This is a genomic window from Methylobacterium sp. E-041, assembly GCF_022829665.1.
GTDB lineage: Bacteria > Pseudomonadota > Alphaproteobacteria > Rhizobiales > Beijerinckiaceae > Methylobacterium.
Genome location: NZ_JAKSYQ010000121.1, coordinates 54,895 through 109,508 on the forward strand (window position 1 = coordinate 54,895; position 54,614 = coordinate 109,508).

Annotated in this window: 56 protein-coding genes and 1 pseudogene (2 of these 57 only partly in view); 31 read left to right on the forward strand and 26 right to left on the reverse strand. The window is 69.9% G+C overall.

Features of this window, described 5'->3' with window-relative positions; all coding sequences use genetic code 11:
- Positions 1 to 547: the 3' portion of a hypothetical protein gene (locus MKK70_RS11110; protein ID WP_243947664.1), read on the forward strand. The gene continues 488 nt to the left of window position 1, outside the view; the window shows 547 of its 1,035 coding nt (coding positions 489–1,035); its start codon lies off the left edge, out of view; the stop codon is at positions 545 to 547.
- A gap of 46 nt (positions 548 to 593) precedes the next feature.
- Here the strand turns inward: MKK70_RS11110 and MKK70_RS11115 are convergent, their stop codons facing one another.
- Complete coding sequence (locus tag MKK70_RS11115) at positions 594 to 1,748, reverse strand: hypothetical protein (protein ID WP_243947666.1); 1,155 nt, start codon at positions 1,746 to 1,748, stop codon at positions 594 to 596.
- Between the two features lie 116 nt (positions 1,749 to 1,864).
- Here MKK70_RS11115 and MKK70_RS11120 point away from each other — a divergent pair, with 116 nt between their 5' ends.
- A complete protein-coding gene (locus tag MKK70_RS11120; RefSeq protein ID WP_243947668.1) occupies positions 1,865 to 2,197 on the forward strand; it encodes a helix-turn-helix transcriptional regulator in 333 nt (110 codons plus the stop codon).
- Positions 2,198 to 2,205: 8 nt separating this feature from the next.
- Here the strand turns inward: MKK70_RS11120 and MKK70_RS11125 are convergent, their stop codons facing one another.
- From MKK70_RS11125 to MKK70_RS11135, 3 genes are all read right to left on the reverse strand, one after another.
- Positions 2,206 to 2,544: a hypothetical protein gene (locus MKK70_RS11125; RefSeq protein WP_243947670.1), complete on the reverse strand. Its 339-nt coding sequence runs from the start codon at positions 2,542 to 2,544 to the stop codon at positions 2,206 to 2,208.
- Between the two features lie 215 nt (positions 2,545 to 2,759).
- On the reverse strand, positions 2,760 to 5,183 hold the full coding sequence (locus MKK70_RS11130) for a DEAD/DEAH box helicase (protein WP_243947671.1): 2,424 nt from the start codon (positions 5,181 to 5,183) through the stop codon (positions 2,760 to 2,762).
- Between the two features lie 521 nt (positions 5,184 to 5,704).
- Complete coding sequence (locus tag MKK70_RS11135) at positions 5,705 to 6,739, reverse strand: site-specific integrase (protein ID WP_243947673.1); 1,035 nt, start codon at positions 6,737 to 6,739, stop codon at positions 5,705 to 5,707.
- 287 nt (positions 6,740 to 7,026) lie between these two features.
- On the opposite strand from MKK70_RS11135, the gene MKK70_RS11140 reads away from it, so the two are divergent.
- From MKK70_RS11140 to MKK70_RS11155, 4 genes are read left to right on the forward strand one after another with little or no spacing between them, the layout of a single operon-like run.
- Complete coding sequence (locus MKK70_RS11140; protein ID WP_243947675.1) at positions 7,027 to 8,178, forward strand: acyl-CoA dehydrogenase family protein; 1,152 nt, start codon at positions 7,027 to 7,029, stop codon at positions 8,176 to 8,178.
- A 56-nt stretch (positions 8,179 to 8,234) separates the two neighbouring features.
- Positions 8,235 to 8,969, forward strand: coding sequence for a PIG-L deacetylase family protein (locus tag MKK70_RS11145; RefSeq protein ID WP_243947677.1), 735 nt, complete (start codon positions 8,235 to 8,237; stop codon positions 8,967 to 8,969).
- On the forward strand, positions 8,966 to 9,577 hold the full coding sequence (locus MKK70_RS11150) for an SAM-dependent methyltransferase (protein WP_147844414.1): 612 nt from the start codon (positions 8,966 to 8,968) through the stop codon (positions 9,575 to 9,577). Before MKK70_RS11145 ends, MKK70_RS11150 begins: the two co-directional genes overlap by 4 nt.
- Positions 9,574 to 10,422, forward strand: coding sequence for a glycosyltransferase family 2 protein (locus tag MKK70_RS11155; protein WP_243947679.1), 849 nt, complete (start codon positions 9,574 to 9,576; stop codon positions 10,420 to 10,422). Before MKK70_RS11150 ends, MKK70_RS11155 begins: the two co-directional genes overlap by 4 nt.
- 8 nt (positions 10,423 to 10,430) lie before the next feature.
- On the opposite strand, the gene MKK70_RS11160 is transcribed toward MKK70_RS11155, so the two are convergent.
- From MKK70_RS11160 to MKK70_RS11170, 3 genes are read right to left on the reverse strand one after another with little or no spacing between them, the layout of a single operon-like run.
- A complete protein-coding gene (locus MKK70_RS11160) occupies positions 10,431 to 11,501 on the reverse strand; it encodes a glycosyltransferase (RefSeq protein ID WP_243947681.1) in 1,071 nt (356 codons plus the stop codon).
- Positions 11,498 to 12,583 carry a glycosyltransferase gene (locus tag MKK70_RS11165; protein ID WP_243937492.1) on the reverse strand — a complete coding sequence of 362 codons (1,086 nt, stop codon included), beginning with the start codon at positions 12,581 to 12,583 and terminating at the stop codon, positions 11,498 to 11,500. The genes MKK70_RS11160 and MKK70_RS11165 overlap by 4 nt, the downstream gene beginning before the upstream one ends.
- A 2-nt stretch (positions 12,584 to 12,585) precedes the next feature.
- Positions 12,586 to 13,689, reverse strand: coding sequence for a glycosyltransferase family 4 protein (locus MKK70_RS11170; protein ID WP_243947683.1), 1,104 nt, complete (start codon positions 13,687 to 13,689; stop codon positions 12,586 to 12,588).
- A 287-nt stretch (positions 13,690 to 13,976) separates the two neighbouring features.
- Here MKK70_RS11170 and MKK70_RS11175 point away from each other — a divergent pair, with 287 nt between their 5' ends.
- Together MKK70_RS11175 and MKK70_RS11180 are read left to right on the forward strand one after the other, a co-directional pair.
- A complete protein-coding gene (locus MKK70_RS11175; RefSeq protein WP_243947685.1) occupies positions 13,977 to 14,690 on the forward strand; it encodes a cytochrome b/b6 domain-containing protein in 714 nt (237 codons plus the stop codon).
- Positions 14,687 to 15,433 carry a molybdopterin-dependent oxidoreductase gene (locus MKK70_RS11180; protein ID WP_243947688.1) on the forward strand — a complete coding sequence of 249 codons (747 nt, stop codon included), beginning with the start codon at positions 14,687 to 14,689 and terminating at the stop codon, positions 15,431 to 15,433. The genes MKK70_RS11175 and MKK70_RS11180 overlap by 4 nt, the downstream gene beginning before the upstream one ends.
- Before the next feature lie 10 nt (positions 15,434 to 15,443).
- On the opposite strand, the gene MKK70_RS11185 is transcribed toward MKK70_RS11180, so the two are convergent.
- Complete coding sequence (locus MKK70_RS11185; protein ID WP_243947689.1) at positions 15,444 to 16,790, reverse strand: PQQ-dependent sugar dehydrogenase; 1,347 nt, start codon at positions 16,788 to 16,790, stop codon at positions 15,444 to 15,446.
- A 230-nt stretch (positions 16,791 to 17,020) separates the two neighbouring features.
- Here MKK70_RS11185 and MKK70_RS11190 point away from each other — a divergent pair, with 230 nt between their 5' ends.
- The 3 genes from MKK70_RS11190 to MKK70_RS11200 all read left to right on the forward strand — a co-directional run bounded on the left by MKK70_RS11190 (position 17,021) and on the right by MKK70_RS11200 (position 19,545).
- Positions 17,021 to 17,995, forward strand: coding sequence for a threo-3-hydroxy-L-aspartate ammonia-lyase (locus MKK70_RS11190; RefSeq protein ID WP_243947690.1), 975 nt, complete (start codon positions 17,021 to 17,023; stop codon positions 17,993 to 17,995).
- A 5-nt stretch (positions 17,996 to 18,000) separates the two neighbouring features.
- Complete coding sequence (locus tag MKK70_RS11195) at positions 18,001 to 18,744, forward strand: trypsin-like serine peptidase (protein WP_243947691.1); 744 nt, start codon at positions 18,001 to 18,003, stop codon at positions 18,742 to 18,744.
- 105 nt (positions 18,745 to 18,849) lie between these two features.
- Positions 18,850 to 19,545, forward strand: coding sequence for a cell wall hydrolase (locus MKK70_RS11200; RefSeq protein WP_243934863.1), 696 nt, complete (start codon positions 18,850 to 18,852; stop codon positions 19,543 to 19,545).
- Between the two features lie 19 nt (positions 19,546 to 19,564).
- Here the strand turns inward: MKK70_RS11200 and MKK70_RS11205 are convergent, their stop codons facing one another.
- Together MKK70_RS11205 and MKK70_RS11210 are read right to left on the reverse strand one after the other, a co-directional pair.
- Positions 19,565 to 19,804 (reverse strand): hypothetical protein, encoded by a 240-nt coding sequence (locus MKK70_RS11205; protein WP_147858770.1) that lies wholly within the window; start codon positions 19,802 to 19,804, stop codon positions 19,565 to 19,567.
- Between the two features lie 117 nt (positions 19,805 to 19,921).
- Positions 19,922 to 20,431 carry a PRC-barrel domain-containing protein gene (locus tag MKK70_RS11210; RefSeq protein WP_147728943.1) on the reverse strand — a complete coding sequence of 170 codons (510 nt, stop codon included), beginning with the start codon at positions 20,429 to 20,431 and terminating at the stop codon, positions 19,922 to 19,924.
- Between the two features lie 246 nt (positions 20,432 to 20,677).
- Between MKK70_RS11210 and lipA the strand changes: the two genes are divergently transcribed.
- Entirely contained in the window at positions 20,678 to 21,673 is a 996-nt protein-coding gene (gene lipA / locus MKK70_RS11215; protein WP_147728942.1) for a lipoyl synthase, read from the forward strand.
- Between the two features lie 6 nt (positions 21,674 to 21,679).
- Positions 21,680 to 22,138, forward strand: coding sequence for a type II toxin-antitoxin system RatA family toxin (locus tag MKK70_RS11220; protein ID WP_147843149.1), 459 nt, complete (start codon positions 21,680 to 21,682; stop codon positions 22,136 to 22,138).
- Positions 22,139 to 22,253: 115 nt separating this feature from the next.
- Here the strand turns inward: MKK70_RS11220 and MKK70_RS11225 are convergent, their stop codons facing one another.
- The 3 genes from MKK70_RS11225 to MKK70_RS11235 form a co-directional block, all read right to left on the reverse strand.
- Entirely contained in the window at positions 22,254 to 23,459 is a 1,206-nt protein-coding gene (locus tag MKK70_RS11225) for an FAD-dependent oxidoreductase (protein WP_243947693.1), read from the reverse strand.
- A gap of 69 nt (positions 23,460 to 23,528) precedes the next feature.
- Complete coding sequence (locus tag MKK70_RS11230; RefSeq protein ID WP_243947695.1) at positions 23,529 to 24,020, reverse strand: CinA family protein; 492 nt, start codon at positions 24,018 to 24,020, stop codon at positions 23,529 to 23,531.
- A 68-nt stretch (positions 24,021 to 24,088) separates the two neighbouring features.
- A complete protein-coding gene (locus MKK70_RS11235) occupies positions 24,089 to 25,396 on the reverse strand; it encodes a bifunctional 2-C-methyl-D-erythritol 4-phosphate cytidylyltransferase/2-C-methyl-D-erythritol 2,4-cyclodiphosphate synthase (RefSeq protein WP_243947697.1) in 1,308 nt (435 codons plus the stop codon).
- 177 nt (positions 25,397 to 25,573) lie between these two features.
- Here MKK70_RS11235 and dusB point away from each other — a divergent pair, with 177 nt between their 5' ends.
- Genes dusB through ntrC form a run of 3 tightly spaced genes read left to right on the forward strand, consistent with a single transcriptional unit; the run spans position 25,574 to position 29,231 of the window.
- Positions 25,574 to 26,578, forward strand: a complete 1,005-nt coding sequence (gene dusB / locus MKK70_RS11240; RefSeq protein ID WP_243947699.1) for a tRNA dihydrouridine synthase DusB — start codon at positions 25,574 to 25,576, stop codon at positions 26,576 to 26,578.
- Positions 26,579 to 26,604: 26 nt separating this feature from the next.
- Positions 26,605 to 27,762, forward strand: a complete 1,158-nt coding sequence (locus MKK70_RS11245) for a two-component system sensor histidine kinase NtrB (RefSeq protein WP_243947781.1) — start codon at positions 26,605 to 26,607, stop codon at positions 27,760 to 27,762.
- 5 nt (positions 27,763 to 27,767) lie between these two features.
- The gene (gene ntrC / locus MKK70_RS11250) at positions 27,768 to 29,231 is read left to right on the forward strand and encodes a nitrogen regulation protein NR(I) (protein ID WP_147728390.1); all 1,464 of its coding nucleotides are present in this window, start codon (positions 27,768 to 27,770) and stop codon (positions 29,229 to 29,231) included.
- Positions 29,232 to 29,258: 27 nt separating this feature from the next.
- Here the strand turns inward: ntrC and MKK70_RS11255 are convergent, their stop codons facing one another.
- Entirely contained in the window at positions 29,259 to 30,053 is a 795-nt protein-coding gene (locus tag MKK70_RS11255; protein WP_243947701.1) for a flagellar hook basal-body protein, read from the reverse strand.
- A 267-nt stretch (positions 30,054 to 30,320) separates the two neighbouring features.
- Here MKK70_RS11255 and MKK70_RS11260 point away from each other — a divergent pair.
- The 5 genes and pseudogenes from MKK70_RS11260 to MKK70_RS11280 all read left to right on the forward strand — a co-directional run.
- Positions 30,321 to 30,782: pseudogene (locus MKK70_RS11260) on the forward strand (alpha-hydroxy-acid oxidizing protein); the annotation flags it as partial.
- A gap of 210 nt (positions 30,783 to 30,992) precedes the next feature.
- Positions 30,993 to 32,750 (forward strand): ArnT family glycosyltransferase, encoded by a 1,758-nt coding sequence (locus MKK70_RS11265; RefSeq protein ID WP_409568265.1) that lies wholly within the window; start codon positions 30,993 to 30,995, stop codon positions 32,748 to 32,750.
- On the forward strand, positions 32,747 to 33,478 hold the full coding sequence (locus MKK70_RS11270; RefSeq protein ID WP_147858776.1) for a glycosyltransferase family 2 protein: 732 nt from the start codon (positions 32,747 to 32,749) through the stop codon (positions 33,476 to 33,478). The genes MKK70_RS11265 and MKK70_RS11270 overlap by 4 nt, the downstream gene beginning before the upstream one ends.
- Before the next feature lie 5 nt (positions 33,479 to 33,483).
- Positions 33,484 to 33,819 (forward strand): lipid-A-disaccharide synthase N-terminal domain-containing protein, encoded by a 336-nt coding sequence (locus MKK70_RS11275; RefSeq protein WP_147727719.1) that lies wholly within the window; start codon positions 33,484 to 33,486, stop codon positions 33,817 to 33,819.
- A gap of 442 nt (positions 33,820 to 34,261) precedes the next feature.
- Positions 34,262 to 34,876, forward strand: coding sequence for a pyridoxamine 5'-phosphate oxidase family protein (locus MKK70_RS11280; protein WP_147727720.1), 615 nt, complete (start codon positions 34,262 to 34,264; stop codon positions 34,874 to 34,876).
- 7 nt (positions 34,877 to 34,883) lie between these two features.
- Here the strand turns inward: MKK70_RS11280 and metC are convergent, their stop codons facing one another.
- Together metC and MKK70_RS11290 are read right to left on the reverse strand one after the other, a co-directional pair.
- The gene (gene metC / locus MKK70_RS11285; RefSeq protein WP_243947703.1) at positions 34,884 to 36,071 is read right to left on the reverse strand and encodes a cystathionine beta-lyase; all 1,188 of its coding nucleotides are present in this window, start codon (positions 36,069 to 36,071) and stop codon (positions 34,884 to 34,886) included.
- Positions 36,072 to 36,157: 86 nt separating this feature from the next.
- Positions 36,158 to 36,331 carry an Rmf/CrpP family protein gene (locus MKK70_RS11290; RefSeq protein ID WP_243947705.1) on the reverse strand — a complete coding sequence of 58 codons (174 nt, stop codon included), beginning with the start codon at positions 36,329 to 36,331 and terminating at the stop codon, positions 36,158 to 36,160.
- Between the two features lie 85 nt (positions 36,332 to 36,416).
- Between MKK70_RS11290 and MKK70_RS11295 the strand changes: the two genes are divergently transcribed.
- From MKK70_RS11295 to MKK70_RS11315, 5 genes are all read left to right on the forward strand, one after another.
- On the forward strand, positions 36,417 to 36,689 hold the full coding sequence (locus MKK70_RS11295; protein ID WP_243947713.1) for a hypothetical protein: 273 nt from the start codon (positions 36,417 to 36,419) through the stop codon (positions 36,687 to 36,689).
- Positions 36,690 to 36,810: 121 nt separating this feature from the next.
- Entirely contained in the window at positions 36,811 to 37,716 is a 906-nt protein-coding gene (rarD, locus tag MKK70_RS11300; RefSeq protein WP_147727726.1) for an EamA family transporter RarD, read from the forward strand.
- Positions 37,717 to 37,766: 50 nt separating this feature from the next.
- Positions 37,767 to 40,133, forward strand: a complete 2,367-nt coding sequence (locus MKK70_RS11305) for a response regulator (RefSeq protein WP_243947715.1) — start codon at positions 37,767 to 37,769, stop codon at positions 40,131 to 40,133.
- 93 nt (positions 40,134 to 40,226) lie between these two features.
- Positions 40,227 to 40,433 (forward strand): hypothetical protein, encoded by a 207-nt coding sequence (locus MKK70_RS11310; RefSeq protein ID WP_147727724.1) that lies wholly within the window; start codon positions 40,227 to 40,229, stop codon positions 40,431 to 40,433.
- 13 nt (positions 40,434 to 40,446) lie between these two features.
- Entirely contained in the window at positions 40,447 to 40,725 is a 279-nt protein-coding gene (locus tag MKK70_RS11315; protein WP_243934846.1) for a hypothetical protein, read from the forward strand.
- Positions 40,726 to 40,735: 10 nt separating this feature from the next.
- Here the strand turns inward: MKK70_RS11315 and MKK70_RS11320 are convergent, their stop codons facing one another.
- The gene (locus MKK70_RS11320) at positions 40,736 to 41,737 is read right to left on the reverse strand and encodes a P1 family peptidase (protein WP_243947783.1); all 1,002 of its coding nucleotides are present in this window, start codon (positions 41,735 to 41,737) and stop codon (positions 40,736 to 40,738) included.
- 75 nt (positions 41,738 to 41,812) lie between these two features.
- Between MKK70_RS11320 and MKK70_RS11325 the strand changes: the two genes are divergently transcribed.
- Entirely contained in the window at positions 41,813 to 42,274 is a 462-nt protein-coding gene (locus MKK70_RS11325; protein WP_243947717.1) for a GNAT family N-acetyltransferase, read from the forward strand.
- Positions 42,275 to 42,393: 119 nt separating this feature from the next.
- The gene (locus MKK70_RS11330) at positions 42,394 to 43,953 is read left to right on the forward strand and encodes an ATP-binding protein (RefSeq protein ID WP_243947719.1); all 1,560 of its coding nucleotides are present in this window, start codon (positions 42,394 to 42,396) and stop codon (positions 43,951 to 43,953) included.
- Positions 43,954 to 43,984: 31 nt separating this feature from the next.
- Here MKK70_RS11330 and cysC read toward each other — a convergent pair whose 3' ends face one another.
- From cysC to MKK70_RS11355, 6 genes are all read right to left on the reverse strand, one after another.
- Positions 43,985 to 44,593, reverse strand: coding sequence for an adenylyl-sulfate kinase (gene cysC / locus MKK70_RS11335; protein ID WP_243947729.1), 609 nt, complete (start codon positions 44,591 to 44,593; stop codon positions 43,985 to 43,987).
- Positions 44,594 to 44,691: 98 nt separating this feature from the next.
- Complete coding sequence (locus tag MKK70_RS11340) at positions 44,692 to 45,117, reverse strand: acyl-CoA thioesterase (RefSeq protein WP_243934840.1); 426 nt, start codon at positions 45,115 to 45,117, stop codon at positions 44,692 to 44,694.
- 85 nt (positions 45,118 to 45,202) lie between these two features.
- Positions 45,203 to 45,331 (reverse strand): hypothetical protein, encoded by a 129-nt coding sequence (locus MKK70_RS30600; protein WP_279603601.1) that lies wholly within the window; start codon positions 45,329 to 45,331, stop codon positions 45,203 to 45,205.
- Positions 45,332 to 45,492: 161 nt separating this feature from the next.
- Positions 45,493 to 45,774, reverse strand: coding sequence for a hypothetical protein (locus MKK70_RS11345; RefSeq protein WP_147729335.1), 282 nt, complete (start codon positions 45,772 to 45,774; stop codon positions 45,493 to 45,495).
- Positions 45,775 to 45,890: 116 nt separating this feature from the next.
- Positions 45,891 to 46,076, reverse strand: coding sequence for a YegP family protein (locus tag MKK70_RS11350; RefSeq protein WP_147844179.1), 186 nt, complete (start codon positions 46,074 to 46,076; stop codon positions 45,891 to 45,893).
- 155 nt (positions 46,077 to 46,231) lie between these two features.
- On the reverse strand, positions 46,232 to 47,764 hold the full coding sequence (locus tag MKK70_RS11355) for a DEAD/DEAH box helicase (protein WP_243934838.1): 1,533 nt from the start codon (positions 47,762 to 47,764) through the stop codon (positions 46,232 to 46,234).
- A 448-nt stretch (positions 47,765 to 48,212) separates the two neighbouring features.
- On the opposite strand from MKK70_RS11355, the gene MKK70_RS11360 reads away from it, so the two are divergent.
- The 3 genes from MKK70_RS11360 to MKK70_RS11370 all read left to right on the forward strand — a co-directional run bounded on the left by MKK70_RS11360 (position 48,213) and on the right by MKK70_RS11370 (position 52,135).
- Positions 48,213 to 49,646 (forward strand): lipopolysaccharide biosynthesis protein, encoded by a 1,434-nt coding sequence (locus MKK70_RS11360; protein ID WP_243947731.1) that lies wholly within the window; start codon positions 48,213 to 48,215, stop codon positions 49,644 to 49,646.
- A 20-nt stretch (positions 49,647 to 49,666) separates the two neighbouring features.
- Entirely contained in the window at positions 49,667 to 50,785 is a 1,119-nt protein-coding gene (locus MKK70_RS11365; protein WP_243947733.1) for a GNAT family N-acetyltransferase, read from the forward strand.
- A 165-nt stretch (positions 50,786 to 50,950) separates the two neighbouring features.
- Entirely contained in the window at positions 50,951 to 52,135 is a 1,185-nt protein-coding gene (locus MKK70_RS11370; protein WP_243947735.1) for an acyl-CoA dehydrogenase family protein, read from the forward strand.
- Positions 52,136 to 52,513: 378 nt separating this feature from the next.
- Here the strand turns inward: MKK70_RS11370 and MKK70_RS11375 are convergent, their stop codons facing one another.
- From MKK70_RS11375 to MKK70_RS11385, 3 genes are all read right to left on the reverse strand, one after another.
- Positions 52,514 to 53,146 carry a DUF2939 domain-containing protein gene (locus MKK70_RS11375; RefSeq protein ID WP_147728798.1) on the reverse strand — a complete coding sequence of 211 codons (633 nt, stop codon included), beginning with the start codon at positions 53,144 to 53,146 and terminating at the stop codon, positions 52,514 to 52,516.
- Between the two features lie 28 nt (positions 53,147 to 53,174).
- Positions 53,175 to 53,726, reverse strand: a complete 552-nt coding sequence (locus tag MKK70_RS11380) for an RNA pyrophosphohydrolase (RefSeq protein WP_243947737.1) — start codon at positions 53,724 to 53,726, stop codon at positions 53,175 to 53,177.
- Positions 53,727 to 53,812: 86 nt separating this feature from the next.
- Positions 53,813 to 54,614, reverse strand: the 3' portion of a protein-coding gene (locus MKK70_RS11385) for a divergent polysaccharide deacetylase family protein (protein WP_243947739.1). Its footprint extends 446 nt past the window's final position; only the last 802 of its 1,248 coding nucleotides appear in the window; its start codon lies beyond the right edge, outside the window; the stop codon is at positions 53,813 to 53,815.

The following is a 54,614-nucleotide window of genomic DNA, read 5'->3' on the forward strand; positions in this document are numbered from 1 at the left end:
AAACTTAATGACAAATCAGGGGCAGGCCGGATGCGACCAGTACGAGTTGATTGTACCCATTACATTCAGTGTAATCAAAACATCAGATATTCCGCTTAAAAATCTCGTTGCTTTCCGTAGGCGGGAAGCTGCAAAAGGCGGCCATGCTATCCGCGATTTGAGACATAGATATCTTGATTGTTTAAATAAGCAGATTGGATCTCTTAAAGACGTTGCCAAGCATAGCGACAGGATTGAAATAAATCGGCAGTTTGAGGTCGAGATGACTGACGATCTTAAGTTTCTTAGAGACGAACTGCGGTCTTCAAAGAAAGAGGTATTCTTTTCTAAAGAAATAGTGATGTCGGCAGTCGCAGCAACTGCCTCGTTCATTGCGGCCTCAAAGGGTGTGCCTCTCGATATTCCAGGCGTCTGGAACGCAGCTGGTTCAGCTATAACTATAGGTGGAATTCTATCCACCCAAAACAAATTCGCATCATCAAGGGCGGCTATTATGAAAAAACATCCTATGGCGTATTTATACGAGCTAGAGCGTAATCGTTACTAGATTAGCATCCCATAAGTATAGTGCGGCGCAAGCATTTTCGGAATTATTAGTACGCCGATGACGGTTTAGTATAAGAAAGTTCTAAGTATGTATTGCTACGTCGGCGGAGAACGCGTGGTCCGTTGATTAGCTTCGACCCAAACCAAATTGCCAACCCGAAGATGATCCATAGTGCGACGTTCGGTCGGTGACGCTGCTCCGGGTTTGACGGATCGGTGAGATGCATAGCCCCGAACAGCGCCAGCGGGACGAACACGATGGCTGTCAGTTTCAGAACCGCAATTGCGGAGCCCATAGCGAGGCCGTTGAAGCGGATTGTGCTGGTGACCGTAGAGACGAAGCCCCACAGGACCACCAAGGTGCCGATGGCCAGGATCGCCAAGAGCGTCCAGTGATTCATGAAGAAGGCTTTGTCCAGGATCGTGTGTGGTGCTCCCAACGTCACTCGCCAAATTTCAAAGGCGATGGCCAAGGCGGTTACGATAGGTCCGATGACGATGGATGATGTTCGGCCAAGATCCCCACTGTCGGCAAACACCACCCAGCGCGATCCGAGTCCGATCGAAAAAAGAACGAAGGTAGCGCAGCCGGCCAAGGCAAAGATGCCGGCTATGTTACCCATGAGAACCCAAAATGCCTGTTCTAATTGGATCTCGGCAAGGGTCTTCGGCTTGGTGGTCTCTGAGTAAATTGAAGGCGCGGTGACGGCCGGCGCGGACCCGACCACAGGGGCAACCTGGACGGGCTGCGACGGCTGTATGGCCCGTTGACCGATCAAAGGCCCCTGACGGTCACCTGTGCCGCTCTGAGAGCCGGTTTGAGTACCATCAGCAAGTCGGGAACGAACCGCGCGAGGAAGATCACGGCCATAAGCACCAGAGAAGAACGCGGTGCCTGTCCCCGGTCCGTAGGTTCGCTCATACACGGCGACCATCTTGATGATGGCATCGTCACAGCCACCGCCCGCGATCACCCGCCTGATGCCCTCCGAAATGGCGCCATCGGATGATTGCCCGGTGATGCCCGACTGTCTCGAAACACCGGATGCGATGCAGGCGGTAGATGCACGCACGGCCGGTAGAACGGTCGCGCGTTTCAACTGGTCGGAACCGGATTGCGCTGACAGTTCTGAATGAGCTTCTGACGCGAGTAAGAAGCCCGCCAGAACGAACGCGAGACCGAACCGCTCAAAGATGCCCATCGAAACTGCCCCGTGTCGCAAACCCGACTGAAACTCCATATCTCGCGAATTTATGCGGATTTCAGTCTATCGGCAACTGGTGCACCCGAACTCATAATTCGGGTATGGCGACAAAATTGAACCAATCGGTCGGCCTGCGTTTAAAGGCGGCGAGAAACGCAGCGGGCCTGACCCAAGAGCAATTGGCAGAACAGGTCGACCGGACGAAAGAAGCTATTTCCAACATCGAAAGAGGGCACAATCTTCCTACGATTGAAACCCTCCATCGGATGTGTGAAGTGCTGAACATCCCCATAAGATATATCTTCGGGGATGCCGGCGGAAGTTCGCGGCGCATCGAATGTATCGCCAAAATAGAATTGATTTTAGCTGATATAAGCGATGATGAACTAGCAACGGTCGCAGATGTAGTGACAGTTCTTGCAGTTAGCTACGCCAACAAAAAATAACAAAAATGCTAGTGTAGTTTCTGCCTCCGCTTTTTTGCGACATCAGCAATTTCTTCACCACCGCCATCCTGTAAATCGGTCACAAGCTTGTCAAGCATGTTCTTCATGATTGGATTGTTATTTGACGCGTACCCAGAACAATATTGCAATAATTCAATCACATTTTGTTTTATATCGTCATCGGCGATATTATCATTGTCAGCGAACCAAGTATCAATCATAAAAAAGGATACAGTTGCGTCCATGTGCTTGAATGGCAGCTTGTAATCGTAATGATTAGGATAATTGCAGTACTCCCCTCCACAGTCACAAACATCTTCCCTATCTTGTGTCTCGCGAAGCTGCACTTCTAGAAGCTCTACGCATCGCTGACAGGCAAATCTGAGTCTATATCGCATTGGTAGGTTTGACATAATTGATTCCTTTGCAATCAACGCCTTGTTGATCGATATGTTATACACAGTTAGTTGCCAAAAGTCAAGATTTACTAACAGATTTTCATGACGTCCGAGTAGTCAATCCGTTGAGACTTGAGTTTCGAACTCTAGGATGAGATGTCTAATCAAGCAACACGCCATCTCTTCCGCTTCATAAGTCGGCTTATCTGTGCCTGCCGATCCGATGGGGACTTGGTGTGGCGTGCAGCATTTCTTAGGATTGACTCGTGTTCGTATCGATCTATCCCGGTTTTTTCGAGATCTAGGTGTAGGTTCCAGATTGACTTGTCGCCCTCTTCTGGCAATTGGCCGACTGTCTCGAACCTTGCTTTAGCCTCTTCAATCTTTTGCTGCTGATGGCCTTTTAGAGATGTATGCTCTTCATTAGAGATCATCGGAATCATGGCGTCCGTTTTTTCGGCGTTATGGTCGGTATCGGATGCATGTTCGATCCAATCGACTACGTTAAGTGGCCTTCTACCGGCGCCTCGAATATCCTTGAAGACGTTATGTTTGCCCGATTCCGTTCGGCATGGCAGATAGAACATGTCAGATGGATTATGCTTGTTGTCGATACCATGCGCCTTTAATGATAGGTTGCTTTCTGAGATTTTGTTTTCTGTATACCCTTCATCAATTATACGCTGCTTTACCTGAAACCATATCTCTCTATAGACTGATACAGACATCATTTTGTCAGTTAGAATACAGACTCTATATCTCGGCTTCTTCTTGGTATGAGAACGTGTGCTGTAGATTACCATTTCGAGTTGCGGAAAGATCCTTGGCCATTCGTCATATGGTAGATTTCCATTCTCAACATCGAACCAAATGCCGTTAGATGTCTGAACGTTCTCTAGGGTTCGGAATGTGTTATTTTCGAAGTTAGGAACGAACAGTGCGGGCGATATGAGAAAGTTATCACCTTTCGACTGCAGCTTTCTCTTGCCGAGCCACTTAAGATATTCGACAAACTCCGCGTTGGTATATTCAAGCCGAACCCCGACTCTGTGGTACTTGTTCGCCAGTAGAGTTCCTTGAAATCGTGTCACGTTATTACTTAAATCAATATAAGTAGTTTCGTTCCATGAATCCGTTAACTCGGGAAGCAATTGCTTCGAAAGGATTTTTTCATGGAACCTAATGTCGGAAAGAAGCTGCTCCCTTCTACTATCTCTATGTGCTTTCTTCCGGGCCGCAGCGTTCTCGTGCTTCCTTTCTCGGCCAACCTTCTTCGCCTTAACGGAATCAATACCGAGTGAGACAATCGAAGATCCGGGGAACCGATCAGACAGCCACTCGGCGGATTTTCTATCAGGGGCAAAGATCTTTTTTGATGTGGTATCTCCATGGACTCTGACGGAAATTCGACATGCAGCCTGATAAAGATTCTGGTGACAAAACCCGTCTCTTTGCTCATCGCGGGAGACATGACAGACCCGCTTGATAAATCGCGCTGTCTCTGGATTGTAATTATACGCACCGAGAATAACGGCGTTGTGAAGGTTCTTGAAGCTGTTTAGGCCATGTGAAGTAGCGGGTATTTTCATGTTACCCGGAACTTTCGAGAATGGGTTTTCTTCCTTCCGATCTTCGTTCTCTATCCATCCAAACGGCTGTCCATCGAGTCGTTCGATGATGATTTTAATCATTTCTAAGCGGACTCTATCTCCCTCTTTGTTTCTCTCCGCCTTCGAATAATCTTTTTCAGTTCCATAATAAAATGTAACATACTTACCATTTTCATGGTCTAGGTACAGAAGGTCTTCATCCAAACTGTGATCCAGGATGAAAAGCACACCTTCATTCTCCCAATGCTTGAACAGCAGAGAGTCTTGAATCCGGGCGCCCGCTATTGTCACAGACGCGAACCCTCGAAAGACTTCTGGTTTTAACACGGACCAAGCACGAAGATCTGTTTGCTCAGATCTGCCTTCCAACAGATGATTATAGGATTTGATCTTCACATAGGTGTCGTAGTTTTTGCTGCGTATGCACCGTGACAGCTTATCGAACGACTTTAGATTAATGTCGTTGCCCTTGTTTCGGGATATAGCATCGATCTTGCCACCCTCTCTAGCGACCAAAAGACCGTATTCGGGACCTTTAGGTACGAGAACAAGATGGCTCGTTATAATACTATGCGTGTTAGGGATCGTCAGATAGTGCTCCACAAGCATACCTGGAACTTCATCGACAAAGACCTTCCAGTCTTGCTTTTTCGGAAAGAAATCTAACGCCGCCAGTGCGACAGATGTAACAAACAATATTTGTCCGTAAGGATATGGACATGCCAGATGGGCAATTATTTTTGCGCCTACGCTCCCTTCAACACCGCCATCGCCATCAGTTTCAGCCTTATAGATGGCTTCGACATGGATAGAAGTGTTCTCGCCTCTAAGCTCTTCGACAGTTTGCCGTATCAACCGTCTGCTTGGCTGAACAATCAGAACGTTTGCGCCTGTTTCGGCTAGTCTCACAGCTTGTCGATAGATTCCCGTCGTTTTGCCGCTTCCAGTAGGGGCGGGCACATAAAAAATCGTAATCACGCTATCCTCGGTATATAAATGAAGATCGCCTTCCGTTGCGGGAGTGATCGTGTTTCTGGAAAACCAGGCAGGATCATCCCTGCACTGTTATAAATCCATAACAGATCGTCAGTTCAAAATACAAGCATAGTGCTTTTTTGTCGCAGGACATATCAAATCAATAATTTTGTGAAACATACGTTTTTTCAAATTGTCAAATGACACGCGGATCTAACGGGTCACCCTGGCACTAGCTTTGGTGCGATTGTTGACAAAAAATTTGCGCATCGAAAATTACGGTAACATCGCACTGGCATCGGCACCGCCACTTCGACTCCGCAGTCGTGTAGTCTATAACTAGTCATAATGTGCAACAGCGTCTTAGAAAACCGATAGGCAGACGCGTGCCACCACCGATGCATGATCGCCGGCGATGGCCGAATTTTAGGGTGGAAAGAGACGGTGCGTGATAGGCACTGACAGATGGTCATGCCGGTCCGGGCAGTTCGTATTGTTACGCTAAAGTCAGAAAATGCGCCTGATCATATCGTCTCTTCGGATTTGATGTTATGCCGGTTCGCGTAGATGTCTGCGAGCTTCTTCGCCACGTTCTCAGGTCTGATGTGGGTGTATCTTGCAAGCATTTTGTAGTCACGGTGGCCACTGATCATTGCTACTTCGGGCACCGTTAGGCCCATTTCAAAGAACCGGGATATCGCTTCATGACGCAAATCGTGGAAGTGAAGTCCTTTGATACCTGATTTCTTTACCGATAGGATCCAGTTTCGTTTTACCTGATGCTTGCTTTGCGTTATAAGGTTGGTTTTGACATCATTTTTCGATATGATTCTAATAATAGCCTCTATGGCATTGGGAGTTAATGGTATTGTCCTTGGCGATCCGTTCTTTGTGATCGGGAAGTAAACCGTTTTCTTGCAGAAATCGATGTGTTGAAGTTCGATACCAAATAACTCGCACCCTCTTGCCCCGGTCTCGATTGCAAGAGTGATAATGTCGGTAAGATAATCACATCCTCTATCATGGATAGCTGTGGTTATTTTTTCTAGTTCTCTGTGCTCTAGTCTTCTTGTTCGTGCATTGTTTACAGCAGGCTTATGAACTTTTCGGAAAACGTTTTCCTTCACAGGCAAGTCCCATACCCTTCGGGCGATCTCCAGGGCGTGACTAAGGACAGCAAGTTCTCGGACAACTGTCGCTGGTTTAGCTACTTTTAGTCTTGTGTCGCGATAGTAAGCTGCCTTACCTTCTGACAGATCGTTTAAGCGAACGCTATGTAGCGGATATTTCGTGACAAGCCTGATTATAGACTGCTCTCTTGGACAGCCGCGTTTAGTCGGGGAAATTTCGTTGCCATATCGTGTGAGTATGCTGCCGATGGTTTCCTGCTGCTGATCCTCATAATCCAATTGAGATCGGGCATCGCCAACAGCCGCTTCGGCTTGGATGGACCATCGCTTGGCTTCGATCTTGGTCGCGAAGGTTCGGCTGACTGGAGCAGCGCCAGTGATTCGGACCTGTGCCTGCCAGCTTCCGTTCCTTTTTCGAATCGATGCCATTTGACCGCTCACAGTGACATACAGTGGGAGTGGCCCTGAAAAGACGGTTATTTTTGTTGACGCTGTGCCGTTGGTAGGCGCTGTAAGCCGTTGGTCACAAACGCTTATCGCTGATCCTAGAGTGACGCGACACTGACCAAGCCGTGTGCTATTTTCGGCAAGGATCATGCTGGTGCGACGGTCAAGCCTTCCGGGCGACCGGAACGTGCCGCGCCTACCGCTGATTGAACCTTCGCGCGTCCGTACATGGCGCGTTCACGCGCACGCGTCATTCTGCGGATCCGAACATGACGATTCCCCTCCCCATCGCGCTCGTGAACGCGCGCCCCGTCGGCATCGCCGAGCTCGCCGCCTCCGCGGTGGCGCGCGCGCCGGCGCCCGATCGGCACGGCACCTTCCCCGTCGAGGCGATCGCGGCGCTGCGCGGCGCCGGGCTGCTCGTCGCGCCGCTGCCCGAGGCGTTGGGCGGAGCGGGCTTGTGCACGCCCGGCGGCGCCGACCGCCTGCGCGACGTGCTGCGCGGAATCGGGCGCGGCAACCTCGCGGTCGGGCGGATCTACGAGGGCCACGTCAACGCGCTGGCGCTGGTGCTGCGCTACGGCAGCGATCCGGTGCGCGCGCGCTTCGCGGCCGATGCCCGTGCCGGGCACCTGTTCGGCGTGTGGAACACCGAGCCGGCGGAGCCGGGCGGTCTCGCGCTCGGCACGGAGGCGGATCCGGCGGTGCTGACCGGCGCGAAGTCCTACGCCTCGGGGGCCGGGCACGTCACGCGCCCGCTGGTGACCGCGCGGCTGCCGGACGGGCGCCGCCAGATGCTCGTGGTGCCGCTCGATCCGGAAGCCCGCGCCGAGCTCGCCGACTGGCGCGCCCACGGGATGCGCGCCTCCGCCACCGGCACCGTCGACTTCTCCGGCCTGCGGGTCGAGCCCCTGGACCGCATCGGCGCCCCGGACGACTATTATCGCCAGCCGTTCTTCGCCGCCGGGGCGTGGCGCTTCCTCGCGGTCCAGTGCGGCGGCATCGAAGCGGTGCTGGAGGCGCATCGCGGCCACCTGACCGAGACCGGCCGCGGCGGCGATCCGCACCAGCGCGCCCGCCTCGGGCAGGCGGCCACGGCCGCCGAGACCGCGCGCCTGTTCGTGGAGCATGCCGCCCGGCTGGCGACGACGGAGCCCGTCGAGGGCGACCGGGCGGTCGCCTACGTCGCCCTCGCCCGCGGCGCGGTCGAGCGGGCGGGCCTCGACGCGATCGAGCTGGCCCAGCGCTCGGTCGGCCTCTCCGGCTTCCTCGAAGCCCACCCGCTCGAGCGGCTGGTGCGCGACCTCGCGACCTACCTGCGCCAGCCGGCCCCCGACGGCGCACTCGTCAGCGCGGCGGCCTACGTCGCCGGGGCCGACGCCCCGGTCCACGCACTCTGGCACGACCCCGAACCGACCTGACAGCCGCATCGACGCACGACCCCGTCGCGCCGAGCCCTGCGAACCGCCGAGACCCGATGCGCGCCGACGCCTTCCTGCCCCTCCTCGACACCCTGCCCGTCGCCGATCTCTCGGCGATGGCGACGCGCGGCCTCGTCGTGGTCGCCCCCCATCCCGACGACGAGAGCCTCGGCTGCGGCGGCCTGATCGCCGAGGCGCGGGCGCGCGGCCTGCCCGTCCGGCTCGTCGTCGTCAGCGACGGTTGCGGCTCGCACCCGAATTCCCGCCTGTACCCGCCCGAGCGGCTGCGCGGCTTGCGCGAGGACGAGACCCGCCGGGCGGTCGGCGAGCTCGGCTTGGCGCCCGAGCACGTCGCCTTCCTGCGCCTGCCCGACGCGCACGTGCCGAGCACCGGCGCGACGGCGCAGGCCGCGGCCGAGGCGGTCGCGGACGCCGTGCGCGAGAGCGGGGCCGATGCGGTCTTCGTCACGTGGCGCCACGACCCGCATTGCGATCACACCGCGGCGGCCGACATCGTCGGGCTCGCCCGCCCGCTGATCCCCGGCATCCGCGCCTACGCCTACCCGGTCTGGGGCTGGACCCTGCCGCCGGAGCGCGAGGTCGGGCCGGCGCCGACCGGCTTCCGGCTCGACGTCGAGGCGCACCGCCCCGCCAAGCGCCGGGCGGTCGCGGCGCACGCCTCGCAGACGACGCGGCTGATCGCCGACGATCCGGACGGCTTCCGCCTATCGGAGGCGATGGTCGAGCGCCTGTGCGGCCCCTACGAACGCTTCGTGGAGCTGCCGCGATGAGCCGCCGCGCCGACTCGCTGACGCCGGATTACTTCGCCGGGCTCTACGGCGCCGACCCCGATCCCGATCCGTGGGGCTTCACCACCAGCGCCTACGAGGCCGCCAAGTACGCCGCGACGCTCGAAGCCCTGCCGCGCGAGCGCTACGCCTCGGGCCTCGAGATCGGCTGCTCGATCGGCGTCCTCACCCACCGGCTCGCGCCGCGCTGCGCGGCGCTGCTCGGCATCGACGTGGTCGAGACCGCGCTCGCCGCCGCCCGCGCCCGCAACGCCGCGACGCCATGGGTGCGCTTCGAGGCCTGCGCGATCCCGGATGCCTGGCCGGCGGGCCGGTTCGACCTGATCGTGCTGTCGGAGGTGGCGTACTTCTTCTCGCGCGCGGACGTCGCGCGGATCGCGGCGCGGATCGGGTCGTCGATCCTGCCCGGCGGCGACATCGTGCTGGTGCACTGGCTCGGCGAGACCGACTATCCGCTCTCGGGCGACGCCGCGGCCGAGGCCCTGATCGCGGATGCGCGCTTCGCACGGCCGGTGCATCGGATCCGCGCCGCCGAGTACCGCCTCGACGTGCTGCACGTGGACGGGGTCGCGGCCGAGGTCTCGGCGTGAGCGTCAGCGTCGTCACCCTGAACAAGGGCCGCGGGCACCATCTCGCGCGCCTGCTCGAAGGCCTCGGGCGCGGCGCGCCGCCGGCGGAGGCCGTGATCGTCGAGATGGGCGGCGACGACGGCCCGCTGCCGGATCTCGGCTTCCCGGTGCGGCGCACGCATCTGCGGCGCGACGGCCTGCCTCTCGCCGCGGCCCGCAACGCCGGACGCCGCGCGGCGTCCGGCGACGTCCTGGTCTACCTCGACGTCGATTGCATCCCGTCGGCGACCCTGGTGTCCGGGCTCGCCGCATCCGTCGCCGAGCACGACGGGCTGATCTGCTGCGAGATCCGCTACCTTCCGGGCGCTGCGGTCTCCGACGGCTGGACCGAAGCCGGCCTCGACCGGGTCGGCCACCGCCATCCGGCGCGCCGCTTCCCGGAGGCCGGCGTGATCCCGGCGCCGCAACCGGGCCTGTTCTGGTCGCTCGCCTTCGCGGTGCGGGCCGCCACCTACGACCGCATCGGCGGCTTCGACGAGGGCTTCACGGGCTACGGCGCCGAGGACACCGACCTCGCCTTCCGCGCGGCGCAGGCCGGGGTGCCGGTGCTGTTCGCCGGCGGGATGCACGCCTTCCACCAGCACCACCTGTCCTGCGACCCGCCGCTGCAGCACTTCACCGACATCGTCGCCAACGCCCGGCGCTTCCACCGACGCCACGGGATCTGGCCGATGGACGGCTGGCTCGACGCCTTCGCCGGGCTCGGGCTGGTGGCGGCCGACCGCGCCGGCGGCCTCGCCGTGCTGCGTTCCCCGACCGAGGCCGAGATCGCCGCGGCGCAGGTCCCCGCCGACCGGCCGTTCTGAGCGCGGGCTCAGCGCGCGTCGAGGCCGGCGGCGATCCGCTCGATCGTCGCGGCCAGCCGCGGCACGGCGTCGGGATCGTGCAGGGCGGACATCGCCGCGGGGTCGAGGGCGAGGCCGGCCGCGACGACGCTGGGCCAGGCGGACGCCTCCGGCCAGGACGGGCGCACCACGGCGGCGCCGAGGCGCTCGAGCGCCGCCGCCTTCTCGGTCTGCTCGCCGAAGGCCCGCGGTTCGGGCAGGCAGACGAAGCGGCGTCCCGCAGCCGCCACCGCCGCGACCACGCCGTCGCCGCCGCCCCCGACGACCAGGGCGGCGCGGGCGAGATGCGGGCCGATCTCGGCGACCCATCCGTGCAGGTGCAGGTTCGGGGGCGGATCGGCGACCATGCCCGCGACCGGACCGAGGACGTGCCAGGCGCGATCCGGCACCGCGCGCGCCGCGGCGGCAAGCTCGGCGGCATCGCCGCCCGCGCCGCCGCGGCCGAACACCACGACGATCGGGCCGTCGGGGTCCGGGGCGGGGCCGGGGCGGGCGGTCGCGCCGAGGAAGCCGGCGTAATGGGTCCTGTCGCGCACCCAGGCCGGGACGGACGCGCCGTCGAGGGCGCGCGGGAACGGTGCGATCAGGCGCTCGGCGCTGCGGAAGGCCTCGAGATGGGGTGGATCGGTCCGGGTGCCGGCGAGCCGCACCATCAGCACCGGCACCGACATCAGGCGCGCGAACAGCGCGACCTCGACCGAGACGTCGACCACGATCAGGGCGGGGTCCTCCCGCGCGATCCAGGCCGCGATCGCCCCCATGCGGTCGCGCAGGCCCGCCAGCCGGAGGGGCGCGTAGTGGAAGGCCTCGGGGCGCGTCGCCGCCCCGTCACGGCCGTCGAAAGCGGCCTCGGGCGAACGGGCCTCGGGCAAGCGGTCGTCGGGCAGGTCGAGCACGCTGCCCGGCGCCGCGTCGCGATCGAGGCCGGCCAGCGTGCCGATCAGGGTGCAGGGCCGGTCGAGGTGCCGGGTGATCGCGCAGGCGCGCTGCCAATGGCCGGCGCCCTGATGGTGGACGTAGTAGCCGACCGGCCGCTTCACGCGGCCGCGCTCGGGCGGAGGATCGTGTCGAAGGCGGCGAGCGCAGCGTCGAGCTCCATCTCCGGAGCCGGTCCGTCCGCGGCCTCGCACAGCGGGCCCGCCCGCTCGACGAAGGCGATGTCGTTGACGCAGGCATCCGGGCTGATGGATGCGAGGTCCGCGGCGGTGAGGCCGAACGCCGCGAGGGCGGCAAGGCGCTCGGGTCCGGCCGTGCCGCGGAAGACGCTGCGCAGCGCCGCGCGCCGCGCGATCACGGCTTCCCAGTGGCTCGGTGCGGGCAGGCGGTAGGGGAGGCCGGCGCGGGCGGTGACGGCGCGCCGGACCATCTCGGTGGCCATGCCGCCTTGCGCCCGGCCGGCGGCGCGGTCGGAGACCATCACCGACACCTCGGGACAGTGGCGCAGGCGTCCGCCGGCCTCGCGGACGCGGGCGACGAGGGCGTTGTCCTCGCCGCGCGGCAGGGCCGGCAGGCCGCCGACGCTGCGATACAGCGCGGCGCGCAGCGCGAGGCTCGCGCCGGTATGGTCGCCGTGACGGGGGGCGGGATCGTGCGGCGGCGGATCGAGCGCGTCCTCGATCCGGCGGACGGCGGCCCAGTAGCGCTCGATCCGGTCATGCAGGTCGGCGAGCGCCGGATCGGTCTCTTGTTCCGGGTCGATCACGAGACGGCCGCCGACGATCTCGGCGCCCTCCAGCGCCCGGAGGTTGGCGGCGAGCCAGGTCCGCGGCACCCGCGCGTCGGCGTCGGTGGTGAGCAGGATGCCGTCGGGATGCCCGTCGGCGTCGAGCCAGGCGGCGCCGGCATCGAGCGCCATCCGCCGCGCGGTGCCGACATGGGCCTCCGCCGGCTCGAGATGCGCCTCGATCACCCGGATCGCGAGCGCGGGCGCCTCGCCCGCCGCCTCCATCGCGCGCACGGCGGCGACCGTGCCGTCGGTGCAGTTGTTGGCCACGATCAGGACGCGCAGGGGCGTCCCGGCCGAGAGGCCGTCCTGAGCGGCCAGCGAGCGGAGGAGGCGCGGCAGGCAGCGCACCTCGTCGCGGGCGGGCACGCAGACGACCGCCTGTTCGGACGGGCGCATGGTCAGGCCTGCGCGCCGGCGACGCGGCGCAGGCGCGGCACCGGCAGCAGCGAGAGGTCGTGCGCGGCGAGCGCCGCGTCGTAGAGCGCCTCGTAGCCGGCGGTCATCGCGTCGGCGTCGAACAGGTCCTCGGCACGCTGCCGGCAGGCGCGGCGGTCGAGGGCGACGGCGCGGACGATCGCGTCCGACAGGCTCGCGACGTCGTCGGGCGCCGCCAGCGCGCCGCAGGTGGCGTCGAGGATGTCGGGGAGCGCGCCGCGGCGGAAGCCGGCGACCGGCGTGCCGCAGGCCAGCGCCTCGGCGACCACCAGCCCGAACGGCTCCTCCCAGCGCGGGGTGACCAGGGCCGCCCGCGCCCCGCCGAGGTGACGCGCGAGCTCGGCATGGCCGAGATGGCCGAGATCGACGAGGTCGTCCCCGAGGCGCGGGGCGATCCACTCCGCCCAGTAGGCGGGATTGGGCCGCGGGCCGGCGAAGTGCAGCGGGAGGCCGGCGGCGCGCGCGGCGTCGATCGCCAGGTGCAGCCCCTTCTCCGGCACGATCCGGCCGGACCAGAACACGTAGGGCACCGGGTCCGGCGCCGGGCGGTAGACGAAGACCGTGAGCTCGACGCCGTTGCCGATGACGACCGGCTCGGCGACGATCTCGCGCCACGCGTCGGCCGTGTGGTTCGAGACGGCGGCGAACGGCATGCCGGCGGGAGCGGCGCGCACGCCCGCCTCAAGCGAGTCGAACGGGGGCGTGTGAAGCGCCGTCACCATCGGCACCGCGAGGTCCCGGCTTCGGCGCAGCGGCAGGTCGTGAAGACTGTTGTTGTGCACGATGTCGAAGTCGCCGGCCCGCACCAACTCCATGATCCGCGCATAGGCCGCGTTCTCGGCGCGATCGATGGACGCATGACGCAGTGGATCGCCGAGCCCGTCACCGGTGGGCGGGCAGACGCAGACCGGCGCAAGTGTCGGATCCGATCCCTCCGAGGCGAACAACGTCACGTCGTGCCCGCGTCGCATCAGGGCGCCGGCGAGGAGATGCGTGTGCATCTCCAGACCGCCCGGATACGGCTGCGCGATGGGGAACTTCAGGTGGGCGATGAGAGCGATCTTCACGGAAGCTCGTTTTCCAGCGACGGAGGCCGTGGTCGCACATCGCATATCCTGTCTGTGTGCAGGATGAACGGATGCAACATTGCTGATTCACCGACCATCCCGGAAGCCGAGGATGACCGCAACGGTTCCCGCGTCGACGCAAGGTGCTGGGGACAGCGGGCCGCCATCGTATACGCCCGGGCGGCACGGGTCTCGCGGCGCCGGGGCCGCGGCGGACTTTCACATTGGATCGATCGAGGGGCCGTGCGATCCTGCGCTATGATGCAGGACCATCCGATCGGCGCACGATGACGGGACGCGAGGACGGCCGGGTCCGCCATCCCGCCTGGGTGCGGGCGACGCACTGGATCAACGCCGCCGCGTTCGTCGCGCTCGCGGTCAGCGGCACGGCGATCCTGCTGGCGCTGCCGCGGCTGTTCTGGGGCGAGACGGGCGCGCTCGATGCCCCGGCATGGATCGCCCTGCCGCTGCCGGTGAACCTCGAGCAGACCGGCTGGGGCCGCAACATCCACTTCCTCGCCGCCTGGATCTTCGTCCTCAACGGGCTGCTCTATCTCGCCTGGAGCCTCGCGACGCGCCACCTGTCCCGCCGGCTGCTGCCGGATGCGGATCAGGTCCGCCCGGCGCACATCGCCGGCACGGTGCGCGAGCACCTGCACCTGCGCGGCCCGGGGCCGACGCAGACCCGCTACAACGTTCTTCAGAAGCTCGCCTACCTGGCGGTCGTCCTGGTGCTGTCGCCGCTGATGCTGCTCACCGGCCTGACGATGTCGCCCGGGGTCACGACGGCGATCCCCGAGCTGTTCGACCTGTTCGGCGGACGGCAGTCGGCCCGGACCCTGCACTTCCTGTGCGCGTCCCTGCTGGTGGCGTTCCTCGCCGTGCACGTCTGGCAGGTCCTGGCCAACGGCCCGGCGGCGCTGATGCGCGGGATGACCATCGGGCGCCGGGCGCCGGCCGCGGAACCCGCGCGGCGGCACGAGCGCGAGGCGAAGCGATGAGCGGCATCTCCCGGCGCAAGCTGATCCTCGGCGCCTCGGCTCTCGGCGGCACCGGGCTGCTTCCCGGCTGCGAGAGGATCGGGGAGGGCGGCCCGAGCCGCGGCGGCCTCTACGGGATCAGCGAGCGCCTGAGCTTCACCGTGCAGCGCTTCCTGCTGCGCCATCAGCCGCTGGTGCGCGAGTTCTCCCCGGACGCGATCTCGGCGGTCTTCCCGACGATCAACACCACCGACCCCGACGACGTTGCCTACCGCCGCTCGAAGGAGATCGGCTTCTCGGACTGGCGCCTGCCGGTGCGCGGGCTGGTGGCGAACCCGGCCGCATTCTCGCTCGCCGACCTGAAGGCGATGCCCGCCCGCACCCAGATCACGCTACATTCCTGCGAGCAGGGCTGGTCGGCGATCGGCGGATGGACCGGGGTTCCGCTGGCCCACGTCCTGGCCGTCGCCGGCCTGAAGCCGGAAGCGCGCTTCATCGTGATCCGCACCGTCGACGGCTGGTGGGACACCTACGACCTGTTCGACGCGCTCCACCCGCAGACGATCCTCGCCTACGGCATGAACGGCGGCGCGCTGCCGATCGCGCACGGCGCGCCGGTGCGGCTCCGGGTCGAGCGGCAGCTCGGCTACAAGTCGCTGAAGTACCTCGCCTCGATCGAGGCCGTCGATCGCGTGGACGGCCTCGGCCAGGGCCGCGGCAGCATGGTCTCCGAACTCGGCTTCAGCTGGTACGCGGGGATCTGAGGCGTCCGCCTCACTGCGAGGCGGCCGCCCCCGTCACCCGCCAGACCGCGTTGCCGACGTCGTCCGAGACGAGCAGCGCCCCGGTCTTGTCGAAGGCCACGTCCACGGGGCGCCCCTGCGCCTTCTCGTCGGCGTCGAGGAAGCCGGCCAGCACGTCCACCGGCTTGCCCGCGGGCCGGCCGTCGGCGAACGGCACGTAGATCACTTTGTAGCCGCTCTTCGGACGACGGTTCCACGAGCCGTGCTGGGCGACGAACAGGCCGCTGGTCCAGGCCGGGGGCAGGTTCGCTCCCCGCGAGAACGCGATGCCGAGCGAGGCCGTGTGGGGACCGAGGGCGTAGTCCGGCACGATCGCCTTGGCGACGAGGTCCGGGCGCTGCGGGGTGACGCGCTCGTCGACGTGCGGGCCGTAATAGCTGTAGGGCCAGCCGTAGAACCCGCCCTCCTTCACCGCGGTGACGTAGTCCGGCACGAGGTCGCTGCCGATCTCGTCGCGCTCGTTGACCGCGGCCCAGAGCGCGCCGGTCTCGGGCTCGAAGCCCAACCCGTTCGGGTTGCGCAGGCCGGTGGCGTATTCGCGGAAGGCCTTGGTCGCGATCGTATATTCCCAGATCGCGGCGCGGCCCTTCTCGGCCTCGAGCCCGTTCTCGGCCACGTTGCTGTTCGAGCCGACGGTGATGAACAGCTTGGCGCCGTCGGAGCTCGCGACCACGTTCTTGGTCCAGTGATGGTTGATCCCGGCCGGCAGGTCGACGATCTTCTCGGGCGTCGCGCCGTTCTCGGTCCCGCCGGCCTCGTAGGGCACCCGCACCAGCGCGTCGGCGTTGGCGACGTAGAGGTCACTGCCGACCAGCGCCATGCCGAACGGCGAGGTCAGGCCCTTCAGATAGACCGTTTTCACCTCGGCGACCCCGTCCCCGTCGCCGTCGCGGAGCAGCACGATCCGGTCCGGGCTCTTCACGCCGGCGCCGGCCCGATCCATGATCTTGCCCGCGATCCAGGCCTTCACGCCGGGAAACGTGCCGTCGGAGGGCGGGGTGTTGCTCTCGGCGACGAGCACGTCGCCGTTCGGCAGGGTGTAGAGCCAGCGCGGATGGTCGAGCCCCTCGGCGAAGGCCGCGACCGAGAGGCCGGCGGCCGGCGCGGGCTTCGCGCCCTTCGCCCAGCCGGTGGCGGGCGCGATGTTGACGGTGGGCAGCGGCGTCGCGTTCGGGGCGGGCAGCGTCGGGCTCGCCCCCTGGCCGTCGGCGAGCGGGAGCGACGCGCTCTCGGGATAGACCGCGAAGCGCACGAAGGCCGCCCCGCCGAGGAGGACCACGGCCAGCGCCGCGAGCCCGAGTTTTGCCGATGTCCGCATGTCGTTCCGTGAATCCGTCGTTCGTCCGGCGGCCTGCCCCGCCGATCGGACGGGACCGGCCCTGCCGGATGATGATCTTGTCCGAGGATAAGAACCGAGCGGGCAATTGGCTCCGTTCGCACGCCGAGGGTGCCGGCGGCGCCCGGGGACGCGTATAGGACGGTGCGTGGGTCCCTCGCCGAAGGGTCGCGCTCCGGGCGCGAGCGGCGCGGGCGCCGAGCGAGCCCTCGATGACCGATGCGCCCCCAGGCCAGCCGACCTTCGCCGACGTGGCGCGCGCCGCCGAGCGCATCGCCGGCGTCGCCCACCGCACCCCGGTGCTCACGTCGCGCACCGCCGACGAACGCGCCGGGGCGAGCCTGTTCTTCAAGGCGGAGAACCTGCAGCGCGTCGGCGCCTTCAAGTTCCGCGGCGCCTACAACGCGATCGCCGCGCTCGCCGACGACGCGCGGGCGCGCGGCGTCATCGCCTACTCCTCGGGCAACCACGCCCAGGCGATCGCCCTCGCGAGCCGGCTGCTGAACGTGCCGGCCACCATCGTGATGCCGCAGGACGCGCCGGCGATGAAGGTCGCGGCGACGCAAGGCTACGGCGCCGAGGTGGTGCGCTACGACCGCTACACCCAGGACCGCGTCGCCCTCGGCCGCGAACTCGCGGAGGCGCGCGGCCTCACCCTGATCCCGCCCTACGACCATCCGGACGTGATCGCCGGCCAGGGAACGCTCGCCCTCGAGCTGATCGCCGAGACCGGGCCGCTCGACATGCTCGTCGTCTGCCTCGGCGGCGGCGGCATGCTGTCGGGCTGCGCCCTCGTCGCCGCCGAGCGCTCGCCCGGCTGCGCCGTGATCGGCGTCGAGCCGGAGGCCGGCAACGACGGGCAACGCTCGCTCCGCGAGGGGCGGATCGTCACGATCCCGGTGCCGCGCACCATCGCCGACGGCGCGCAGACGACGTTCCTCGGATCGCTGACCTTCCCGATCATCCAGGAGCGGGTCGCCGACATCGTGACGGTGACGGACGCCGAGCTCGTCGCCACGATGCGCTTCTTCGCCGAGCGGATGAAGCTCGTGGTCGAGCCGACCGGCTGCCTCGCGGCGGCGGCGGTGATGCACGGCCGCCTCGACGTGCGGGGCAGGCGCGTCGGCGTGGTGATCAGCGGCGGCAACATCGACCTCGCATCGTTCGCCCGGCACGTCGCGGGCTGAGGAAGGTGCGCGCCCTGGTCCTCGTCGGCGCATGCCTGTGGGCCGGCGCGGCGCGTGCGGAGGACATGGCCTTCGATGCCGAGGCATGGCCCTACAGCGCGATCGGCAAGCTCAACGTGGTGCTCGGCACCAACCGCCTCCAATCCTGCACCGCGACCCTGATCGGTCCGCGGCTCGCGCTCACCGCCGCGCACTGCCTGTGGGACGAGCCGCGCAAGCGCTGGGTCAACCCGGGCGTCGTCCACTTCGTGGCCGGGTACCGCCAGGGCGCGTATCGCGCGCACAGCCTGGCCGCCGCCTACCGCAAGCCGGACGACTACGCCTTCGCCTACGGCACCGCGCGGCCGAACATGCAGGGCGACTGGGCCCTGGTCGAGCTCGCCGACCCGATCCCCGGCACGCCGCTGACGCTGGAGGATCCCGGTGCCGAAGCCGACCCGGCCGCGATCCGCCGCGAGATCCGGCGGGCGGGCTACAGCCGGCTCAAGCCCCAGCTGATGACCGCGCAGGGCGGTTGCAGCGCGTGGCGGGACCCCGGCCCGGCGCCCCTGCTGCTGCACGATTGCCGGGCGGTGCCCGGAGAATCGGGCTCGGCGCTGCTGCAGGTCGAGGCGGGCGGCCCCGTGGTGATCGGCGTGCTGGTGGCAGGCAGCCGGGAGGAGGGGCGGGCTCCGTCCGTCGCCGTGCCGACCGCCGCATTCCGCGGAACCGCGGCGGCGATGCTGAAAGCGCAGGCGACGACGCGCTGACGCAACCGTCGGTTCACCATGATGCCACAAAATCCGCACCTTTCGGGTCGAGCTTGGCCGGAACGCATCGCATCGGCGAGGCAATGGGCTGGGAGGCCGGGCGGCATGCAGGGTATCGGGACGAGATTGACGGTGCCGGCCCTGTCGGTCCTCCTGCTCGGACCAAGTCTCGGCGCCTGCAACACCAGCGCGAACACCGCTCTCAGCACCGGCTCGACGCGCGGCAAGCCGATGGTGGTGTCGGATACCGAGCGCGATTGCCTCGGCCGCGCGATGTACTTCGAATCGAACCGCAGCGATTCCGAAGGCCTGCTCGCGGTCGGGACCGTGGTGATGAATCGCCTGGAGAACGCCGCCTTCCCGAACGGCGGCATCTGCTCGGTGGTCGGCCAGCCGCGGCAGTTCGCGACCGGCGTGCTGACCAAGCCGATGGCCGAGAAGGACCTGCAGAAGGTCGCCGACGCCGCCGACGCAATCCTTGCCGGCGAGCGCCATCCCAAGGTCGGCCGGGCGATGTACTTCCACACCGCCGGCCGGAAATACCCGTACGACAACATGCACTACGTGGCGGTGGCCGGCGGCAACGCCTTCTACGAGAAGCGCAAGGCCGGGAGCCAGGCCCAGACCCCGCCGCCCGCCTCGACCGCGATGGCCTACGCCGAGGCGATCCCGCCGGCAGCGACCATCGCCCCGGCCGGCCCGGCGCAGACCGAGGTCGCGGCCGCGCAGACGGTGCTGGCCGAACCCGCCCGCGACATCTGCCAGGTGGCGGGCCTCGGCGCGCTTCCGGGCGGCGGCTGAGGCGGCTCAGCCCTCCCGCTCAGCCCTCCGGCTCTTCCCTGCCGCGCGCCCGACGCGCGGCCTGCGCCATCGCGATCAGCTCGCGCGCCGTGAGGCGGTGCGCCGTGGCCGTGCCGCGGTCGGCGGTGCCGACCGGCGGCGTGCGGGCGCAGCCGCTGGTTCCGATCCGCAGGTCGCGCGAGCGCCGCGTCGCCCGCAACCGGATCGCCTTCCGCAAGGCCTCGACCATCACCGTTCCCACCGAAAATCCCGTGGACATCGCCATAGCCAAGCTTGACCGTAAGCGACATTCTTGAAGGCGGATTTCCCTGCCCTAGCGCGGCCGGGATCGGCGTGGCCGACGACGCATCGCCGCCTGCAACACGCTGATGCCGCGTCAGTTCTGCGGCTTGTACTTGCTGTACTTGAAGTCCGGCGCGGCCCCGAGCTGCTCCTTGCTCATGTCGAGCGTGGCGGCGTAGCGCTCGCCGCCCGGGGACAGGATCAGCGCGGCCGGCTGCACCGCGACGTAGCGCGTGCCGACGCCGAGGAACCCGCCGATGTCGAGCACCACGGCCGTCAGGGTGCGCCCGTCCTCCATCACGAGGTCGACCACCGTGCCGAGCGCGTTGCCGGCATTGTCCGAGACCTTGATCCCGATCACGTCGGTGGTGAGGAAGCCGGCGGGGCTGAGCTTGTTGCGGCCCTCGGCATCCGCCTTCGATCCGGCGCGCTTGATCCCGACATCGGACGGACTGCCGCCCGCGCTGGTGCCCGGGCCGGTGCCCTGCACCACCATGCCGTCGCTCTGCGCCGGCTTGTCCTCCGGGCCGACGCCGGCGAGCGCCGGGAACACGAGCGCGAGCATCACGGGTGCGGCGAGCGCGCGGCGCAGGATCCGGGTCAAGCGATCTTCCTTCCGGTGAGGGCCGTGCGGCGGCCGTTGACCCCAAGGAACCGGATCCGTCACGCCGGGTTCCGGGCGGGCGTTGCGGCGGATCGCGCGGGCCCGCCGGCCATGACGAATCCGCGCGCCCTGTCTCGGGATCGTGGGCGACCTGCGGTCGCGCCGGTTTGCGGCGCGGGGCCGGACGTCTTAAGTCGCAGGTGCTCCCCGATACCCGCACCGCGGGTGCCTCGCACGCGGTGTGTCATGGCGACCGTCCTCGATCTCCTGAAGAACGATCCGCGGCCACCGCTTCCGGCCCGCATCCGCCACCCGGAGAAGGCGCACCGGCCGGACCAGCCGGTGCAGCTGCGCAAGCCCGACTGGATCCGCGTGAAGGCGCCGGGCTCCCCGGCCTGGGCCGAGACCCGGGCGATCGTGCGCGAGCACGGCCTCGTCACGGTCTGCGAGGAGGCCGGGTGCCCCAACATCGGCGAGTGCTGGGAGAAGCGCCACGCCACCTTCATGATCATGGGCGACACCTGCACGCGGGCCTGCGCCTTCTGCAACGTGCGCACCGGCCTGCCCAATGCCCTGGATCAGCACGAGCCCGACAAGATCGCCGACTCCGTGGCCAAGCTCGGCCTGCACCACGTCGTCGTCACCTCCGTGGACCGCGACGACCTCGCCGACGGCGGTGCCGAGCATTTCGCCCGCACCATCGCGGCGATCCGGCGGCTCAGCCCCGGCACCACCATCGAGATCCTGACGCCGGACTTCTTGCGCAAGGACGGCGCGCTCGAGGCGGTCGTGGCCGCCAAGCCCGACGTGTTCAACCACAACCTCGAAACGGTACCCGGCAACTACCTCACGGTCCGCCCCGGCGCCCGCTACTTCCACTCGGTGCGCCTGCTGCAGCGGGTCAAGGAGCTCGACCCCACGATCTTCACCAAGTCCGGCATCATGGTCGGCCTCGGCGAGGAGCGGAACGAGGTCGTGCAGCTGATGGACGACCTGCGCTCGGCCGACGTCGACTTCCTCACCATCGGCCAGTACCTTCAGCCGACCAAGAAGCACCACGAGGTCGTCCGCTTCGTGCCGCCGGACGAGTTCAAGGCGTTCGAGACCACCGCCTACGCCAAGGGCTTCCTGCTGGTCTCGGCAACGCCGCTGACCCGCTCGTCGCACCATGCCGGTGAGGATTTTTCGCGGCTCCAGGCCGCCCGCAACGCGCGGCTCGCCCCCGACACCCTCTCAGCCTGAGTCGTCATGCCATCCTTCCGGATCACCCGCTGGGTGCGTCACTCGCCCCAGCAGATGTACGACCTCGTCGCCGACGTGGAGCACTATCCCGAGTTCCTGCCGCTGTGCGAATCGCTGCGCGTGCTGCGCCGCCAGCCCGGCACCGGGGAGGGGACCGAGGTGCTCGTGGCCGAGATGGGCGTCGGCTACAAGGCGATCCGCGAGCGCTTCACCACCCGGGTCGGCCTCGACCGCCCGAACCTCAAGATCACGGCCGAGTACATCGACGGCCCGTTCCGGCATCTCGAGAACCGCTGGGCGTTCAAGCCCGGCCGCGACGGCGGCTGCGACGTCGACTTCTTCATCACCTACGAGTTCAAGAGCTTCGCCCTCGGCCTGCTGATGGGCAAGATGTTCGACCGCGCCTTTCGCAAGTTCACCGACGCGTTCGAGAGCCGGGCGGACCGGGTCTACGGTAGGGCCTGAGGCCGGCCGCGCCGGCGGCATCCGGTTGGGCATACCCGAGAGAAGGCCTGCTCGGCCGTCGGGCTGCGGAGCCGGGCGCGACCGGAGACGAAGAGGACGCGCTGGATCGTGCGCCTCACCGCGGATGCTCCGGGCGGAAGCCGAGGCCGACGATCCGGGCCGGGATGCGCTGAAGCCACGGCAGGCGGTCGAGCAGCCGGAGCGCGAGCGGCGGGCTGAGGCGCGCGTCCCCGTGGTCGAGCACCGGGGCGATGATCCGATCCTGGATCAGGCGCTGGACCCGTTGCGTCAGCCGCGTCGGAAGGCTTCGGCGGGCCTGGACCCGCGCGAGGTCGGCCTCGGCGAGGCGTCCGGCCCGCAACGGCCCGGCGAGCAGGTTGGCGGCGGCGACCGCATCCTGGATTGCGAGGTTAATGCCGACGCCGCCGACCGGCGACATCGCATGCGCCGCGTCGCCGATGCAGAGCAGCCCCGGACGGTGCCAGCGCTCCAGCCGGTCCACGGTCACCGTCAGCGTCCTCACCGCGTCGAAGGTCCCGATCTCGCCGGTGCGGTCGGCCAGGAACGGCGCGAGGTCGGCGATGCCGGCGCGGAACGCCGCGAGTCCGCGCGTGCGGATCGCCGCATCGCCGCCCTTCGGCACGATTGCGGCGCATTGCCAGTAATCGCCGCGATCGATCGTGATCAGGATGCGGCCCGCCCCGAAGCGACCGGCCGCGGCCTCCGGGTCTCCGGGGCGGCGCGACAGGCGGAACCACAGCACGTCGATCGGCGCCGCGAAGTCGCGCGGCACGAAGCCGGCCCGACGTCGCATCGCGGAATGCCGGCCGTCGGCGCACAGGACGAGGTCGGCGGCGATCGCGATCGCACCGTCGGGGCCGGCGGCGCGAACCCCGGCGATCCGGCCATCCGTCTCGATCAGCGACTGCCCCTCGGTCGCCATCAGCAGCCGGAAGCCGGGCAGCTTCCTCGCCTCGCGGCCGAGGAAGTCGAGGAAATCCCATTGCGGCATCAGCGCGATGAAGCGGTTCCGCGTCGCGAGCCGGCGGAAATCGGCGACGCGGAACGTCCGGCCGCCCATCACCGCCGATAACGTCTCGACCCGGCGCTGCGGCAGGGTGCGGAAGGCGTCGCCGAGGCCGAGATCGTCCATCACGGCCAGGGTCGAGGGATGGATGGTGTCGCCGCGGAAATCGCGCAGGAAGTCGTTGTGCTTCTCCAGCACCACGACCGAGACGCCCGCGCGGGCGAACAGCAGGCCCGCCATCATCCCCGCCGGTCCACCGCCGACGATGCAGATTTGTGCCGACAGGCTGTCCATGGAACCGCGCCTCCGGTTCGGCGGCGTTCGCCGCAGGACCGCTCCGATCAGGAGACACGAGCGCCCCGATCAGGAAACGAGCGCCGCCTCCAACAGGTCCAACGCATCGACGACGGCGCGACGTCGGATCTCGGCACGGCCGAGATCGCCGTAGCGCCGCTCCAGGTGGCGGACGCCGCCGCCGGTCGCCAGACCGAAATGCACGAGGCCGACGGGCTTGCCCGGGCTGCCGCCGCCGGGGCCGGCGATCCCGGTGATCGCCACCGCCACGTCGGCCCGCGACGCCGCCAGCGCGCCGCCCGCCATCGCGCGGGCGACCGCCTCGCTGACGGCGCCGTGCGCGCCGATGAGTGCGGTGGGCACCCCGATCGCTTCGGACTTGGCCTCGTTCGAGTAGGTGACGAAGCCGCGCTCGACGACCGCCGACGAGCCGGGCACCGCCGTCAGCAACCCGGCGACGAGCCCCCCCGTGCAGGATTCGGCCGTCGCGATCCGGGTGCCGGCCTCGGCGTAGGCCCCGACCAGGGCGGTGGCGCGGGCGAGGAGGGCGTCGTCGAACATCGCGCGAATCCCATTTTCGTTCGAAGCGGCCTTCGGATCATCGCAGCGGACGCGCGTCCGCCCAACCGTCAGCCCTGGCGCATGGCCGTCTCGGCCTGGGCGTCCACCGGGCTCGTCTCCACCTCCTCCGGCAGGCGGATGGTCGCGGCGGCCTGGGCCGCGAGGCCTTCCGAGCGGCCGACGAAGCCGAGCTTCTCCGTGGTCGTCGCCTTAATCGACACTGCGGTCAGCGGCACGGCGCAGATCTCGGCGATGCGGGCGCGGATCGTCTCGCGGTGGGCGCCGATGCGGGGCGCTTCCGCCAGCACCGTGATGTCGAGATGGTCGATGCGGCCGCCGCGGTCGCGCACCAGCTTGCAGGCATGGGCCAGGAACCGGTCCGACGACGCCCCGCGCCACTGCTCGTCCGAGGGCGGGAAATGGGTGCCGATGTCGCCGTCGGCGATGGCGCCGAGCAGCGCGTCGGTGAGGGCATGCAGCGCGACGTCGCCGTCGGAATGGGCGAGCACCCCGCGGTCGGCCGGGATCTTCACCCCGCCGAGCCAGACATGGTCGCCGTCGGTGAAGGCGTGCACGTCGAATCCGGTGCCGAGGCGGGTCACGTAGGTCGTCATGGCGATGTCCTTCGCACTGTCCTTCGCCGTCTCCTCGCCCGAGCCGGAAAAGGCCCGGTCGGCCTCGATCAGGTCGGAGGGTTGGGTGATCTTGCGGTTCTTCGGGTCGCCGGCGAACACCACCACGGCGAGGCCGGCCCATTCGGCGAGGGCGCCGTCGTCGGTGAAGCCGTGCAGGCCCTCGGCGGCGGCGGCGCGGTGCGCGTCACGCAAGGTCCCGAAGGCGAAGGCCTGCGGCGTTTGCACCGCGCGCAGGTGCTCGCGGGCCGGCGTCTCGCGCACGCGGCCGATGCCGCCCTGCTCGTCCACGAGCTTGATCGTGTCGGCGACGGCCACGCCCGGCACCGCCGCGCCGTGGTCGCGCCCGGCGGCGACGGCGCGGGCGATCAGCCCGGCATCGACGAAGGGCCGGGCCGCGTCGTGGACGAGGACCACGTCCGGTGCGCCCGCCGCCGCGAGCGCTTCGAGCCCGGCTCGGACCGAGTCCTGGCGCGTCGCCCCGCCCTCGACCGGCGGCAGCAGCTTCTCGGCGATGGCGGGCGCGAGCTCGGCGCGGCAGGTGTCGTAGAACGCGGCCGCGTCGGCGGCGATCACCACCTGGATCCGGCCGATCACGGGGTCGCGGCCGAGGGCGTCGAGGGTGCGGGTGAGGACCGCCTGCCCGCCGACGCGACGGTACTGCTTGGGCATCCCGCCGCCGATGCGGATGCCGCGACCGGCCGCCACGACGACGGCGGCGACGCTCGATCCGGGTTCGGACATGCCTGGGGGTTTCCGTCGTGCCGGGGCCGAGACCGCCTGCCATGCGGCCGGTTCGGGTCCTCAAAAATCTGCCTGTCGTTTATGCGGGGGATGAAGCGAAATCAAATCGCGCGGTTCCCCGCCCAACCCTCGCCCGGGGGCTTGCGCCGGGCTGATTTTGTCTATTTGTTGTGCAGAATGATGGCTGATCATTATTTGAGCGTCCTGCGAGGGGAGCGCTCGGTCGATCCGGTGGCGCTGCTGGCGCCGCTGTCGGGCGTCACCGACCTGCACATGCGCCGCATCGCGCAGGGTGCCGGCGCGAGCGCGGTGGTGTCGGAGATGGTGGCGGCGGCCGAGTTCGCGCGCGGTTCGGAGGAGGCGCGGCTCAGGGCGGAAGGGTCAGGCATCGCGCCGCACATCGTCCAGCTCGCCGGCTGCGCCCCCGAGCCGATGGCCGAGGCCGCCCGGATCGCCGCCGCGAACGGCGCCGACGTGATCGACGTCAACATGGGCTGCCCGGCCAAGATCGTCACCGGCATCGCCTCGGGCTCCGCGCTGATGCGCGACCTCGACCATGCGGCCCGCCTCCTCGGCGCCGTGCGCGAGGCGGTGTCGATCCCGGTGACGGTGAAGATGCGCCTCGGCTGGGACCACCACGGCCTGAACGCCGCGGAGCTCGCCCGCCGGGCCCAGGCACTGGGGCTGAACGCGGTCACCGTCCACGGCCGCACCCGGCAGCAATTCTACAAGGGCAGCGCCGACTGGGCCGCGATCCGGCCGGTCGTCGCGGCGGTGTCGATCCCCGTCATCGCCAACGGCGACGTGACGGACCTTTCCAGCGCCCGGGCGTGCCTGGCGGCCTCGGGTGCTGCCGGCATCATGGTCGGCCGCGCGGCGGTCGGGCGGCCCTGGCTCGTCGGCGCCCTCGCCGCGGGGCTGGCCGGGCGCCCGGTGCCGACGCTGTCGCAGTCGGCCCGGGCGGGGCTGGCGGCGGCGCATTATGCCGGGCTGATCGCGCTTTACGGTGCAGCGATGGGCGTGCGTCACGCCCGCAAGCATCTGGCGGCCTATGCCGACGCGGCGGGCGGCCTCGATGCGGCCGAGCGCACGCGGCTCCTGACCACCACCGACCCGGAGGTGGCGGACCGGCTCCTGCGCGCCGCCTTCGAGGCCGCCCCGGCGATCGCGGAGGCCGCATGAGCGACGGGGAACCCAGGGACGAGGCGATGCCGATCGGTCTCGACCCCGCCGCCAAGGAGCCCGCGGCGAAACCCCGCGGCATGCCGAGCGCCGAGGCGGTGATCAACGCCCTGCCGTTGCCGGTGCTGACCATCGACGCGGACGACCGCATCATGCACTGCAACCACGCGGCCGAGACGTTCTTCGACTATTCCGCCCGGCTGATGCAGCGGCGCCGGCTTCGCGACATCATCCCCTTCGCCTCGCCGATCATCGCGCTGGTGGCGGAGGTGCGCCGGCGCGGGTCCAGCGTCAGCGAGTACCGGGTCGAGCTGACACAGCCGCGCTCGGGCGCGGAGCGCAGCGTCGACGTGTTCGCCACCGCGCTCGGCGACGACGGCGAGGCGGTGGTGCTGATGCTCCAGGAGCGCACCATCGCCGACAAGATGAACCGCCAGCTGACGCATCGCGGCGCGGCGCGCTCGATGGTGGCGCTCGGCGCGATGCTCGCCCACGAGATCAAGAACCCGCTCGCCGGCATCCGCGGCGCGGCCCAGCTGCTCGAGCAGTCGGGGCCGGAAGAGGACCGGGTGCTGACCAGCCTGATCTGCGAGGAGACCGACCGGATCGTGCGGATCGTCGAGCGGATGGAGCTGTTCGGCGACGAGCGCCCGGTCGAGCGCGGCCCGGTCAACGTGCACGGCGTGCTCGATCAGGTGAAGCGCTCGGCGCAATCCGGGTTCGGGCGCCACATCCGCTTCGTCGAGACCTACGATCCGTCGCTGCCGCCGGTGCTCGGCAACCGCGATCAGCTCGTGCAGGTGATCCTGAACCTAGTGAAGAACGCGGCGGAAGCGATCGGCGCCGACGCGGTCGACGGCGAGATCACCCTGTCGACCGCGTTCCGCACCGGCCTGCGGCTTCAGGTCCCGGGCTCGCGCGAGCGCGTCAGCCTGCCGATCGAGGTGGCGGTGCGCGACAACGGCCCGGGCATCTCGGCCGAGCTGCTGCCGGATCTGTTCGACCCGTTCGTGACGACGAAGGCGCAAGGCTCCGGCCTCGGTCTTGCATTGGTCGCGAAGATCGTCGGCGATCATGGCGGCATCGTCGAGTGCGATCCCGCGCCCCGCCGCACCGCCTTCCGAATCCTCCTGCCCATGTCGAGCGCCCGCGACGGGCGCGAAGCGGTCGCGGAGCCCGAGTAAGAGTCATGCCCAACGGCCACATCATCGTCGCGGACGACGACGCCGCCATCCGCACCGTCCTCAACCAGGCGCTGTCGCGGGCCGGCTACGAGGTCCGCTCCACCGGCAACTGCGCGACCCTGTGGCGCTGGGTGGCGCAAGGGGAGGGCGACCTCGTCATCACCGACGTGGTGATGCCCGACGAGAACGTGTTCGACCTGCTGCCGCGCATCAAGCGGGTGCGGCCGGAGCTGCCGGTCATCGTCATGAGCGCGCAGAACACCTTCATGACCGCGATCCGCGCCTCCGAGCGCGGCGCCTACGAGTACCTGCCCAAGCCCTTCGACCTGAAGGAGCTGATCGCCATCGTCGGCCGGGCGCTGTCGCGCCCGCGCGGCACGGCCGCCGCCGCCGCGCCGCCCGACAACGAGGACATCCCGCTGGTCGGGCGCTCGCCGGCGATGCAGGAGATCTACCGGGCGCTCGCCCGGCTGATGCCGACCGACCTGACCGTGATGATCACCGGCGAGTCCGGCACCGGCAAGGAGCTGGTGGCCCGCGCGCTCCACGATTACGGCCGCCGGCGCACCGGCCCGTTCGTGCCCGTCAACATGGCCGCGATCCCGCGCGACCTGATCGAATCGGAGCTGTTCGGCCACGAGAAGGGCGCCTTCACCGGGGCGCTGCAGCGCTCGGCCGGCCGCTTTGAGCAGGCGGAGGGCGGCACGCTGTTCCTCGACGAGATCGGCGACATGCCGATGGAGGCGCAGACCCGGCTGCTGCGCGTGCTGCAGCAGGGCGAGTACACCACCGTCGGCGGCCGGGTGCCGATCAAGACCAACGTCCGCATCATCGCGGCGACCAACAAGGACCTGCGGATCTCGATCCAGCAGGGCATCTTCCGCGAGGACCTGTTCTTCCGCCTGAACGTCGTGCCGCTGCGGCTGCCGGCCCTGCGCGAGCGGTCCGAGGACGTGCCCGACCTCGTCCGCCACTTCTTCATCCAGGTCGAGCGCGAGGGCCTCACGCGGAAGATGCTCGACGGCGAGGCGATGGAGCGCTTGAAGCGCTACCGCTGGCCCGGCAACGTCCGCGAGCTGGAAAACCTCGTCCGGCGGCTCGCCGCCCTCTACCCGCAGGAGACCATCACCGGCCCGGTGATCGAGGCGGAGCTCGACACGCTGCCGCTCAGCCCCCCGGCCTCGGCCGGGAACGGCACCGCGCGCAAGGCCGGCGCCGACAACGAGACCCTGTCCGGCGCGGTCGAGCGCCACCTCTCGGACTACTTCTCTGGATACCGCGACACGCTGCCCCCGCCCGGCCTGTATCACCGGATCCTGCGCGAGATCGAAGGCCCGCTGATCGGCGCGGCGCTCGCCGCCACCCGCGGCAACCAGATCCGCGCGGCGGAGCTTCTGGGCGTCAACCGCAACACCCTGCGCAAGAAGGTGCGCGACCTCGACCTGCAGGTGTTCCGAACGGCGCGCTAGGCCGGACGGGTAGCGGCGCGCGCCGCGTCAGACGTACATCGCGATGGCCGATTGCAGCATCTCGTTGACGGTGCTGATCACCTTCGTGTTGGAGGAATAGGCCTGCTGCGTCTCGATCATCTTGGAGAACTGGTCCGAGATGCTCGCATTCGACTGCTCGACCGAGCCGCCGGTCACGGTCGCGCCGTTCAGGCCGAAGCTCGGCGCACCGGTGCTCGCGGTCGCGACGAAGGCGCCGCCGTCGAGCGAGGCGAGCGTGTCCCGCGCGCCGAACTGGGCCAGGGCCAGGGTGCCGAGCGCCTGGGTGCTGCTGTCCGACAGGGTGCCGGTGAGGGCGCCGGCGGGCGAGACCGACAGGCTGGAGAGCGCGCTCGTGGCGGTGGTCGGCACCTGGACCGGCGCGCCCGTCGAGGCCCCGGCGAACAGGTAGTACCCGGCCCCGTTGACGAGGTACCCGCTGGCATCCGGCGCGAAGTCGCCGCGCCGGGTGTAGGCCAGCGCCGAGCCGAAGCTCGGCGCCGACGCGGTCCCGAGATTCTGCCGGACCACGAAGTAGCCGTCGCCGCCGATCGCGAGGTTCGTCGCGATGCCGGTCGACGCCACCGTGCCCTGGAGCCCCAGGTTCGACCGCGTGCTGATCGCGACGCCGCCGGCGGGCTGCGTCCCGGCCTCGGTCTGCGCCAGCATGTCGGCGAAGCTCGTATCCGTGCTCTTGAAGCCGGCCGTGGTGCTGTTGGCGATGTTCCCCGAGATGTTGTTCAGCGCGAAGGATTGGGCCGAGGTCCCGGTGATGGCGTTCGAGAGCGCATCCATCAGGCTCATCGCGGATCTCCTTCAGGGAACGGCCCGGTGCAACCGGGCCCGACCAGAACGTCGGCCGACCATTCCCCGGCCACCCTGATTTGAGGATTTCATCGTTAATACGTGGTGTGTAACGATTTATGTCTCGATCTGGCATGAGCTCGCCCTGGATGCGAAGCTCGACATCTTGGAAACATTTGGAAACGACTGAACTAGCGGGGCTCGGACACCCGCACCTGCACCGACTGCCACGCGCCCGGCTTCGAGAACGAGGTCAGCCGCAAGCCGATGTTCGACGGGATCGACGTCGACCGGGTGACCAACCTCTACGGCACCGGCATGACCTGGGACTACGTGCGGCGCCTGCGCGGCCTCGTGAAGGGCAAGCTCGTGCTCAAGGGCATTGTCACGAGGGAGGACGCGAAGACCGCGCTCGACCACGGCGTCGATGCGCTGATCGTGTCGAACCACGGCGGCCGGGCCGAGGCGAGCCTGCAATCCACGATCGGCGTGCCGCCGGAGATCGTGACGGCGGTGAACGGCCGCGTGCCCGTGCTGATCGACGGCGGCTTCCGCCGCGGCACCGACGTGCTCAAGGCCCTGGCGCTCGGCGCCACCGCCGTGTGCATCGGCCGCCCCTCCGTCTGGGGGCTGGCCGCCTTCGGCGAGCCCGGGGTCGCCGCCGTGCTCGCCATCATGCAGCGCGAGTTCGAGACGATCATGCGCCAGGTCGGCGCCACCACGACCGCCGGGATCGGCGCCGCGGCGTCGACCGGGCCTGACACGCGCCGCGCGGCCGGCCCCGTCCCTCGGGCGGCGGGGCCGGCATTTGACAATCCCGGCCGCATCATCGACACCGCCGGCCGTCTGGGCATCGACCGAACGACGAGGCCGGTTGCCGGTTCCGGAGCCGCGCATGACCGCCTTCTCGGCCCCCTCCTTCCGTTCCGCACCGCGCTCATGATCCCCAGCCAAGCCGCGCGGCGACCCGTCCCGGCCACGCGGCCCGTCCCGGCCACCGGGCCCGGCTTCGCGTTCGGCGACTTCCTCCTGAGCACCGTGTCGGCGAGCCACGCGCGGGCCTGCGCCTGGCTGGTGGCGCTCTGCCTCGTCTGCTTCCTGCCCGGCCAGATCTCGCTCCAGCCGATGGACCGGGACGAGCCGCGATTCGCCCAGGCCTCGAAGCAGATGCTCGAGACCGGCGACGGCGTCGACATCCGCTTCCAGGGCGAGGCCCGGCACAAGAAGCCGGTGGGCATCTACTGGGCCCAGGCCGCTTCGGTGGCGGCCGGCGAGGCGCTCGGGGTGCCCCAGGCGCGAACCGAGATCGCGCTCTACCGCATCCCCTCGCTCGTCGGCGCGACCGCCGCCGTGCTCCTGGCCTACTGGGCGGCGCTCGTCTTCCTGCCGCGGCGCGGCGCCTTCCTCGCGGCCGCCCTGTTCGGCGCCTGCCTGATGCTCGCGGCGGAGGCGCATCTCGCCAAGACCGACGCGCTGCTGACCGCGTGCGCGATCGCGTCGCTCGGCGCGCTCGCCCGCGCCTGGCTCGGGCGATCCGGCCCCGGCCCCTCGACCGCGGGGCGGCTCGCGTTCTGGCTCGGCCTGGCGATCGGCATCCTGGTGAAGGGGCCGATGGTGCCGCTCTTCGTCGGCCTGCCGATGCTGGCCCTGTCGTGGAAGGCGCGCTCCGGCCGCTGGATCCTGGCGCTGCGGCCGTGGTCCGGCCTCGCGATCGTCGTCGCGGTCGTCGCCCCGTGGTTCCTGGCGATCGCCTGGCGCAGCGGCAGCGCCTTCTTCACCGAGGCGGTCGGCCACGACATGCTGGCCAAGGTCGGCAGCGCCAAGGAGAAGCACTGGGCGCCGCCCGGCACCTACGCGCTGGTGTTCTTCGCGACCTTCTGGCCCGGTGCCGCCTTCGCGGCTCTGGCGATCCCGTTCGCGTGGCGCCGTCGCCGGGACGATGCGGTCGCGTTCCTGGTCGCGTCGATCGTGCCGGCGTGGCTGATGTTCGAGGCCGTGCCGACCAAGCTGCCGCACTACGTCCTGCCGCTGATGCCGATGGTGGCGATCCTCACCGTGCTGGCGCTCCGGGCCGGCGCCCTCGATCCGACGCGGCGCGGCGCGCGGGCGATGGCGCTGCTGGTCCCGGCGATCCCGATCGGGCTGACGATCGGCCTCGCCGTGGTCGCGTGGCGCCTGGACCGGGTGCTGCCCGTGCTGTCGCTGCCGCTGCTCGGGGCCGCCTGCGCGCTCGCGCTGGCCGCCTGGATGGCCTATGCGCGGAACGGCGCCGAGCGGGCGATGGTGTTCGCGATCCTCTCCGCCTGCGTGCTCTCGCCCGCGGTGCTCGGGCTGGCGCAGACCGAGATCCCGGCGCTGAAGGTCTCGAACCGGCTCGCCGCGATCCGCGACGCGCTGCCGTGCCGGCCGCAGGTCGCGAGCCTCGGCTACCGCGAGCCGAGCCTGGTGTTCCTGATCGGCACCGAGCTCGCCACCCCGAACACCGGCGCCGACGCGCTGGCCTTCCTCCATGCGGGCGGCTGCCGCCTCGTCTTCGTCGAGCAGCGCTCGGCCGCCGACTTCGCCGATGCCTGGCCCGTCGGCGGCGTCGGCCCGAAGGCGGTGGGGCAGGTGTCGGGCTTCAACATCAACGCCGGCCGCCGGGTCGACCTCACCGCCTACGCGGTGACGCCCACGGCTCAGACGGTGACCCCATGAACGCGACGTCTCCCCGCCTCAGCATCGTGGTGCCGGTGAAGAACGAGGCCGGCAACATCGCGGGGCTCGTCGCCGAGATCGAAGCCGCCTGCGGGGCGCTGGCGCCCTTCGAGGTGATCTACGTCGACGACGGTTCCACCGATGCGACGCCGGCCGCGCTCGACGCCGCGCGTCAGGGCCGGCCCTGGCTGCGGGTGCTGCGCCACGCCCGCAGCGGCGGGCAGTCGGCGGCGGTGCGCAGCGGGGTCGCGGCGGCCGCCGGCCCGATCGTCGCGACGCTCGACGGCGACGGCCAGAACGACCCGGCCTTCATCCCCGTCCTGGTGGCGGCGCTGGAGCAGGCGGGCGAGGGGACGGGCCTCGCCCAGGGGCAGCGCAAGGGCCGCAAGGACGGGCGCTTCAAGATGATCCAGTCCCGCATCGCCAACGGCGTGCGCGGGCGGATCCTCAACGATTCCACCCGCGACACCGGCTGCGGCCTCAAGGTCTTCCGCCGCGCGGTCTACCTGCGCCTGCCGTACTTCGACGCCCTCCACCGCTTCATGCCGGCGCTCGTGGTGCGCGAGGGCTTCGCGATCGTGCACCGCGACGTGGTCGACCGCCCGCGCTTCACCGGCGTCTCGAACTACGGGCTGTTCGACCGCCTCTGGGTCGGCCTGCTCGACTTGGCCGGCGTGTGGTGGCTGATCCGCCGCAAGCGTCCGACGCCCGCCGTCACCGAGGTCTGATTCCGATGCTGATCCAGTTGGCGCGAGACCTGCCGGACTACTTCTACGACGTGTTCGTGACGCGGTTCGACTTCTGGCTGGTCTTCGGCATCGTCGCGCAGCTGGTCTTCGGCTCGCGCTTCATCCTGCAATGGATCGCCAGCGAGCGGGCGGGACGGAGCGTAATCCCGCTGTCGTTCTGGTTCCTGTCGATCGCCGGCGGAATCATGACCCTGGTCTACGGCTTCGTGCGCCGCGAGCCGGTGATCATCATCGGCCAGGGCCTCTCGACCGGGATCTACCTGCGCAACCTCGCCCTGATCTTCCGCAACCGGCGCGGAACCGAAACCAAGGCGGGCTGAACCGGCATTCCCGCGCCCGAGCCGACCGGCCCGAGGCCGGTACGGGACCGAGCCCTGCCGCGTCGCAGCCGGGTCCGCTCGGGGATCAGCGCCGCAGCGAAGACGGCCGCGGCAGCTGCCAAAGGTCGTCGTGGGACTCGGAGAACCGGGCGAGATGCCGATCGGCGTAGAGGCAGAGGAAACCGAGGGCGCAGGGCAGCCCGAACAGCAGAACCATCATCCACGGCATAGCGTCGACGTCTCATCTGAGAGCGGAAGCCGCGCGGCTCTCGTCGACGCGGTGCACAATGGGTAATGCATGTTAGGAACGCGTCAAGGCATCCTAGGACACGACGCCTAGTTTTGGCACCACAGCGTTAAGCGCGCGACACCGCGATGCCGCGCTTGATCCCCCGTCGCGCCCGTGCTCGTCTCGCCCCACCCACGCGCCGTTCGGAGCCCGATGCCACAGGACGATGCCCGCCACCCGCTCCCGCCGTTCCACGACGACCTCGACGCGGCCTTCGCCGAAGCGTGGCGGCTGCTGGCGGACGGGGTCGCGCAGGGACGGAGCGCGTTCCACGCCCCGAGCTTCGCGACGCTGGACCAGGCGGGCCGCCCGCGCAGTCGCACGGTGGTGCTGCGGGAGGCCGATGCCGCGACCGGCACCCTGCGCTTCCACTGCGACCGCCGCTCGGACAAGGCGGCCGAGGTCGCGGCCAACCCGGCCTGTGCGCTCCACGCCTACGACCGCGCGGCGAAGATCCAGATCCGGATCGAGGGCAGCGCGGGTCTCCACGTCGACGATGCCGTGGCGGACGCGGCCTGGGACGGCTCGCGGGCGATGAGCCGGGTCTGCTACGGCATCGCGCCCGCGCCCGGCACCGCGCTCGATGCCGGCGGCGGCTACGCAGTGCCCGACGAGGCAGCGGCGCTGACCGTCGGCCGTCCGAACTTCGCCGCCGTCCTCGTCCGCGCCGACGCCCTCGACTTCCTCTACCTCGACCGTCGCGGCCATCGCCGCGCCGGCTGGCGCCGCGACGGGGAAGGGTGGCGGGGCGAATGGCGGGTGCCGTGAGGGCGCCTCAGCCCGCCGCCCGCAACCGCGCGAACCCGGCGTCGAGATCGGCCTTCAGGTCCGCGACGTCCTCGAGCCCGATGTGGAAGCGCAGGGCGGGACCGCCGGGGGCCCACTGCGTCGCCGTGCGGTAGGGCCTGCAGTCGAAGGGAATGACGAGGCTTTCGAAGCCGCCCCAGGAGAAGCCCATCCCGAACAGCTCCAGGCCGTCGAGCATCGCGGCGAGGGCGGTCTCCGAGACGGGCTCGAGGACCACGCCGAACAGACCCGATGCGCCGGAGAAGTCGCGCTTCCAGATCGCGTGGCCGGGATCCTCGGGCAGGCCGGGATGGAGGACGCGCAGCACCTCCGGCCGCTCCTGCAGCCAGCGCGCCATCTCGAGGCCGGCGCGGCCGTGCTCGCGCAGCCGCAGGTTCATGGTACGCAGGCCGCGGAGCGCCAGGAACAGGTCCTCGGGGCCGGCGCAGGGGGCGATCTGGTCGAAGGTCCGCCGCACCGCCGGGAAATGCGCGGCGTTGGCCGAGGTCAGGCCGAGAAGCAGGTCGGATCCGCCGCTGAGATACTTGGTCCCGGCCTCGACGGCGATGTCGACGCCGCGCGCGTGCGGCGGGAACAGCAGCGGCGTCGCCCAGGTGTTGTCCATGATCACGGTGCCGCCGCGGGCGTGGACCGCGTCGGCGATCGCCGGCACGTCCTGCATCTCGAAGCTCTGCGAGCCCGGCGCCTCGACCAGCACGGCCTTGGTGTTGTCACGCATCAGCCCGGCGATGCCGGCGCCGACCAGCGGGTCGTAATAGGTCGTCTCGACGCCGAAGCGGGCGAGCAGCCCGTCGCAGAAGATCCGGGTCGGGCGGTAGGCGGAATCGGTGACGAGCAGGTGGTCGCCGGCCGAGACCGAGGCCATCAGCGCGACGGTGAGCGCGCACAGGCCCGAGGGCGTCGCCACCGTGCCGGCAGCGCCCGCCACCTCGCTCCAGGCATCGGTCAGCGCGTCCATCGTCGGCGTGCCGCTGGTGCCGTAATTGTAGCGGCCGCGCCGGTGCACGATGTCGTCGTAGGTCGGGTACAGCACGGTGGAGCCGCGATAGATCGGCGTGTTGACGAACCCGTGCTGCGCCGACGGATCGCGCCCCGCATGGACGAGGCGCGTCGCGACCCCGAACGATTCGGCGGTCTTGGACGAAGGCTTGGACATGGGCGCTTTGGCTCTCGGGCTGCGATCGGACGACGAAGCCCGGCAACCCGGCGGAGGTCAAGCGTGCGCCCGGGCCGCCCTTTCGATCAGTCGGCGTCCGTGACGGTGGCCTCCTCGTAGGCCTGCAGCCAGGCGGTGCGCTCCTCCGAGCCCTCCGCGTAGGGGCAATCGTCGATCGGCTTGCCGTAGAGGCGGGCGTTGCGGCCCTGGATGAACGGGCTGTCGCTGGCGGTGGCCTGGGCGTTCGCTTCGGGTTTCATGGGATCTCCTTGTGAGGTGTCCCTTCGTTAACGGCCTTGGGCCATCCTCGGCTCCGTCGTCGTTCGCGTTGCCGGAACCCGTCGCTTGCGTATCCTGCGTCTCCTCGCCGCCGGCGTCTCGGCCGGCGCCTCGATCCTCGTGATCGGGTTCGTCTGCGCCGACCGGCTGGCCCACACGGTGCCGAGCCCGGTCGCCCGCATCGTCCTGCCCGAACCTTCGGCGACCGGATCGATCCCGGCGCCGGTGAAGCCGGTCGCGGCCGTGAAGCCGGCACCGGCGAAGATCCCGAACGGGTTCGACACCGAGCGCCTGAACGCGCTGATGCGCGGCGACCCGATCCTGCCGACGAAGCGCTGACGTCGCGGGCGGGGCGGATGCCTGCTCTGCGCCGCCGGGCCTGACCGAAGCGGCCGGCGCGGGCTAGATCGCCAGGACTTCTCCGCGCCGGATGCCGGCGGACGCGATCGGGACGGACACCGTGGGCCTCGTCTACGCGCTCGGCGCCTATCTGAGCTGGGGCCTCGTCGTCCCGGTGCATTTCCGGCTGCTCTCGGGCTTCTCCCCGAGCCACATCCTGGCGGTGCGCATCCTGTGGTCGTGCCTGTTCGCGGTCGCGCTGGTGCTGCTGTGGCGCAACCGGGTGCGCACCCCGTTCCCGTTGCGGCCCCGGCACGCGCTGCTCTTCGTCTCGGCCGGGCTGATCGGCGTGAACTGGCTGCTGTACCTGCAGGCGGTGAACAGCGGCCACCTGCTCGATGCGAGCCTCGGCTACTACATCAACCCGCTGGTCAGCGTGGCGCTCGGCGCCGTGGTCCTGCGCGAGCGCCTGCGCCCGCTGCAGCGGGTCGCCGTCGGCATCGCCGCGGCCGGGGTCGCCATCGCCGTTGTGCTGGCCGGCACGTTGCCGCTGGTGGCGCTCGAGCTCGCGATGAGCTTCGCCCTCTACGGCCTGGTGCGGAAGGTGGTCGGGGTCGACCCGGCGGTCGGGTTCCTCGCCGAGACGCTGATCCTGACGCCGGCGGCCTTCGTCTGGGTGCTGCTGTCGCCCGAGCCGGCCCTGCCGCCCGATCCGCGGGACTTCGCCCTGCTGGCGCTGACGGGGGTGACGACGGCCCTGCCGCTGATCTGGTTCGCGGCGGCCGCAGACCGCCTGCGCCTCGCGACGCTCGGCCTGATGCAGTACATCGCCCCGACCTGCCTGCTGGCCTTGAGCGTCCTCGCCTATGGCGAGCACGTGGCGCCGCACGCGATCCCGATGTTCGGGCTGATCTGGCTGGCGCTGGCGCTCTACGCCTTCGACCTTCTCCGCGCCGGCCGGGCGGCGCGAGCGCATGGCGTGCCGGGCGAAACCGCCGCGCCGAACCCGGGCGCGATGCGTGTATAAGGCCGCTTCGTGCCCGGCATCCGCCGCGGGAAGCCAGTCCGAGTGTTGCGATGAGTGATCCCAGCGAGCCTGCCACGGTCACGCAGGCCGACTACGAGAACCTCGCCGAGGCGCTGCCGCAGCTCGCCTGGATCGCCACCGCGACCGGCGACATCATCTGGTACAACCGCCGCTGGTACGACTACACCGGCACGACCCTCGCGACGATGCGCGGCTGGGGCTGGCGCGACGTCCACCATCCCGACCACGTCGAGGCGGTGACGGAGCGCTTCAAGGCGGCGATCGCCGGCGGCGACGCCTGGGAGGACACCTTCCCGCTGCGGGGCAAGGACGGCACCTTCCGTTGGTTCCTGTCGCAGGCGATGCCGCATCGGGACGCGGCGGGCCGGATCCTGCGCTGGTACGGCACCAACACCGACATCACCCACAAGCAGGAAGCCGAGGACCGGCTGCTGCAATCCGAGGAGCGGTTCCGGGCGCTCGTCGACGCCTCCACGGCCGTGATCTGGAACACCGACGCCGCCGGCGCCCTGCTGCCGCCGCAGCCGCGCTGGAGCGCCTATACCGGCCAGTCCGAGGAGGCCTTCCAGGGCTGGGGCTGGATCGACGCGGTCCATCCCGACGACCGGGCGCATGCCGCCGAGGTCTGGGTCGGCTGCATCGAGGCGCGCACGCCCTACGCCGTCGACTACCGCCTGCGCCGGCACGACGGGCAGTGGCGCGACATGGAGGTGCGCGGCGTGCCGGTGCTCGCCGCCGACGGCTCCTTGCGCGAATGGGTCGGCTCCAACACCGACATCACCGACCGGAAGGAGGCCGAGGCCGAGGTCGAGCGGGCGCGGCAGGCCGCGGAGGCCGCCAACCTCGCCAAGAGCCAGTTCATCGCCAACATGAGCCACGAGCTGCGCACGCCGCTCTCGGCGGTGATCGGCTACTCGGAGATGCTCGGGGAGGAGCTCGAGGATATCGGGCAGGCCGCCCTGCTGCCCGACCTGCGCAAGATCGAGGCGGCGGCCCGCCACCTGCTCTCGCTCATCAACGACGTGCTCGACATTTCCAAGATCGAGGCCGGGCGCATGACCGCCTCGGCCGAGCACTTCACCGTCGCCGACCTGATCTCGGACGTCTCCGACGCCACCGGCTCGCTCGTCGAGAAGAAGGGCAACCGCTTCGTCCTCGACCTCGCCGACGACCTCGGCGCGATGCACCAGGACCAGACCAAGATCCGCCAGTGCCTGCTCAACCTGATCGGCAACGCGGCCAAGTTCACCGAGAACGGCACGATCACCCTGAAGGTCGAGCGCCAGCGCGAGGCCGGCGCCGACTGGTTCGGCTTCTCGGTGGCCGATACCGGGATCGGGCTCACCGAGGAGCAGATCGGCCGGCTGTTCGAGCGCTTCGCCCAGGCCGACGAATCGACCACGCGGCAGTTCGGTGGCACCGGCCTCGGCCTCGCCATCACCCGCGCCTCCTGCCGCACCATGGGCGGCGACATCGGGGTGACCAGCGTGCCCGGGCAGGGCTCGACCTTCACCCTGCGGCTGCCGGCGATCCTGGCGGTCGAGGACGAGGGGCAGGTCGCGGCCGAGCTCGCCGTGCCCGCGCCGGTGCACGCGCACGAGGAGCACGACGCGGTGCTGCTCGTCGACGACGACCCGGCTGCGCGCGAGCTGCTGCAGCGCTTCCTCGAACGCGAGGGCTTCCGCGTCCGCACCGCGAACGACGGCCGCGCAGGGCTGACGCTGGCGCGGGCCTTGAAGCCGCGCGCGATCCTGCTCGACGTCGAGATGCCGCGCATGGACGGCTGGGCGGTGCTGCACGCCGTGCGCAACGACCCGGAGCTCGCCGGCATCCCAGTGATCATGACCTCGGTGGTGGCCGAGCAGGGCCTCGGCCAGGCGCTCGGCGCCACCGACTACTTCGTCAAGCCGATCGACTGGGACCGGCTCAAGGGCCTGATGGACCGCTACCGGCCGGAGGGCGTCGAGGCCCGCGTCCTCGTCGTCGACGACGACGCGGACGCCCGCGAGCGCCTGCGCCGGACGCTCGCGCGCGACGGCTGGAGCGTCGACGAGGCCGAGAACGGCCGGGCGGCGCTGGAGCATTTCGAGGCGCAGCGCCCGAACCTGATCCTGCTCGACCTGATGATGCCGGAGATGGACGGGTTCGGGTTCCTGCGTGCGCTGCGGGCGCGGCCCGACGGCGACGTGCCGGTGGTGGTGCTGACCGCCAAGGAGATCACCGACGCCGAGCGCAGGAGCCTCCAGGCCCAGGCGGACCGGGTGATCGAGAAGGGGTCCTTGAGCCTCGCTGAGATCGGCCGGCAGTTGCGCGTGCTTTACGCGCGCGAGGTCTCCGCGCCGGTGCCGAAGAGCATGCAGGGGCTCCTCGACGCGCTCGCCGCGCGGGAGCGCTAGCGCGCGGATCGGCGCACCGGCGGAACCTTCCGCCGGCCCGCCCCTTTGCACTCCCGGCACGCGCCCGTCGCGGCGGGGCCTTGGAGCGCGCCCATGAATCCCATCGTCGTCGTCGCCCTGATCTGCGCCTCGTCGGTCCAGGTCCAGGATTGCAGCCGGGACAACGCCCTCGACGTGGTGACGGGCCCGGCCCACACCCTGCAGGAATGCCTGATCCAGGGCCCGGTGCTGGCCGCCAATGCCGGCCTCGGCAACGGCAAGGACAGCTACGTGAAGACACGCTGCGAGCCGCGCCGCTGAGGATCCCGCCCCGATGAGCGACGACGTCGATCCCGAGCGTGCGGTGATGATCCGGCTGCGGGCCCGCCTCGCGGTGGTCGAGCGTGCGGCCTGGTTCGGGATGGTCCACGCGATGCGGACCCGTCCGGCCGAGGTCGAAGCCTACATCGCCGCCGAGCGCGACAAGTGCGCGACCGGGTTCGCCGGCCCGAAATGGGCGCGCGACCTCACTGATGCCGAGCGCGCGATGCTCGGAGCGGAGGTGGATGCCGGCCTCGCGCAGTTGCTGCAGGACGCCCGCGACGAGGCCTAAGCCCGCCGCCCTACGCGCCCGATCCGAACCGGTCGCGCCAGGCCGGCGGAAGGCGGTGCGCTCCGGGCAAGGACGCCGCCACGTACACCCCGATCGCGACGGCACGGGCCAGCACCTGGGCCGCCATGTCGCCGAGGCGCGCCAGGTCGCCGATCGGGTCCGCCGGCGCCACCGCCCCCGTCGCGACGGAGAACACCACGTCGCCGTCGAGGGGCGTGTGCACCGGCTGGATTGCCCGCGCGAGGCCGACCTGCGCCGCCACCGCGAGGCGCCGGCACTGCGCCTTGGTCAGCGCCGCGTCGGTGGCGACCACCGCCAGCGTCGTCGCGGCGCCGGGCAGGCCGCGGACGGGAAAGGCGAGGGCGTCGTCCGGCATCGCGCCGGGCCAGCCGAGGCCGCCGAACTCCGCCGCCCGCTCGAACGGCGCCGCCCAGAAATGCGGGCCGTCGCCGACCGTCACCCGGCCGAAGGCGTTGACCGCCGCGAGCGCGCCGACCCGGAAGCCGGTGCCCGGAACGTCGGCCGAGGCCGAGCCGATCCCGCCCTTGAGGTTGGCCGTGCGCGCGCCGGTGCCGGCCCCGACCGAGCCGAGCGCCACGTCCTCCGAAGCCGCTTGGGCCGCCAGGAACCCGAGCTCGCGATAGGGCGGATAGCGGCCCCACGCCTTGTCGCCGCCGTTGAGCAGGTCGAACAGGATCGCGCCCGGCACGATCGGCACCCGCATCCCGCCGACGGGAAAGCCGCGCCCGTTCTCGGCGAGCCACGCCACGACCCCCGCGGCGGCGTCCAGCCCGAAGGCTGAGCCGCCCGACAGCACCAGCGCGTCGATGCCCTCGACGGTGCGCTCGGGGTCGAGCAAATCGGTCTCGCGGGTGCCCGGCCCGCCGCCGCGGACGTCCACCGCCGCCGTGACCGGCCGGTCGAACACCAGCGCGGTGACGCCGCTGGCGACCCGTGCGTCCGCGGCGTGGCCGACCCGGATGCCGGCGATGTCGGTGATGGCGTTCCGCATGGATGGCAGCATGCCACGATCGCGCGCGGGCCGCACGGCTTGAGCGGCGATGCGGGCGGGTGCAGGATCGCGACGATGCCCCAGGACGTCCTCATCCGCCCCGTCGCCCGCGCCGACCACGCGCAGTGGCTCCCGCTCTGGGAGGGCTACAACCTGTTCTACGAGCGCGTCGGCCCGGCGGCGATCCCGCCCGCGGTGACGCAGGCGAACTGGGAGCGGTTCTTCGACGCCTACGAGCCGATGCACGCGCTGGTGGCCGAACGCGAGGGCCGGCTGATCGGCCTGACGCACTACCTCTACCACCGCACCACCACGGCCACCGCGCCGTTCTGCTACCTGCAGGACCTGTTCACGACGGCCGACGCCCGCGGGCGGGGCGTCGGCCGCGCGCTGATCGAGGCCGTCTACGTTGCGGCGCGCCGCGCCGGATCGCCCCGGGTCTACTGGCAGACGCACGAGACCAACGCGACGGCGATGCGGCTCTACGATCAGGTCGGCGACCGCTCGGGCTTCGTGGTCTACCGCAAGTCGCTCTGAACCCGTCGTGCACCGCGACCCCGCGCCTGTGGACGCGCGGCGCGCCGGACGCATCGCGAAGGGTGCTCGCGTGTTAACGGGAGGCTCGGGATTTCCCGCGGCGTGCAACCGGAGCGACGATGGCGTTCGGCATCGAGATGGGGCTCGGGCTCGACGGGCAGGGCATCGGCCAGCCGGCCCGCCTCGACCTGGAGGAGCTGCTCGCGACGCGCCTGCTCGTCCAGGGCAATTCCGGCTCGGGCAAGTCGCACCTGCTGCGCCGCCTGCTGGAGCAGAGCGCCGGCCACGTGCAGCAGGTGGTGATCGACCCCGAAGGCGACTTCGTCACTCTCGCCGAGGCGCACGGCCACCTCGTGGTGGACGGAAGCCACGGGGAGGGCGACCTGCAGGCGATCGCCGCGCGGGTGCGCGGGCACCGCGTCTCGGTGGTGCTCGACCTCGAGAGCCTCGACATGGAGGCGCAGATGCGCGCCGCCGCCGCCTTCCTCGGCGGGCTGTTCGAGGCCGAGCGGGCGCATTGGTATCCCTGCCTCGTCGTGGTCGACGAGGCACAGATCTTCGCGCCGGCCGCCGCCGGCGACGTCTCCGACGAGGCCCGCAAGATCGCGCTCGGTGCGATGACCAACCTGATGTGCCGCGGGCGCAAGCGGGGCTTGGCCGGCATCATCGCGACGCAGCGGCTGGCCAAGCTCGCCAAGAACGTCGCGGCCGAGGCCACCAACTTCCTGATGGGGCGCACCTTCCTCGACATCGACATGGCGCGGGCCGCCGACCTGCTCGGCCTCGACCGGCGCGGCGCGGAGCGTTTCCGCGACCTGGCGCGGGGCGAGTTCGTGGCGCTCGGGCCGGCGCTGAGCCGCCGTCCGCTGGCCCTCCGCATCGGTCCGGTCACCACCTCGTCGCGCGCGGCCTCGCCGACCCTGATCCCGCTGCCGCAGGCGGCGGACGCGGACCTGCGCGCCCAGATCCTGGCGCCGGCCGAAGCCGGCTTCGCCTACCCGACGCGGGCGTCGCGGGCGCCGGCGACGCCGCGCGTCAGCCCCGCCGACCTGATGCGGGAGCTCGCTGCCCACCGTCCGGAGCCGGCCGCCGCCCCGCCCGTGCTCGACGAGGCCGAGAACCGGGCCGGCTGCGAGGCGATCCTGCGCGGGCTGGTCGCCGAGCCCGAGGCCGGGCGCCAGTCCGTCGCCGTGGTCTACCAGGACTTCCTGGTCCGCTGCCGGATGCGCGGCCTCGACGGCGAGCGCGTCGGGCTCCAGGCCTTCCGCCGCTCCCTGAGCGTGGCACGGGCCGGGATCGATGCGGCGCCCGCCGCGACCGACGGGGACGAACGCTGGACGCAGGCGCAGGAGGCCGCCGCCGGGATGCCGGAGGAGGTCCAGGGCCTGTTCCTGCTGCTGGCGCGGGCGGCGCTCGCGGGCGAGCCCTGTCCCGGCGATGCTGCGCTGGCCCGGGCCATCGGCAGCCGCTCGCCCGGCCGCGCCCGGCGCCTGCTCGGCTACATGGAAAGCCGCAACGCCATCGTCGGCCGCGTGGACTTCTCGAAGAATCGCATCATCGCCCTGCCGGCGCTCGGCTGCGAGACCGCACCGGGCGACCCGAAGGCGGACGTCGCCGAGCCGGCGGCGGCGGACGCCCCCGATCCCGGGGCTAGCTGGGGGCTGTTCGCGGCGGAGTGAGGGTTTTGCCGCGAACGCGAGACGCTTGGGGTCAGCCTGCGCTGAGCCGCATCAGCTCCGCGATCAGGGTCCTCGACGACTCCGCGACGCTCAGCCCGTCGGTGACCAAGGTCATGTCGGGGTCGAGCGGCGCCTCGTAGGGCGCCGAGATCCCCGTGAAGTTCGGGATCGCGCCGGCCCGCGCCCTGTCGTACAGGCCCTTCGGGTCGCGCGCCTCGCACACCGCCAGTGAGGTGTCGATGAAGACCTCCAGGAACGGGATGTCGCCCGCGATCTGCCGCGCCGTCGCGCGCTCGGCGCGGAACGGCGAGATCAGCGACACGATCACCACCAGTCCCGCCTCCGCCATCAGGCGCGCGGTCTCGGCCGCCCGCCGGATGTTCTCGGCGCGGTCGGCCGCGGTGAACCCGAGGTCCCGGTTGAGGCCGTGGCGCAGGTTGTCGCCGTCGAGCACCATGGCGTGCCGCCCCGCCTCGGTGAGCGAGCGGTCGACGGCGTTGGCGATGCTCGACTTGCCCGCCCCCGACAGCCCGGTGAACCAGGCGATGGCCGGGCGCTGGCTCAGGCTGCGCCAGCGCGTCTCGCGGGGCTGAAGGGTCTGCCAGGTCAGGTTGTCGGCGCGGTGCGACGGGTCGGGCAACGGCACAATCCTCGGGCCAGCTCTCGCATCCCCCCGCCCCCTCGGGGATCCGCTCGCGCGATGCCTAGCCGGAACCGCGTCGGAACGGAACCCGTCGATCACGCTCGCGTGAACGATGGCTCCGCCACCGGGGCGGCCTTGGGGATCGCCCTCGGCCGACCCTCGTCGTCGATCGCGACGAAGGTGAAGGTCGCCGACGTCACCTTCTCGCGCACCTGCGTCCGGAAGCGCCGCGCCCAGGCCTCGACCTCGATCTTCATCGAGGTGCGCCCGACATGCCCGATCCGGGTGTAGACGCAGAGCACGTCGCCGATCCGCACCGGGCGGATGAAGGTCATGGCGTCCAGGGCCACGGTGACCACGCGGCCCTCGGCCCGGTCGACCCCGGCGATGCCGCCGGCCTGGTCCATCTGCGACAGCACCCAGCCGCCGAAGATGTCGCCGTTGGCGTTGGTGTCGGCCGGCATCGCGATGGTGCGCACCGTCAGATCGCCCTGCGGTTCCTCGGCGCTGTCCCGGTCCATGCGGTCCTGTTCCTTGGCGCGAAGCGCACCGACGCTCTCGGGGCGCGGCGCCGATTATGCGCGAACGCCGCGATGTCGAAAGGGGTCAGGGCATCAGGCCGGCGAGTTTCAGGCCGGCCGCCAGGAAGACGGCGGCGGCGCAGACCAGGCATTCGAGCGGGATCGATTGCCAGAGGTCGCGCACGACCACCTCGCGCGTCGCGATATCGTCCATGGGGCGTTCCTCCCGGGCGGACCGATCTGATGCCGGCCGTCCCGAACGCGAGACCCTACACCGGATCGCGCGCGAACGCAGCCCGTTTGCCCAAGTCATGAAAAAACCCGACGGCCCCAAGGGCCGCCGGGTTCAGACTTCGACGCAGGCTCGCCGTGCGATCAGTAGAAGAACCGACGACGCGGGCCGTAGAAGCGGCGGCCGTAATACGGACGACGGTAGAACGGACGCGGGCCGTAGAAGCGGCGGCCGTAATACGGGCGGCGGTAGAACGGACGCGGCCCGAACCGGCGGCGGTAGAAGTACTGGGCCTTCTCGGCGACCGCGGGGGCGGCTTCCGTCTGAAGGGCGAGGCCGGGGCCGACCGGGGCGGCGGACGCGCCCTGCGGGGCGGCGGCCGCGAAGCCCAGGACGAGCAGGGCGGCCAGCAGGAATTTCCTCATCGCGGATCTCAACTCTTTCGTGGATGGGAGACGTACGAGCGGGGCTTGAGCCCGAGCCGTCGAAACGCACGAACCGCGAAAAGCGTTTCGTCGCGAAAGCCGACTTTCGGTTGTGATCAGGCGATCTGCGTCGTCATGTCGATGACCTTCGCGGTCTCGCTCTGACGGACCAGCGCGATGCCGTGCTCGCAATCCTCGCGGCGAACGTAGCCCTCGCCCGAATCGGCGACGACGTTGCCGTTCTGCGCCCGCAGGCGCCAGCGCCAATGGCCCGGCGCATCGCGGTAGATCTCGAATCGCATCGGGGCTGCTCCTGTCTCGATGCCGTCGAGATGGGGCGCGGGACCACCGCCGGCAATGCTCCCGCGCCGGCGGCAGGACACCGGATACGGAAAAGCAGAAGGCCGCCCCGGGCATCCGGGGCGGCCTTCTCGATCAGGTCAGGGAGCGAGCTGGCTCAGGAGCGCGGGCTGCGGTCGAGCCAGCCGATGGCACGGCCCTCGCCGCCGCCGTTGCCGCCGCCGCCGCTGCGCGGACGGTTGTTGGCGGGCTGGCGCGGACGATCGCCGGCGGCGCGCTCGGGGCGCGGGCCGTTGCTCGGGCGCTCGCCCTGCGGGCGGGCGTTGCGGGTGTCGGGCTGGCGGGCGCCGTCGGGACGACCCGGGCCGCGGCCGGCCTCGGCGGTGCGGTTGCCGCCGCCGAACGGGCGGCCCTGGCCGGGACGACCGCCGGGCGCCTGGCCCGGCCGGCCACCGGGACGCTGGCCCGGACGGCCGCCGCCGGGGCGCTGGCCGCGGGTGTCGGGACGGCGCTCCTCGGCCTGGGCGATCTCGGCCGCCTCCTGGCGCGAAGGCGGGGTGAAGCCCTCGGGGAAGGGGGCGACGGGGATGCGCTGGCGGGTGATGCGCTCGATGTCGCGCAGGTACGCCTTCTCCTCGTCGTTGCAGAACGAGATCGCGAGCCCGTCCGCGCCGGCGCGCGCGGTGCGGCCGATGCGGTGGACGTAGCTCTCGGGCACGTTCGGCAGGTCGAAGTTGACGACGTGGCTCACCGCCTCGACGTCAATGCCGCGCGCGGCGATGTCGGTCGCCACCAGCACGCGGCACTGCCCGTCCTTGAAGGCGGCCAGCGCGCGCTCGCGCTGCGGCTGGGACTTGTTGCCGTGGATGGCGGAGGCCGCGGTGCCGACCTTCTCGAGGCCCCGCACGACGCGGTCGGCGCCGTGCTTGGTCCGGGTGAAGACCAGCACGCGCTCGATCTTCGGATCGCGCAGGATGTGGGCGAGCAGCGCCTGCTTGGCGCCGGTATGGGCGAAGATCACCTGCTGCTCGACGCGCTCGGCGGTGGTGGCCACCGGCGTGACGGCGACCTGGACCGGATCGCGCAGGTACTGGTCGGCGAGGCCGGCGATGTTCTTCGGCATGGTCGCCGAGAAGAACAGGCTCTGGCGCTTGGCCGGCAGCATCTTCACGATGCGCTTGAGCGCATGGATGAAGCCGAGGTCGAGCATCTGGTCGGCCTCGTCGAGGACGAGGATCTCGACGCCTTCCAGCGTCAGCGAGCGGCGGTCGACGAGGTCGATCAGCCGGCCCGGGGTGGCGACGAGGATGTCGACGCCCGGCGCCAGCGCCCGCTCCTGGCGGCCGATGGTGACGCCGCCGAACACGACGGTGTTGGTCAGCGGCAGGTGCCGGCCGTAATCGGAGAAGCTCTCGGCGATCTGGTTGGCGAGCTCGCGGGTCGGCGAGAGCACCAGCACCCGGCAGCCGCGACGCGGCGCATGGCGCTTCTCGAGGCTCAGGCGGTGCAGGATCGGCAGGGCGAAGGCGGCGGTCTTGCCGGTGCCGGTCTGGGCGATGCCGCAGAGGTCGCGGCCTTCCATCGCTGGGCGGATCGCCTGCGACTGGATCGGGGTGGGGGTGTGGTAGCCGGCCTCTTCGAGCGCCTTCAGCACGGGCTGGGCGAGGCCGAAATCGGTGAACTGGGTCAAGGTGTTACTTCTCAGGCAGCCGGATCGCGAGCGCGGGCCCGGCTCGTGTCGAGCGGCGCCGCCAAGTACGGAGAGAGGTGCGATCCGTAGAGCAGGAGGCTGCCCGCGTGATGGGGCGGCCCGGGTGCATGCACGTTATGAAGAGAGGGGCCGGACATTCGGAGAGGCGCGATCCGCGCCGTCCCTCGTATCCGTCACGCAGCCCTCTCAAGCGGACCCGTCTGTCGGCCGCTGACGCTGCCCTCGGGCTATGCGCCTTCGCGGTTGCGAAGTCAACGGCCGGTCAACCGTCGCCGCATTGCGGGATGGACGCGGCGCCACGGCCGGTGCAGCGTCCGCCGATGCCGTCCCGTCTCCCCGCCCGCCCGCTCGCCCGAGCCATCCCGCACCGGAGCGGATCGGTCCCGTTCCGGAGGCACCGGGCCGTCCGGCCGCCCGGCGGTCGCGGATGATCGCCCACCACACCGCGATCTACGTCGGCTCCCGCGGCTTCGCCGCAGCGATCAACCTCGGTTCGGTCGCGGTGTTCACGCGTCTCGCGCCGCCGGAGAGCTACGGCACCTACCTCTACATCCTGTCCTGGTCGCTGGTGCTCTACGGAGCCACCTGCCAATGGCCGAAATTCGCGTTCTTCGCGCTGTACGACGAGGCGAGCGAGGGCGCGCAGGTCGGCACGGTCCTGCGCATCCTGCTGTGCACGCTGGCGCTGGCGGCGATCGGAAGCGCGCTCGCGGTGGCGCTCCACGTCGTGTCGCCGCGGATCGCGGCGGCGATCGTCGCACTCGCCTTCGGCACGACCCTGTTCGAGGGCGCCACCGAGATCGCGCGCACACGGCTGCAGGCCGTCGCGGTGGCGATGTCGGTCGTCCTGCGCGGAATCCTGATCCTCGGCCTCGGCAGCGCGGTGCTGATGGTGTCGGGCGACGCCGTCCATCTCGCGCTGGCCGTGGCGACCGCCTACGCGCTGTCGTCGATCCCGGCCGCCGCGACGGTGGTCCCGCTGATGCCGGGCCGCGGCAGCCGGGCGGAGGCGCTGCGCCTCATCGCCTACGGCTGGCCGCTGGTGCTGTCCTTCGGCATCGCGGCTCTGGCCCAGGTGGTCGACCGGCTGATCATCGTGAAGACCGTCGGACCGGAGCATCTCGGCGCCTACGGCGCGATCGCCGACTTCCTGAAGCAGAGCTTCGTCGTGTTCGGCGAGGCGCTGGCCCTCTCGCTGATCTCGATCGCCAAGCGCGAGGCGCGCTCCGGGGGGATGCCGGCGGCGACCGCGGTGCTGTGCGACGCCGCCCGCGCGATGGCGCTGGTCGCGGCCTTCGGCGCCGCGTTCTACCTCAACTTCGACGGGGTCGTCGTCTCGGTCCTGCTCGGGCCGGACTATCGCGACCAGGCGCGGGCGCTGGCCCCGGTGCTGATCCTGGCCAGCGTGCTGATGATGTTCCGCGCCTACTATTTCGGGCAGATCATCTACTTCACGCAGTCGAGCCGCCTCGAGGCCGTGGCCTCGACGGCGACCCTGGTGACGGTGAGCGTGCTCTCGCTGGCGCTGATCCCGCATCTCGGCGTCGCCGGCGCGGCGATCGCCTTCGCGGCGGGTCAGGCCGCGGCCTGCCTCGTGTTCATCCTCGGGGCGAACCGGCACGGGTCCGGCCTGCCGGCGATGCCGCTTCCGCTGGCCGACATCGCCGGCATCGCGGCGATCGCCGTGGCGACCGGCCTCGTCCCGGCGGCCCTCGCCTGGCTCCCGGGCGGGGAGGGCGCCCCGGCGCAGATCCTGCGCTTCGCCGTGCTGGCCCTCGGCTTCCTCGCGGCCGCGTGGCGCTACGACGTGGTCGGCATCGCCGGCGTGGTGCGGCAGCGCCTGCATCGGGTCGCCGGATGAGGGCGGGTGCGACGGCCAGGATGCCGGGCGGGCTGTACGCCGCCCTGCGCCCGCTCGATCCGGCAGCGCCCGGCGTCGCGGCCTGGCGCGCGCTCGGCGCGAAGGCCTGCGTCGCCAACCCGTTCTACGAGGCCGACTACGCGCTGCCGGCGGCCGGGGCCTTCGGCGACGGCGTTCGGCTCCTGATCGTCGCCGACCGCCCGCCGGACGAGCCGGGCGCGCGATGGCTCGCCCTGTGGCCGTTCCGGATCTCGCGCATCCGCTGGGGCCTGCCGCTGCCGGTCCTGATCGGCTGGACGCACGGCTTCTGCCCCTTGGGCGTGCCGCTGCTCGACGCCGCCGAGCCCGACCGCGCCCTCGCCGGGCTGCTCGATGCGCCCAGGGCGCTCGGGCTGCCGCCGCGGCTGCTGCTGCTCAACGCGCCGGCGGATGGCCGCTTCGCGGATCTGCTGGCGGCGCGGACGGGGCGGCGCGATGCCGCCTACTGGGCGCATGCCCGCGGCTCCCTCGACCTCGCCGGCCTGACGCCGGAGGCGCGCACGGGCTATCTCGGCCACGTCAGCGGCAGGAGCCGGCGCAAGCTGCGGCTCGCGCGCGAGCGCCTGGAGGCCGGCGGTGCGGTGGTGCTCGAGACGATCGCCGATCCGGCCGCGCTGATCGACGCGCTCGACGACTACGTCGCCCTCGAGACCGCCGGCTGGAAGGGCCGGGCCGGGACCGCCCTCGGCCGGCGCCCGGCCGAGGCTGCGTTCCTGCGCGGGATGGTCGCCGGGTTCGGCGCCCAGGGCCGGATCCGGATCTTGCGCCTGCGCCGCGATCGCCGCACGCTCGCCGCCGCGATCCTTCCGCGAAGCGGTCACGAGGATTTCGTCCTGAAGATCTCCTACGACGAGGCGGAGGCCGCCGCCGCGCCGGGCGTCCAGCTCGTCCATCGCCTCACCGAGGCCGCGCTGCGGGACGGCGCGATCGCGCGGATCGATTCCTGCGCCGCCCCGGACTACCGCCTCGCCGAGATGTTCTGGACCGGGCGCCGGGCGATCGCGCACCGGTTGGTCGAGGCCTCGCCCGACCCGCTCTTCCCGCTCGCGGCCGCGCTGGAGCGTGCCCGCGAGCGCTATGCCAAGTGGCGGGCCCGTTAGAGCGTTGCGGCGGCGGCGCATTGCCTCCAGGGTCACGCGGTCCAGTTTGCCACGGCAAGAGACTCGAAGCTCGACCGGGAGGATCCGATTTCCAACGCCCCTGCCGCCCGCGCCGCCGATCCGTCCGAGAAGCCGGATCGCCACGCCCCGAAGCCGCCCGAGCTGATGTCGCCCTGGCGCACGGATGCGCGCGTCGCGCTCCAGGCCGAGGCCCGCGCCTTCGCCCGCGACGTGGTGATGCCGCTCGCCGACGCGCTCGACCCGCAGAAGGCCGAGATGCCGCGCTCGCTCATCGCCGCGATGGCCGAGAAGGGCTGGTTCGGCCTGACGATCCCGGCCGAGCACGGCGGCATGGGGCTCGGGGTGTTCGAGTACTGCCTCGTCTCGGAGGAACTCGCGCGGGCGTGGCTCTCGGTCGGCAGCATCCTGGCGCGGGGGCAGGGGCTCGGCACGCAGGTGCTCGACGACGCCCGCCGCGCCGACCTGCTGGCGCGGTCGGCGCGGGGCGAATGGATCGGCGGCATCGCCCTCTCCGAGCCGGGAGCCGGCTCGGACCTGGCCGGCGTGCAGACGCGGGCGGTGCGCGAGGGCGACCATTGGGTGCTGACCGGGACCAAGCGCTGGGCGGGCTTCGCGCGCGCGGCCGACTTCATCGAGGTTCTGGCCCGGACCCGCGATCCGGAGCCCGGCGAATCGCGCTCGGCCGGGCTCGAGCCGTTCCTGGTGGTCAAGCCGCCGGGTGAGTTCCCCGAGGGCATGACCGGGCACGTCATCGACAAGATCGGCTATCACGGCTTCCTGACGTTCCAGCTCGAGCTCGAGGGGGTGCGCGTCCCCGAGAGCGACCGCCTCACCGGCCTCTACGGCGACGGCGGCGCGGACGCGGATTCCGGCGGCTTCGCCTCGGTGCAGCGCGGCCTCAACATCGCCCGCGTCCACACCGCGGCCCGCGCCGTCGGCGTCGCGCGCGCGGCGGTCGAGGACACCCAGGCCTACCTTCAGGAGCGCGTGCAGTTCGGCCACCCGATCGGCGACTTCCAGGCGCTGCGCTTCGCGCTCGCCGACATGGCGGCCGAGGTGGCGCAGGCGCGCGCCTTCTGGTGCCAGGTCGCCCATCTCCTCGACCAGGGCGAGGCGGCCGAGAGCGAGTCCGCCATGGTGAAGCTGCTGGCCACCGAGATGGCGGTGCGCATCACCAACCAGGCGATGCAGCTCCACGGCGGCAACGGCTACACCACCGAGCGGCGGGTCGAGCGCTACTGGCGCGACGCGCGGCTGACGACGATCTTCGAGGGCACCAGCGAGATCCAGCGCCGCATCATCAGCGACCGGATGCTGCCGAAGGCCTGACGCCCGCACGGCGACCGCCCGCCCCCGCACGCGTGTGCGAGGCGCGACCGTCGGCGAGGCGGCCTGCCGGACGCGCTTGCGGCGGGCGGACGCCCTTTTGTGCGCGGGGACGACAACATCGAACTCGCCGACGCCGACGGCTCCGTCGGCGTCCGGGCGTCCAGGGGTGCGTTCCGGGGCCTCGTCGAGGATCGGCCGCGAGACGTTTCGCAACGATGCGGTGGTGCAGGGCCCCCAGCGCGGTGCCGGCCATCGCGGACCGCGATCGATCGGGCGTGGCTGCCATGAATGCCGGCTCGGGACATTCTCGCCCCTGCAATCGTTTGCGGGACGACGCTCGCGCGTGACCTGAAACCCGCCGCGCGCTGCCGCTCACCCTCAGGGTTGGGCTGCCGGTGCCCGCTCGCCGGCGCGGGCCCGGGCCAGGGTCCGGCCGAGGCGCTGGGCCATCTGGTCGCGCAGGGCCTCGGCGACCTCGATGTCGACGAGCCGCCAGGTCCAGCCGCGCAGGCGCAGGCGCACCCGCAGCTGCTGCGCCCGCGGCGCGTCCGGCGGGATCGCGATCACGGCGGTGCGGAAGCCGCGCATCTCCGAGGCGATCCAGAACGGAAACACCCGCCCGATGCGATCCAGCCTGAGCCCGGACGGCTTCACCCCGTCGGGACGCGGGATGTCGAGGCTCTGCGGCCAGCCGTCGTCGAGCAGGTCGAGCACGGTCTCGGGCGTCACCATCGATTCCGCGAGCGCCAGCGCCACGCCGACCGCCGCCTCGTTGAGGCGCTGGCGATCCTTGGCATCGAGGGTCGGATCGTTGTCCGACGCCGAGCGCAGGGCGGCGGTGGTCTGCCGGACCAGCGACAGCCGCAGCGTGCGAAAGTTGGCATGCTGCTGGACGAACGCGACGTCGTGCGCCCTTACCGCCCGCGCGAAGTCGTAGAGCGTCCAGAGCGGCGTCAGGGTGAAGGCGAACCAGCCGAGCACCGCGACGAGGGGAAACACCCACCAGCGCATCGCCCAGCCTATCGCCCGGCCGCCGCGCTCACGCGCCGACCGACCACGCGTGCAGCGGCGCGAAGGCCGCGACGACGCCCTCGTAGACCGGCCGCTTGAACGGCACGATCAGCTCCGGCAGCTCCGCGAACGGCACCCAGCGCCACGCGTCGAACTCGGCCTTGTGAGCACCGCCGCCGGGACGCTCGACGTCGATCGCGTCGTCGTCCCCGAGGAACCCGAAGGCGAACCAGCGCTGCGTCTGCCCGCGGTAGCGACCGCGCCACGCCTGCTTTCGCACATCGGGCGGCAAGTCGTAGGACAGCCAATCCGGCGCCTCGGCGAGCAGCCGGACCGAGGCCGCGCCGACGTTGGTCTCCTCGTGAAGCTCGCGCAGGGCTGCGGCCTGCGGCGCCTCGCCGTCGTCGATCCCGCCCTGCGGCATCTGCCAGGCGAGGTCGCCCGCGACGTGCTCGGGGCCGGCCTCCGGCTTGCGGCGACCGACGAAGACCAGCCCGGCGCGGTTGATCAGGGTGACCCCGACACAGGGGCGATAGGGCAGGCTCTCGCCCGGATCGCGGGATTCGGTGTCGCTCTTCATCGGCCGCGACCATAGGGAGGGCCAACCGGCGCGGCAACGTCGGGAAACACGATATCGGCAGCGCCCGATCGCGGCAGCCGCCGGGCTCAGTCCGCCTTCGTCACCCGCACCGCCTTCGCGCCGCGGAGCGCCACGCTCGCCGGCACGAGGCGGATGCCGCGGCCCTCGAGCTCGCGGCTCCAGCGCGCGATCCGCTCGATCGTCATCGGCTGGGCGCTGCCCGAGGCGAGGGCGAAGCCGTTGGCGCGGGCCTGCGCTTCGAGCCGGGCGAGCTCGCGATCGATCGCCTCCGGGCGCGGCACCGCGTCGAGGACGATCTCGGCGCGGGCCGCCGGCACCTTGGTCCTGCCGAGCAGGTCCGCGGGCACGCCGCGCGCGTTGGTGCCGTCGTCGAGGAAGCCGAGCCCGCGGGTGGCGATGTCGCGCAGGACCGGCTCGAACGCGACCGCGTCGGCCATGAACTTGGCCCCCATGAAGTTCGTGACGCCGACATAGCCCGAGAACCGGCTCATCACCCAGGCGAGGCGGTCGGCGTTCTCGGATCCCTTGGCGGCGGTGAGCAGGCCCTGCGGGCCGGGATCGCTGTCGGGGTAGTCGAACGGCTCCATCGGCGCTTGGAGCAGGATCTCGTGGCCGAAGGCGCGGGCCCGCGCCGCGCTGCGCTCGGCATCGGCGCCGTAGGGGGAGAAGGCGAGGCTGACGGCGGGCGGCAGCTTGACGATCGCGCTCGCGGTGGCGGCCTGGCCGACGCCGAGGCCGGTGAGCAGGATCGCGATGCGCGGCCCGCTGCCGGGCTCCTCGGAGCGTGCGTAGACGTCGAGCGGGCGGATGCGGCCGTCGCCGAGCTTGGGCAGGACGCCGTGGCGGCCACGCTCGGTCAGGCGCGGG

Excerpts from the sequence above, each read along its gene's own strand:
- MKK70_RS11115 (WP_243947666.1), bottom strand. The coding sequence starts at position 1,748 with ATGGGCATCTTTGAGCGGTTCGGTCTCGCGTTCGTTCTGGCGGGCTTC.
- MKK70_RS11135 (WP_243947673.1), bottom strand. The coding sequence starts at position 6,739 with ATGGCATCGATTCGAAAAAGGAACGGAAGCTGGCAGGCACAGGTCCGA.
- MKK70_RS11140 (WP_243947675.1), top strand. The coding sequence starts at position 7,027 with ATGACGATTCCCCTCCCCATCGCGCTCGTGAACGCGCGCCCCGTCGGC.
- MKK70_RS11145 (WP_243947677.1), top strand. The coding sequence starts at position 8,235 with ATGCGCGCCGACGCCTTCCTGCCCCTCCTCGACACCCTGCCCGTCGCC.
- MKK70_RS11150 (WP_147844414.1), top strand. The coding sequence starts at position 8,966 with ATGAGCCGCCGCGCCGACTCGCTGACGCCGGATTACTTCGCCGGGCTC.
- MKK70_RS11165 (WP_243937492.1), bottom strand. The coding sequence starts at position 12,583 with ATGCGCCCGTCCGAACAGGCGGTCGTCTGCGTGCCCGCCCGCGACGAG.
- MKK70_RS11175 (WP_243947685.1), top strand. The coding sequence starts at position 13,977 with ATGACGGGACGCGAGGACGGCCGGGTCCGCCATCCCGCCTGGGTGCGG.
- MKK70_RS11180 (WP_243947688.1), top strand. The coding sequence starts at position 14,687 with ATGAGCGGCATCTCCCGGCGCAAGCTGATCCTCGGCGCCTCGGCTCTC.
- MKK70_RS11185 (WP_243947689.1), bottom strand. The coding sequence starts at position 16,790 with ATGCGGACATCGGCAAAACTCGGGCTCGCGGCGCTGGCCGTGGTCCTC.
- MKK70_RS11190 (WP_243947690.1), top strand. The coding sequence starts at position 17,021 with ATGACCGATGCGCCCCCAGGCCAGCCGACCTTCGCCGACGTGGCGCGC.
- MKK70_RS11200 (WP_243934863.1), top strand. The coding sequence starts at position 18,850 with ATGCAGGGTATCGGGACGAGATTGACGGTGCCGGCCCTGTCGGTCCTC.
- MKK70_RS11205 (WP_147858770.1), bottom strand. The coding sequence starts at position 19,804 with ATGTCCACGGGATTTTCGGTGGGAACGGTGATGGTCGAGGCCTTGCGG.
- lipA (WP_147728942.1), top strand. The coding sequence starts at position 20,678 with ATGGCGACCGTCCTCGATCTCCTGAAGAACGATCCGCGGCCACCGCTT.
- MKK70_RS11220 (WP_147843149.1), top strand. The coding sequence starts at position 21,680 with ATGCCATCCTTCCGGATCACCCGCTGGGTGCGTCACTCGCCCCAGCAG.
- MKK70_RS11225 (WP_243947693.1), bottom strand. The coding sequence starts at position 23,459 with ATGGACAGCCTGTCGGCACAAATCTGCATCGTCGGCGGTGGACCGGCG.
- MKK70_RS11230 (WP_243947695.1), bottom strand. The coding sequence starts at position 24,020 with ATGTTCGACGACGCCCTCCTCGCCCGCGCCACCGCCCTGGTCGGGGCC.
- MKK70_RS11235 (WP_243947697.1), bottom strand. The coding sequence starts at position 25,396 with ATGTCCGAACCCGGATCGAGCGTCGCCGCCGTCGTCGTGGCGGCCGGT.
- dusB (WP_243947699.1), top strand. The coding sequence starts at position 25,574 with ATGATGGCTGATCATTATTTGAGCGTCCTGCGAGGGGAGCGCTCGGTC.
- MKK70_RS11245 (WP_243947781.1), top strand. The coding sequence starts at position 26,605 with ATGCCGATCGGTCTCGACCCCGCCGCCAAGGAGCCCGCGGCGAAACCC.
- ntrC (WP_147728390.1), top strand. The coding sequence starts at position 27,768 with ATGCCCAACGGCCACATCATCGTCGCGGACGACGACGCCGCCATCCGC.
- MKK70_RS11255 (WP_243947701.1), bottom strand. The coding sequence starts at position 30,053 with ATGAGCCTGATGGATGCGCTCTCGAACGCCATCACCGGGACCTCGGCC.
- MKK70_RS11265 (WP_409568265.1), top strand. The coding sequence starts at position 30,993 with ATGATCCCCAGCCAAGCCGCGCGGCGACCCGTCCCGGCCACGCGGCCC.
- MKK70_RS11270 (WP_147858776.1), top strand. The coding sequence starts at position 32,747 with ATGAACGCGACGTCTCCCCGCCTCAGCATCGTGGTGCCGGTGAAGAAC.
- MKK70_RS11275 (WP_147727719.1), top strand. The coding sequence starts at position 33,484 with ATGCTGATCCAGTTGGCGCGAGACCTGCCGGACTACTTCTACGACGTG.
- MKK70_RS11280 (WP_147727720.1), top strand. The coding sequence starts at position 34,262 with ATGCCACAGGACGATGCCCGCCACCCGCTCCCGCCGTTCCACGACGAC.
- metC (WP_243947703.1), bottom strand. The coding sequence starts at position 36,071 with ATGTCCAAGCCTTCGTCCAAGACCGCCGAATCGTTCGGGGTCGCGACG.
- MKK70_RS11290 (WP_243947705.1), bottom strand. The coding sequence starts at position 36,331 with ATGAAACCCGAAGCGAACGCCCAGGCCACCGCCAGCGACAGCCCGTTC.
- MKK70_RS11305 (WP_243947715.1), top strand. The coding sequence starts at position 37,767 with ATGAGTGATCCCAGCGAGCCTGCCACGGTCACGCAGGCCGACTACGAG.
- MKK70_RS11310 (WP_147727724.1), top strand. The coding sequence starts at position 40,227 with ATGAATCCCATCGTCGTCGTCGCCCTGATCTGCGCCTCGTCGGTCCAG.
- MKK70_RS11315 (WP_243934846.1), top strand. The coding sequence starts at position 40,447 with ATGAGCGACGACGTCGATCCCGAGCGTGCGGTGATGATCCGGCTGCGG.
- MKK70_RS11320 (WP_243947783.1), bottom strand. The coding sequence starts at position 41,737 with ATGCGGAACGCCATCACCGACATCGCCGGCATCCGGGTCGGCCACGCC.
- MKK70_RS11325 (WP_243947717.1), top strand. The coding sequence starts at position 41,813 with ATGCCCCAGGACGTCCTCATCCGCCCCGTCGCCCGCGCCGACCACGCG.
- MKK70_RS11330 (WP_243947719.1), top strand. The coding sequence starts at position 42,394 with ATGGCGTTCGGCATCGAGATGGGGCTCGGGCTCGACGGGCAGGGCATC.
- MKK70_RS11340 (WP_243934840.1), bottom strand. The coding sequence starts at position 45,117 with ATGGACCGGGACAGCGCCGAGGAACCGCAGGGCGATCTGACGGTGCGC.
- MKK70_RS30600 (WP_279603601.1), bottom strand. The coding sequence starts at position 45,331 with ATGGACGATATCGCGACGCGCGAGGTGGTCGTGCGCGACCTCTGGCAA.
- MKK70_RS11345 (WP_147729335.1), bottom strand. The coding sequence starts at position 45,774 with ATGAGGAAATTCCTGCTGGCCGCCCTGCTCGTCCTGGGCTTCGCGGCC.
- MKK70_RS11350 (WP_147844179.1), bottom strand. The coding sequence starts at position 46,076 with ATGCGATTCGAGATCTACCGCGATGCGCCGGGCCATTGGCGCTGGCGC.
- MKK70_RS11360 (WP_243947731.1), top strand. The coding sequence starts at position 48,213 with ATGATCGCCCACCACACCGCGATCTACGTCGGCTCCCGCGGCTTCGCC.
- MKK70_RS11365 (WP_243947733.1), top strand. The coding sequence starts at position 49,667 with ATGCCGGGCGGGCTGTACGCCGCCCTGCGCCCGCTCGATCCGGCAGCG.
- MKK70_RS11370 (WP_243947735.1), top strand. The coding sequence starts at position 50,951 with ATGTCGCCCTGGCGCACGGATGCGCGCGTCGCGCTCCAGGCCGAGGCC.
- MKK70_RS11375 (WP_147728798.1), bottom strand. The coding sequence starts at position 53,146 with ATGCGCTGGTGGGTGTTTCCCCTCGTCGCGGTGCTCGGCTGGTTCGCC.
- MKK70_RS11380 (WP_243947737.1), bottom strand. The coding sequence starts at position 53,726 with ATGAAGAGCGACACCGAATCCCGCGATCCGGGCGAGAGCCTGCCCTAT.